The sequence below is a fragment of the Blautia sp. DFI.3.45 genome, assembly GCF_020593505.1.
Lineage (GTDB): Bacteria > Bacillota > Clostridia > Lachnospirales > Lachnospiraceae > Blautia_A > Blautia_A wexlerae.
This window is the reverse complement of sequence record NZ_JAJDMI010000019.1, coordinates 1-57,671: the sequence shown is the minus strand read 5'-3', so window position 1 is coordinate 57,671 and position 57,671 is coordinate 1. Positions and strand designations below refer to the sequence as shown.

Here is a 57,671-nt window from a genome sequence, read left to right as displayed (position 1 = left end):
AATCCATTTTATTGATTCCGGCAATTATCACTATATGACAAGACTTTGGCTGACAAGAATGGATCAACCGTTCTGTCTGCTGGTATACGATAATCATACAGATATGCAGCCTCCGGCTTTTGGTGGGATTTTGTCGTGTGGAGGATGGATCGCGGCAGCGTTGGAGGAACTGGAGAATCTGAAATATGTGATCCTTGTGGGACCGGATGAAGCAGCCTATGAGCAGGTAGATGAGAATCTGAAGGACAGAGTGATATTTCTCTCCAGAGAGAAACTTCAGGTGATGAATGATGAAGAGAGAAACTGGTTTCTCAGGGAAACAGTCAGTGAAGTATGTAATTGGAGAAAATCGGAAGGTTTACAGGAAGATGCTGAAAAATTCCTTCCATTATATATATCTGTTGATAAAGATGTGCTTTGTACAGAGGATGCACAGACGACATGGAGCCAGGGGGATATGAGGCTGACAACTTTGGTGTCCGGTGTACAGACTGTATTGGAATGTGCAAAAGAAAGCAGTGGAAAGATTGCCGGTGTGGATATCTGCGGAGAAGCAGATGCGGAAGCGGTACATGAGAATGAAGCCAATGATTATGCAAATGAAAAATTGCTGGAGGTTTTTGAAGGTTTATTTGAGAAATCCGACTGTGAATAATAAATAAAATGAGAGAGTGACAGGAAGTATTTTAAGATTTGAGAGGATTTGAGACATGCATAATGAATTGTTACATATAGGACCGTTGACGGTATATGGTTATGGATTTATGATTGCCATGGGAGTATTGGCTGCCTGGTTTGTGGCTGAGCAGAGAGCGCGTAAACTGAAACTTGCATGTGAACATATTTTTTATCTGGTAGTGTGGTGCGCCATTGGTGGATTTACATCTGCGAAGATTTTGTTCTGGATCACCAACTGGAGGGAATTTCTGCAGAATCCAAGGCAGATCATAGGATCAGATGGATTTGTGGTATATGGGGGAATCATCGGAGGAATTCTGGTGGGCTGGCTGTACTGCAGGATAAAGAAGTTGAAATTTCTGGAGTATTTTGATCTGATGATGCCATCCATTGCACTGGCACAGGGATTTGGCAGGATTGGATGCTTTCTGGCAGGCTGCTGTTATGGGAAAGAAACTTCAGGGCCTCTGGCGGTTACGTTTACAAATTCAGATTTTGCACCCAACAATGTTGCTCTGATCCCGACACAGATTTATTCCGGTTTTTTGGATTTTGCCCATTTTCTGTTGCTGCTTTATGTGGCAAAGCATAAGAAAGCAGATGGACAGGTGGCTGCCTGCTATCTTATTTTCTACAGTATAGGAAGATTTGTGATCGAATTTTTCAGAGGAGATATTGAAAGAGGAAGCGTAGGAGTATTGTCGACTTCGCAGTTTATCAGTATTTTTACAACTGTGGCTGGAATTATATTATTACTGACTGTTGTGAAGAAACAAAAGCAGGAAGCGAATATCAGTCTGAACAGTAAAGGTTAGAATTGTCATAAAGAGCATATATTGTGCATATCATGTATAAAAAATCCAGGGAGGACAGTAATGTTCGGACCTGACGATTTTGAAGTGCAGATACAGCAGGAAAACCCCCCGGGCATTCATGCTGAGCCGTCAATACCGCCGGCACAGGATGAAGAGTACGGGGATTTTATTGTAAAACATGGACAGAATATGGGTGGAAAATTTCTTCCTGTGAATGAATTGTTTGGAATTCTATATATTCCGCTGAATGAGATTGGTCCGCTGGAAATTAATTCCTATACGTATGCATCTTTGCCGAAGTGTTATACATTTATGGATGCGGACGCATTAAATTCATCCGGGATTACGCGGTTACATAATCATCCCTATCTGAAACTTCAGGGAGAGGGCACAGTGATCGCAGTGATTGATTCCGGGATTGATTATCTGAATCCAATCTTTCGAAACGGAGATGTAAGCCGTATTGCATATATCTGGGATCAGACAATTCCGGGAAATGAGGATGAACAGGTTCCTTATGGAAAGGTTTTTACCGGAGAGGAAATTAATCAGGCATTGCTGTCGGAGAATCCACAGGAGATTGTACCCTCATTGGATGAGAACGGACATGGTACAGCTATGGCAGGGCTGGCAGCAGGCAATTTTGTACCCACAGAAAATTTCTCAGGAGCAGCTCCGAAAGCAACGATCATTGTGGTGAAATTAAAGAAAGCAAAATCCTATCTGAGAAAATTTTACCAGTATCCGCCACAGGCACCGGTATTTCAGGAAGACGACATTATGCTGGGGATTTCTTTTGCAGTGAAGATGGCACAAGAGATGGGAATGCCGGTTTCCGTTTGTCTGGGACTTGGCACCAATCAGAGCGCACATGTTGGTGACAGTGAGCTGAGTCGATATGTAGATTATATTAATGAAGATTCTCAGGTATCAGTATCTGTGGCAGCAGGAAATGAGGGTGCAGCACAGCATCATTATACAGCAGAGTTGGACTATGTGAAAAATCAGGATACTGTTGAACTTCGTATTGCGGATAAAGAAGAAGGATTTTCCATGGAATTTTGGGGAGATCCGCCGGATGACTATGGGATATCGTTACAGTCACCGGCAGGAGAAAAGCTGTATGTGAGCAGTTCTCTTGGTGCAGGTACTCAGGAATTAAGTTTCATTTTTGTGGAGACGAAAGTGCTGGTCAATTACGTAAAGATGGAGAGGATGACCGGGAAACAGCTGATTTATTTTCGCTTCTTTCATCCGGCAGCAGGTATCTGGAAGGTAAATGTCAGTAAAAAAGGAATATCGGGAAGCAGGTTTCACATGTGGCTTCCGGTGCAAGGGCTGATTTCGCCGGATACTTATTTTCTGGAGTCTACACCTTATATAACTGTTACTGCACCTGGGGATTCAACCAGAGGTATTACGGCAACAGCTTATCAGTATCTGGATAACAGTCTGTATTTTCAGGCTGGGCGAGGGTTTACTCCAAATAACCAGGTGACACCTGATCTGGCAGCACCGGGAGTAGATCTGCTCATTCCATTGCCGGGAGGGGCGTTTGGAAAGGCTTCGGGGAGCAGTCTTTCTTCGGCTGTTGTTGCAGGAGCAGCAGCATTGGTGCAGGAATGGGCGATCGTGAGAGGAAATATTCCTTATGCATCGGGAAATACGGTGAAGTTTTATCTGCAGAAAGGGGCAGTGAGAGAAGAACAGATGGAATACCCCAATCCGGGATGGGGATATGGAAGACTGGATCTGTATCGGACATTTGAGATTATAAACTGAAAGGTTTATGAAATACTGGAAAATACATATAAAAGATAAAATAATAACCAAATTTTAAGAGTAAATATTGTATAGTTTTAGACCAAAAATAATTAGACTGTCTAATTGTTTTTTTGGACAAAAAATGTTACAATCGTACAAAAGAAATTGGGAGGCAATTATGAAGAGAGGCAGTATTTTTGAAACTGACGGAATCCCCCACATGAGTGAGGCTTTACCCCTTGCCATGCAGCATGTCGTAGCTATGATCGTTGGCTGTGTCACACCGGCGATCATCGTTTCCGGAGCAGTTCCAGGCGGACTCTCCAGAGAAGACCAGGTTATCCTGATCCAGTCGGCACTGGTCATTGCAGCATTGTCAACTTTGCTTCAGCTGTTTCCGATTGGCGGAAAGGCGAAATTTGCAATTGGCTCAGGCCTGCCTATTATCATGGGTGTCAGCTTTGCTTACGTGCCAAGTATGCAGGCGATAGCGGAATCGTATGGAATAGCAGCAATCATGGGTGCGGAGATTGTTGGTGGTATCGTAGCAGTTGTTATGGGTTTGCTGGTCAAGAAGATTCGGATATTTTTCCCGCCGCTAATTACAGGAACAGTCGTATTTACCATCGGTCTTTCCCTGTATCCGACTGCCATTAATTATATGGCAGGCGGTACCAGCAGTCCAAATTACGGATCCTGGCAGAACTGGGCAATTGCATTTTTCACGCTGATCGTTGTTACAGCTCTGAATCATTTTGGAAAGGGAATCTGGAAACTGGCATCTATTCTGATTGGTATTATAGTGGGATATCTGGTTTCTATTCCGTTTGGAATGGTAGATTTCTCAAGCATAGGGGAAGCAGGTGTCTGTCAGCTTCCATCTCTGATGCATTTTGGAGTACAGTTTGAGCCGTCTTCCTGTGTTGCACTGGGAATTTTATTTGCTATCAACTCTATTCAGGCAATCGGTGATTATTCAGCGACTACGATCGGAGCTATGGACAGAACACCTAAGGATGATGAACTGCAGCGCGGAATCGTTGGTTATGGTCTTTCTAACGTTGTAGGCGCATTGCTCGGTGGACTTCCCACAGCAACATACAGCCAGAACGTTGGTATTGTTACAACTACAAAGGTTATCAACCGTTGGGTACTGGGACTTGCAGCTGCAATTCTCGGTATAGCAGGTTTGGTTCCGAAATTCTCAGCTATCCTGACAACGATTCCTCAGTGTGTACTGGGCGGTGCAACTGTGTCTGTATTTGCATCGATCGCAATGACAGGTATGAAGCTGGTTGCTTCTGCTGAGATGGATTATCGTAATTCATCTATCGTAGGACTTGCAGCTGCACTGGGAATGGGTGTATCTCAGGCAACAGCTGCACTTGCAAGCTTTCCCACATGGGTAACAACAATTTTCGGTAAATCACCGGTTGTCCTTGCAACTATTATTGCAGTAATGCTTAATGTGATCCTTCCGAAAACACGGGATGAGCAGAAAGAAGAGGCAAAAAAAAAGATTAAAATAGAACAGAAACTGGAAGAAGACCACAGGGAATTCGGGGAATAAAAACAGAAACTGAATATGGGAAATATAAGGTGTGCTTTCACAGGGGGATGTGGGAACACACCTTTTTATTGAATTGCTATGGAAGGCAGTTGTATGATATAATAAAAAGCAATCACATTAAATCAAACGATACAGGAGGTTTCTTATGTCCAGAAAGAATCTGATCGTCGGTCAGTCCGGCGGTCCTACCGCAGTAATTAACAGCAGCCTTTACGGAGTTGTATCCGAGGGAATGCGCCATCCGGAAGCTATTGAGCATGTTTACGGAATGATAAACGGAATTGAAGGATTTTTAAATGGAACAGTTCTTGACTTTGCCGAAGCACTTCCGGGAGATAAACTTGACGGTCTGAAAGTCACACCAGGTGCTTATCTTGGTTCCTGTCGCTATAAATTGCCGGAATCACTGGAAGATCCGGTTTATCCAAGACTTTTTAAAAAATTTGAAGAAATGAATATTGGCTGGTTCTTCTATATCGGTGGAAATGATTCCATGGATACGGTGAGCAAACTTTCCCGTTATGCTGCGCAGACAGGCAGTGATATCCGTATCCTCGGAGAACCAAAAACAATCGACAATGATCTGGTCCATACAGACCATACTCCGGGATTTGGAAGTGCAGCCAGATATGTAGCTTCTACAGTCCGCGAGATTACCATAGATGCAAATGTTTATGAAAAGAAATCCGTAACTATTATAGAAATTATGGGCCGCCACGCAGGATGGCTCACTGCTGCATCTGCACTTGCCCGCAAATATACAGGAGACAACCCTCTTCTCATCTACCTTCCGGAAACAGCCTTTGACCAGGAAGAATTTCTTAAAGCAGTAGAGAACTCCTTTGAGAAAAACTGCAATGTCATTGTCTGCGTATCAGAAGGAATCCATGACGACAAGGGCACATTTATCTGTGAATACGACAATTCCGTAGGCACTGATACCTTTGGACACAAAATGCTGGCAGGCTGTGGTAAATATCTCGAAAACCTTGTCAGAAACCGCCTCGGTGTAAAAGCCCGTTCTGTAGAACTCAACGTCAGCCAGCGTTGCTCTGCATCTATGATGTCCGCCACAGACCAGCAGGAAGCCATCAAAGCCGGAGAATTCGGCGTACAGGCAGCCCTCAACGGCGAAACAGGAAAAATGATTTCATTTATCCGCAAAGAAACCTCTGACGGAACCTATATCATGGAATGTGGTCTTGAAGACGTCAATGCCATCTGCAACGAAGAAAAAACAGTTCCATCAGAGTGGATCACAGAAGACGGATCTGACGTCACTGAAGCCTTCATAAACTACGCCCGCCCTCTGATCCAAGGAACAGTACAGATCCCCTGCGGCGAAGACGGCCTCCCGTCATTCGTATACCGAAAATAGTATAGATTGACGGACGCGCAGGAAAATTAATTGTCTGGCGTGCGGTTTCGGACACTAAGATATTCTAAGGCGATAAAAATCTGCTAAAAGCATGAGCCCGCAGGGTCAAACTCGCTGTCGCTCAGACAGTGACCCTGTGGGCTCATAACGCATATTTTTATCGTCTAAGAATATCTAAGTATCCTGCAAATGCACGCCAGACAATTAATTTTCCTGCGCTGTTATAATATATATCAGTAGATTGCAAATATAAAGATAACTGTTTCGCAGTTTATTATCGGATACTATAAACAAAATCACATATTATAATAAGCCGCATACACTCCATTCATATCCAACAGCTCTTCATGTGTCCCCCTCTCAGCAATCCCATCCTCAGTGATCACAATAATCTCATCCGCATCCCTGATCGTAGAAAGTCTGTGCGCGATAGTAATAGTAGTACGGTTCTGTGAAAGCTCTTCAAGACTTCTCTGGATCCATCGTTCACTCTCATTATCCAGAGCGCTCGTAGCTTCATCAAGGATCAGGATCGGTGGATTCTTCAGGAACACACGTGCAATGGAAATCCTCTGTTTCTGACCGCCCGAAAGTCTTGTTCCGCGTTCTCCGACATAGGTATCATACTGCTGTGGAAGTTCCATAATAAAATCATGAATGCTTGCCCGCTTTGCAGCTGCAATAATCTCTTCATCAGAAGCTCCCGGTTTTCCATATGCAATATTATCCCGGATCGTACCGTCAAACAGATAGACATCCTGCTGTACAGTTCCGATATTATTTCTGAGACTCTTCAGGGTCAGGCTGCGGATATCTTTTCCATCAACAGTGATCCGTCCCTCTGTTACATCATAAAAGCGTGGCAGAAGAGAACAGATAGTAGTTTTCCCGCCACCTGACGGACCCACAAGTGCCACAGACTTTCCGGCAGGGATATCAATAGAGATATCACTGAGAACAGGGGTATTATCGTCACTGTAATGAAAAGATACATGCTCATAGCTTACATGTCCCTTCACATCAGTAAGTTCTCTGGCATCCGGAGCGTCTGTGATCTCTGACTCTGTTTCCATAACATCAAGGAAACGGCGGAAGCCTGAAAGACCCTTTTGCATCATTTCTACCAACTCGACCAGAATCTGGATCGGACTGATAAAGATTCCGATATAAAGTGCATACATGGCAAGATCTGCAGTCTGCATTTCTCCGTTGGCAATAAGATAACCGCCATACACCAGAGTGACCAGATACATCATTCCCTGAAAGAACAGATTAGAGCTCATAAAGCTTCCCATACAGCGATAATTATCACGCTTTGAAAGCAGAAAAGCTTCATTGCTTTTTTTGAATTTGTTATGTTCAATATCTTCATTTGCAAAGGACTGTACCACACGGATACCGGAAAGTGTGTCCTGGAGACTTGCATTGACATCCCCGATCTTACGTCTGTTTTCCATAAAAGTTGTCTGCATTCGGGCATTCTGCTTAAAGGAAAACCAAAACATAACAATAACAAGGATGATCAGTGGAAATGCCAGTTTCTTATTGATAAAGAAAAGAAAGACAAAAGCACCGATGATCTTTACCAGAGAGATAAAAAGGTTTTCAGGACCATGGTGCGCAAACTCGGAAATATCAAAAAGATCACTGACCAGCTTGCTCATCATCTGACCGGAATTATTCTGACTGTAATAGGAAAATGAAAGCTGCTGGTAATGATCAAATAATTCCTGCCGCATATCCCGTTCCATATTTGCTCCCATCATGTGTCCCTGGCAGGTTACATAATATTTGCAGAGACATTGGAGCACATACATAAGAAAGAGTCCTCCTGCGATCACAGGCAGTGCATGAAGAATCCTTGACTGATCCTGAGTGAACAGTGTTTTTGTCATAGTCCGCAGGATCTGAGGATATGCCAGATCTATCAGACTGATCACGGCAGCACATATCAGATCAATAAAAAAGACCGTCTTATACGGACCATAGTAGTGGATGAATTTTTTGATAGTATTCATAAGATAAAATCCTTTCATCTGTGATAGAATATATGTGATTTTATAGTAACATAACAGAAAGGAAAGTCAATAGAGGGGCAGGAACAGGACTTTAAAATGAAGCTTTTTTGTGTTATATTGTGGTTATGGTAATTTCACAGGAGAGGAAGATGATCTGATGCAGGACAGAAAGCTTGAACAGGCTCTGGAGATTTATTTTCAGGAAAATCCGGACAGAGAGTCCGATAAATATCAGGAGATACAGAAATACCTGAAGCTCAGAATACGTTCTGTAATGGAGCTTCTGATAGAGAATGAGGATACAGAAAGGATGGAGCAGATCGAGAAATGCGGATGGTTTTCCGCAAATGAGCTGGAGAATTTTATAAAATGTGCACAGGAAAAAGCAAAGCTGCGTTCTCTGGTATGGCTGCTTCATCTGAAAGATAAAAAATATGGATACCCAAAAAAAGACTTTTTACTGTAAAACAACAACAGAGCAGGAACTTACCGGAAAAAAAATCCTGCAAAACTGCAGAAATCAATTATATCTGGACTTTCCTTATCTGGACGGGGCATTTACAAGTCTGGAATACAAAGCAGACAGCAGCATTGATACAATTGGGACAGACGGGGAGCTGATTTATTTTAATCCGGTATTTCTTATGAAAAAATATCTGGAAGATCCGGCAGCAGTAAGAAGAGGATATCTGCACATGCTGCTTCACTGTCTGTACCTTCATATTTTCATGGAACCTGACAGAGATTCCGGTGAATGGGACAGGGAATGCGACTGTTTTGTAGAGCAGCTGATCGACAAGGCTGTCGGAGAAGGCAAAATCAGCCTGAAGAAAAGAAAATCAGATGATACACAGGTGAACACAAATACTTTTGATGATCACATATTCTGGCAGAGAACTGCCGGACAGGCATCAGGAGGCAGGAGAACAAAGGAAAAATGGGAACATATCCTTGCTTATACCTCACAGAATAAGACCGGTATGCAAAGCAGGGCAGGGACTCAGACAAACGATCAGCAGGAAGAACTGGATGAGATCTACCGCAGTAAATATGATTACCGGAAATTTCTGAAGCAGTTCTGCAGACTGCGGGAGGAAGTGGAGCTGGATACGGAGAGCTTTGATTATATTTTTTACAGCTTTGGAATGGAACATTATGGAAATATTCCATTGATAGAACCGTTGGAGTATAAAGAAGTAAACCGTCTGGAGGAGCTGGTGATCGCCATTGACACATCCGGTTCATGTTCAGGAGAAACTGTACAGAGATTTCTGGGTGAAACCTATGGGATTTTAAGTGAAAAAGAGAATTTTTTCAGCAGGATGAAGGTATATATCGTCCAGTGCGACTGTTTTATCCAGAAAGTGGATGTGATCCATTCTGAGGAAGAGTGGAAGGAATACATCCGGAACGTTAAGATCCAGGGCAGGGGAGGTACAGATTTCCGCCCTGTATTTGAATTGATCCGTCAGGAAAAAGAGAGAAAAGAACTGAAGAATCTCAGAGCACTGATCTATTTTACAGATGGTGACGGGATTTATCCGGGACAAAAGCCGGATTATGAGACTGCATTTGTATTTCTGAAACGGACGGACAAGATGAAACTGGTGCCGCCATGGGCGAAATGTCTGATCACAGGAACGGGACAAACTGCGGAGCAGATGTCAGTTTGAGTAAATAATGTTACTGTTCACTGGTAATATCCCGCGAGGTGTTTTTTGTGAGCGAAGGTCACAGAAAACCCGAGACATACCGCGCGAATTTATGCGATTAGCATAAATTCTGTGCATCGCGAAGCGTGTTGCTGGGAACGGAGTGAACAGTAACTAAATAATTAGCAGGAGTATGATAATAAAATGAACATACAGGAAGCAAAAACAGAAATCTGTAATACACTTCGTGCATATCTGGCGAAGGATGAGAATGGATATTATACTTATCCTCTGATCCGTCAGAGACCGCTGTTGCTGATCGGTCCGCCGGGAATCGGCAAAACTGCCATTATGGAACAGGCGGCAGCAGAGTGCGGTGTGGGACTTGTAGCCTACACCATTACCCATCACACCCGTCAGAGTGCCATCGGTCTTCCGGAGATCGTTAAACGGAATTACGGTGGAAAAGGAATGATGGTGACAGATTACACAATGAGTGAGATCGTGGCATCTGTCTATGATTGTATGGAGAAGACAGGCAGGAAAGAGGGAATCCTGTTTATTGATGAGATCAACTGTGTGTCTGAAACCCTGGCACCGGCAATGCTGGCACTTCTCCAGAATAAAACCTTTGGAAGTCATAAGATTCCGGAAGGCTGGATTCTGGTAGCAGCGGGAAATCCACCGGAGTATAATAAATCTGTCAGGGAATTTGATATTGTCACACTCGACCGTGTCCGTAAGCTTACAATTGAGCCTGACTGCGATATCTGGCTGAAATATGCAGGACAGCAGAAGGTGCACCAGGCGATCATTTCTTATCTGTCTGTGAAGAAAAACAATTTCTATGCGGTGGAGAATACAGTAGACGGTAAATTCTTTGTGACTGCCAGGGGCTGGGAGGATCTTTCAAGACTTCTGCAAAGCTATGAAAAGCTGGGGATCGGGATCAGTGAGGAACTGGTGGAGGAATTTCTCCAGAAAGAGGAAACAGCCAGAGATTTTGCAGGTTTTTATCAGTTATATACAAAGTATGGGGAAGATTATGAAATCCCGTCGATCCTGTCCGGAAATCTGAGCCGGGAGAATCTGGCGCTGAAGGAGAAGATGGCTGCAGATGGAGCTTTTGAGGAGCGTTTTGCAGTTGTAAATCTGATCCTGGGGGCATTGAGAGAAAAAGCGGAAGAATACGGACAGGCAGATCATCAGCTTGAGGTACTCTATGAGATGCTTCTGCATCTGAGAACTCAGGTGAGAAAGAATGCTGAGGAAGAGAAGCTGGGAATTTCATTGCTTGAAGAATTTGCGCAGGAACAGGAAAACAGTCTGCAGATCAAAGTAAAGATGGAACTGATTTCAGTAAGCGAACAGAAATATCAGGAGACGGCAATCCGCAGGCTGAGGGAATATATTCTGACAGCAAAGAAAGAACATGTGCGGTCAGCTGAAAATGGATTTAAGCGGATCAGTAAATGTTTTGAAAAAGAAGCAGTATGCAGAGAAGATATGATCCAGAAACTCCAGGGAGAACTGCAGAATGCCTTTTCATTTATTAAAGAGAGCTTTGGCGAAAATCAGGAAATGCTGCTTTTCGTGACAGGGATCACAGCGGATAAGTCAATGACTTCGTTTATTGCCGGAAATGGCTGTCCGGCATATTTTGAACACAGCGAGATGCTTTTATATAATAAAGAAGAAAATGAACTGCGAAAAGCGTGTCTGGAGGCAGTGCATGATGGATTACAGGAAGAATGATGTGACCGGGTATAATAGTCTGTCACAGACAGCGGTTGGAAACGGATGTCTGTATATTATATAGAAGTCAATCAGACAGCAGCTGATACATAGCAGCAATGTGCTGCGGAAATGGAGGAAGAATGTCAGAAAAACAGCCTAAAAAAAAGAAGACAGCAGGGGATGTTGTGTTGACGGTTGTTCTGATCGCAGCAATCTGTGTATTCTGTTATGCAGGATATAATCTGTTTCATATTTATACAGAATATAAGAAAGGTACGGATGAGTACAATTCAATCACACAGATGGCAGTAACAGAACGAGATCCGGATGGAGAAGCAGCAGGGCCGGAGGCAGGCAGTGAACTGAAAGCGCCTATGGATATTGACTTTGCATCTCTTAAAAGTGTAAATGATGATGTAGTGGGATGGATTTATGTGGAAGCAGTGCCGGATATCAATTATCCCATTGTGCATGGCAAAGACAATGAAACTTATCTTCACAGAACCTATGAGAAGAATTACAATTTTGCAGGTACTATCTTTGTGGATTATGAAAACAAAGGGGATTTCAGTGACTGTAATACGATCGTGTATGGCCATAATATGAAAAATGGTTCCATGTTTGCTCAGCTTAAGAAGTTTACACAGGATGAAGAGACTTATAAGAAGAGCAAATATTTCTGGATCTTTACACCTGAGAAAAACTACAGGTATGAGATTATTTCTGCGTACACCACAGGTGTGAACAGTGATACCTATACACTGTTTAAGGGACCTGGTGAGGAATTTGAAAAATATCTGGAGAAGATCAGAGGATATTCCGAGATCCGGACAGATGCAGAAGGAATGAACATAAAGGACAAGATCATTACTCTGTCTACCTGTACAGGAAACGAGGCAACCCGTTATGTTGTCCAGGGAAAACGTGTGGATACACTTGATGTCGGGCAGTAGAATTATGAAGAGCAGTTACCTGAATCAGAAGAAAATCGTATTGCTGTAAAAGCAGACGATAAAAATTCAGATGATAAAATTTCAGTAACAGTGTTTGGAAAAAATAAAGGAGGAATTCTAAATGGCAGGAGAAGTTGAGAGATTACAGGAACTTGTAGACAAATATGACAATATTGTCTTCTTCGGCGGAGCAGGTGTTTCCACAGAGAGCGGAATCCCGGATTTCAGAAGTCAGGACGGACTTTATCATCAGAAATATGACTATCCTCCGGAAACGATCTTAAGCCATACATTCTTTATGAGAAAGCCGGAAGAATTTTTCAAATTCTACAGAGACAAGATGCTTTGTGACACTGCAAAACCAAATGCAGCACATCTGAAGCTGGCAGAACTGGAGCAGGCAGGCAAGCTGAAAGCTGTTATCACCCAGAATATAGACAATCTGCATCAGATGGCGGGTAGTAAGAAAGTGCTGGAGCTTCATGGAAGCGTACACCGTAATTACTGCATGAAATGCCACAGATTCTATGATTTTGCACATATGAAAGCATCTGCAGGTGTTCCAAGATGTGAATGTGGTGGAATTATCAAGCCGGATGTGGTATTGTATGAGGAAGGTCTGGACAACCAGACGATCAATGAAGCAGTGAAGGCAATCTCAGAGGCACAGGTGCTGATCATAGGGGGAACTTCCCTGGCTGTTTACCCGGCAGCAGGACTGATCGATTACTTCCGGGGAGAGCACCTTGTAGTGATCAACAAATCCCCGACTCCGAGAGACAGATATGCAGACCTTCTGATCCAGGGGCCGATCGGACAGGTGTTTGCACAGATTCACTGTTAAAGCCGGTTAAGGGTAACTGTTCAGGTTACTGTTAAAGTTATATAAGAGGAGTAAGAGATTATGGGACTTCCCTATGAAGTTGGTGATATTGTTACATTAAAGAAAGTCCATCCCTGCGGAAGCAGAGATTGGGAAATCTTAAGGGTAGGTGCTGATTTCCGCCTGAAATGTACAGGATGCGGACATCAGATCATGGTACCGCGCAAGATGGTTGAGAAAAATACTAAAAATTTGATAAAAAAAGAAAAATAGTACTTTACAGACACCAAAAACTATGTTAGAATCAACACTCGTGATATATTTTATATCCTTGCTCTTTGACAGGCAAAGGGCCAACAGACCATAAGGAGGTAAAGCAAGACATGAACAAGTACGAGTTAGCATTAGTTGTTAGTGCAAAAGTTGAAGACGAAGTACGTGATGCAGTTGTTGAGAAAGCAAAAGGATACATCACACGTTACAACGGCACTATCACAGAAGTAGAAGAATGGGGTAAGAAAAAATTAGCTTACGAAATTCAGAAAATGCATGAAGGCTTCTACTATTTCATTCAGTTTGAAGCAGACGCACAGTGCCCGGCGGAAGTTGAAAGACACGTTCGCATCATGGACAATGTATTAAGATACTTAGTCGTAAGAAAAGACGCATAATCTTATACAGGGTGGATTTTAGAAGGCACCATTAATTGATCCGTTCAACCATTCAAAGCAGAAACGAAGAGGTATTTATATGAACAAAGTAATTTTAATGGGACGCTTAACAAGAGATCCTGAGGTGAGATATTCCGCAGGAGAGAATGCATTGGCAATTGCCAGATATACACTGGCAGTAGACAGAAGATTCCGCCGTGACGGTGAAGCAACAGCAGACTTTATCAGTTGTGTATCCTTTGGACGTACAGCCGAGTTTGCTGAGAAGTATTTCCGTCAGGGACTTAAGATCATTGTTTCAGGACGCATTCAGACAGGCAGCTACACCAATCGTGATGGCCAGAAGGTTTATACCACAGAGGTAGTAGTTGAGGAACAGGAGTTTGCTGAGAGCAAGGCGGCCAGCGATAATTACGCAGCTTCCCATCCTCAGACATCATCCCCTGCACCTGCACCATCCATGCCGGCTCCGGGAGCAGCCAGTGCAGACGGTTTCATGAACATTCCGGATGGAATTGATGAAGAACTGCCGTTTATTTAATACAAACTGATAGAATAAAATAGGAGGAAAGCAATCATGGCTTACAATAGAGGCGAAAGACCAGACTCTCCAATGAAGAGAAGAGGCGGCCGCAGAAGAAAAAAAGTTTGCGTATTCTGTGGTAAAGAGAATAACGAGATCGACTACAAGGATGTAGCAAAATTAAGAAAATATGTTTCTGAAAGAGGAAAAATCCTTCCAAGAAGAATTACAGGAAACTGTGCAAAACATCAGAGAGCACTGACAGTTGCTATCAAGAGAGCACGTCATATGTCTATGATGCCATACATCCAGGACTAATTCTGAAGATGATAAATGCTGCTCCGCATTTGGCGGAGCAGCATTTTTGCATTATTTACGAGAATTGCTATAGAACAGAATGAACAGTAACACAATAGTTACTGTTCACACGTCACTATCCCGCGAGGTGTTTTGGCATGAGAATGCCAAAATCCCGAGACATACCGCGCGAATTTATGCGAATAGCATAAATTCTGTGCATCGCGAAGCGTGTTACTGGGCACGGAGTGAACAGTAACACACAATAACCATTATTTTTGTGCGTTCTTCTGTTGCTATGGTAAATTCTGTTCAAATCTGTTATAATATGATTCAAAGGGCGTTTTTCACAGAACCTGCCTATATGCAGCACATTTGCTGTGTACAGGCGAAACAAATAGAATGATGAAGAACGGAAAGAAAGATATGAGTGATAAACTGAAATTAAAAGGGCATATGAAAGCATTCATGCGGTGGCCTCTGATTCTCTCGGCTTTACTGATCGTACTTAATATCTGGGTATATTTTGTCAGCGTGAAGGCTGGTATTATTGTGTCAGGTGGAATCCTGATTTATGTGGGATGTGCAGTAATAATACTCCGATGCCACAGACCGTTCATTGTAAATGAACTGATAGCCTTTGCCAATCAGTATGATTCGCTTGAAAAGAGAATCCTTGAAGAACTGGCATTGCCCTATGCCATTATGGATATGAATGGCAGAATGATCTGGTCCAACAAAGTATTTGCGGAGCTTACAGGTAAAGATCAGTTTTATAAGAAAAATGTCAGCACTGTTTTTCCGGATGTAACAGCTGACAAATTACCGGTTGCAGATAAGAAAGAGACTGTTGAGATCAGTACTCGATTTGGAGAGAAGACTTATCGTATTTCCATGCAGAGGGTGTCTCTTGGTGAAGTGGTTGCCAAAAGTGAGTTTCTGGAGAATTCAAACAGGAATGTCAGCCTGATCGCCATGTATCTGTATGACGATACAGAACTGAAGTCTTACATTAAAAAGAATGAAGACAATAAGCTTGTTGTAGCGTTGGCTTATCTGGATAACTATGAGGAAGCACTTGAGAGTGTAGAGGATGTGAGACGTTCACTTCTGATTGCTCTGATTGACCGGAAGATTACGAAATATTTTTCCAATTTCGATGGTCTTGTAAAGAAACTTGAGAAGGACAAATATTTCCTGATCATGCGCCAGAGTTCGCTTGAGGCTCTGAAAGAACAGAGATTTCATATTCTGGACGAGGTTAAAACAGTTAATATCGGAAATGAGATGGCAATCACTTTGAGTATTGGTGTGGGACTGAATGCCTCCACGTATATTCAAAATTATGAGTATTCACGTATTGCTATAGAGATGGCACTTGGACGTGGCGGTGATCAGGTTGTTATTAAGAATGGAAATAATATTACCTATTACGGCGGAAAGACTCAGCAGATGGAGAAGAATACCCGCGTAAAAGCCAGGGTAAAAGCGCAGGCACTGAAAGAGTTTATGAGTACGAAAGACAGAGTCGTTGTCATGGGACATAAAATCACAGATGTGGATGCGTTGGGAGCAGCAATCGGTATTTTCCGTGCAGGTAAAACACTTGGAAAATCTGTCAGTATTGTAGTGAATGATCCGACAAAATCTATCAGACCGTTGATCGCAGGATATGTGAATAATCCAGACTACGAGCCATCTATGTTTGTGGACAGCGAGCAGGCTAAAGATATGGTAGATAACAATACAGTGGTGGTTGTAGTTGATACTAACAGACCAAGCTATACGGAATGCGAGGAGCTTCTGCACATGACAAAGACAATTGTTGTGCTGGATCATCACAGGCGGGGAAGCGAAGTGATAGAGAATGCGGTGCTTTCCTATGTGGAGCCTTATGCATCCTCAGCCTGTGAGATGGTAGCAGAGATCCTGCAGTATTTCTCGGATGACCTGCGTATCCGCAATATGGAGGCTGACTGTCTCTATGCGGGAATTATGATCGATACAAACAATTTTACTACAAGAGCAGGTGTACGTACCTTTGAGGCTGCTGCATTCTTAAGAAGGAGTGGAGCAGACGTGACCAGAGTACGTAAACTGTTAAGGGATGATCTGAAATCTTATCAGGCACGTGCAGAAGCAGTGAGAACTGCACAGATTTACAGAGAATGCTATGCCATTGCCAGATGTCCAAGTGAAAATCTGGACAGTCCTACAGTTACAGGAGCACAGGCAGCCAATGAGCTTCTGAATATTGCAGGGGTTAAGGCATCGTTTGTACTGACTCAGTACAATAATGAAGTTTATATCAGTGCCAGGGCTATTGACGAAGTCAATGTACAGGTAATGATGGAAAAGATGGGCGGAGGCGGTCATATGAATATTGCCGGTGCCCAGGTCAAGGCTTCTCCGGATGAGGTGGAGAGAATGCTTAAAGACATCATAGATCAGGAATATCAGGAGGAAAACACAAAATGAAAGTAATCTTACTTGAAGACGTAAAAGCACTTGGAAAAAAGGGACAGATCGTAAATGTAAGTGACGGATATGCAAGAAACATGATCCTTCCTAAGAAACTGGGGCTGGAGGCAACTCCTAAGAATTTAAATGATCTGAAACTTCAGAAAGCAAACGAAGAGAAGGTCGCAAAAGAAGTATATGAAGCAGCACAGGCATTTGCAAAGGATCTCGAGACAAAAGAAATCATCCTTACACTGAAAACAGGAGAAGGCGGAAGAACCTTTGGTTCCGTTTCTTCCAAAGAAATCTCCGAAGCAGCAAAGAAACAGTTAAATCTTGACATTGATAAAAAGAAACTGCAGCTTCCTGAGCCAATCCGTACACTTGGTGTTACCCAGGTGCCTGTCAGATTACATCCTAAGGTAACAGGAACTCTTAAAGTATGGGTAAAAGAAGCATAAGTCTTCCGGAGGGATAAAGAATGGAAGAAGCGCTGATTAAAAGAATACTCCCCCACAGTATAGAGGCAGAGCAGTCTGTAATCGGCTCAATGATCTTGGACAGAGATGCGATTCTTGTGGCATCTGAGATACTTACCAGCGATGATTTTTATCAGAAACAATATGGCATCATCTTTGATGCAATGGTGGAATTGTGTAATGAAGGGAAACCGGTAGATCTGGTGACCCTTCAGAATCGTTTAAAGGAGAAAGAACTCCCGCCGGATATCAGCAGCATGGAATATGTAAGAGATCTGATCTCAGCGGTTCCTACTTCTGCAAATGTGAAGTACTACGCAAAGATCGTCAGTGAGAAAGCAGTCCTTCGCAGACTTATCAAGGCAAATGAAGAGATTGCCAACACCTGCTACCTGGAGAAGGAGAATACAGAGATTATTCTGGAAGAAGCAGAAAAAAAACTGTTCAATATTCTTCAGAGACGCAACAATGAAGAATATGTTCCAATCCAGCAGGTAGTTCTGAATGCCATTAATAACATTGAGAAAGCGTCTAAGCTTAAGGGTTCTGTAACAGGTATTCCCACAGGCTTTATGGATCTGGATTATAAAACATCCGGTATGCATCCTTCTGATCTGGTGCTGATCGCAGCCCGTCCTTCCATGGGAAAGACAGCCTTTGTACTGAATATTGCACAGTACATGGCATTCCGAAAGGATGTCACAGTTGCCATATTTAGTCTGGAAATGTCAAAGGAACAGCTGGTGAACCGACTTCTGGCAATGGAATCTCATGTAGATTCCCAGAATATGAGAACAGGTAATCTGAAAGACGAGGACTGGACAAAACTGGTAGAAGGAGCAGATATCATCGGTAAATCCAATCTGATCATTGATGACACGCCGGGTATTTCCATTGCGGAAATGCGCTCCAAATGCAGGAAATATAAGCTGGAACATAATCTCGGGATTATCATGATCGACTATCTGCAGCTGATGAGCGGAAGTGGAAAAAGTGATTCCAGACAGCAGGAAATTTCAGATATTTCCCGTTCTCTGAAAGCTCTTGCCAGAGAGCTGAATGTGCCGGTGATCGCATTGTCTCAGCTCAGCCGTGCGGTGGAACAGCGTCCGGATCACAGACCAATGCTTTCGGATCTTCGAGAATCCGGAGCCATTGAACAGGATGCCGATGTGGTAATGTTTATCTACAGAGATGACTATTATCATAAGGATACAGAGAAGAAGGACATTGCAGAGATCATCATTGCCAAACAGAGAAACGGTCCCATCGGAACAGTAGAACTGGTATGGCTGCCGAGATATACACAGTTTGTGAATATGAAGAAATAATCTATCTCAGAGGAGTTTGATCTTTGACTTGAATAATATTATAGCAATCCTCTAAAATAATGCATCTTAATCCAGCCCATCAGAGTGCGAAATCCTGCTGAATTGTCTTAAATGCATTATTTACGAGGATTGCTATAGAAAAATTTTACAGGGAAACAGTATCAGGGGGAGAATCCGGTACTGTTTCCCTGTTTTTTTGTGTCAAAATAAAGTTTTATAGGGAAGTTTGTCAATCGAAACTTCTTGCAATCTCGGTATGGCGTTTTATAATAAATATACATGATATCAGGATTACGACAGCTGTTTTTACAGTGCAGTGGTTCAATGATATCAGGTGATAGATTGAGTTGTTGATATGCATCAGTGGTTTCTGATGAAAAAATGGACTCAAAAGGAGGAGGGGCAGCATGGAGCAGCGGTATACTGTGACTCAGACCGCAGAAATCCTTGGCGTGAGGGCATCGGTCCTTCGGTACTGGGAGGAAGAACTGGAACTGAGGATATGCAGGAATGAGCAGGGACATCGTTACTATACAGGAAATGATATTACGCTTCTGGCTAATATAAAGGAACTAAAGAAAAGAGGACTTGCTCTGAGAGCAATCAAAGAACTGGTTCCAAGAATTTCAAGGACTGCACCCGGGACTACTGCGAGCAAAGTGAAGCTTCTTGAAGATGAACAGCCTGAGAGGGAAAAAATACTTGAATTTCAGAAAATCATGGAACGTCTGATCGCTCAGGAGATACATATGAAAAAAGAGGGAGAAGACCAGTGCCGGGATCTGGATGAAACGATCCGTAACAGACAGCTTGCGAGAAAAGAGGCTGCTGCAGCACTGGAAAAAAGAAGCAGGAGGATCAGAAGAAAACATTTGTAAAAGTTATCCATAAAGAAAACAGCTTCGTCTCTGCGGTAAACAGAGATGAAGCTGTTTTGAAATCATGAATTATTCTGCTGGATGAATAGCCTCTGTTGGACATGCATCTGCACATGTTCCGCAGTCTAAGCATGCATCAGCGTCGATTACATAATGCTCATCTCCCTGAGAGATAGCTTCTGCAGGACATTCGCTTTCGCATGTTCCACAGCTTACACATTCGTCTGAAATTACATATGCCATAATTAGAATCCTCCTTATCGTAATAACGTTTTAGGCCCCTTTCGGGGTTCTGCATACATTTTAATATATCTTTGTCTGAATTACAAGTATAAAATCAGATACATTATAAAATAATATTAAGTTAGCATTTGCTTACTTTACCTGCAGATTACAAATAGCTGACGGGCATGTGAATGTCTGTCCGAGCAGAGAAATTATCCTGCCAAAATACAGGCATTTGTATGATGGAAAATAGTCTGTTAATATACAAAAAAAATAAGAGTATCAAAAAGAAAGTGCGTTTTTGCTGAATTTATTGACAATTCAGACATAAACGGTTATAGTAAAGATACTTGCAAGGAGGCATAACACAGAAAGTTGTGCCTCTTTTGTTCCGTAGCAGGAATCAGAAAACAAATAGAAAGAATGGAGGAATGAAGAATGAAGAAAGCATTGGCAATTGGACTTGCAGCAGTAATGGCGGTTTCCATGAGTGCACCGGTATTTGCAGAAGATGAAGGTAAAGGGATTGCAAAAGAGGACCTGAAAGTAGGAGTGATCTATATCGGTGATGAGAATGAAGGTTACACGGCTGCTCATATGAAAGGAATTGATGAGATGGAAGAGAAGCTTGGTCTTGACGATTCTCAGATTATTGAGAAAACTCTCATCGGTGAAGATGAAGGATGCTATGATGCGGCAGCAGACCTTGCAGATCAGGGATGTCAGATTATCTTTGCAAACAGCTTTGGACATGAGACTTATATACTGGAAGCAGCAGGGGAATATCCGGAGGTTCAGTTCTGTCATGCAACAGGAACACAGGCTGCATCCAGCGGACTTTCCAATATGCATAACTATTTTACAAATATTTACGAAGCACGTTACGTGTCAGGTGTAGTTGCAGGTCTGAAACTGAATGAAATGATCGAGGACGGCACAGTAAAAGAAGACGCATGCAAGATGGGTTATGTAGGTGCATTCCCATACGCAGAGGTTATCTCCGGTTATACAGCTTTCTATCTTGGCGCGAAGAGCGTATGCCCGTCTGTAACAATGGAAGTAAAATATACAAACAGCTGGGCAAGCTTTGACCTTGAGAAAGAGTGCGCAGATGCTCTGATCTCTGACGGCTGTGTACTGATCAGCCAGCATGCAGATACAACAGGTGCTCCTACAGCATGCGAAGCAGCAGGAGTTCCATGTGTAGGTTATAATATTGATATGACATCTGTTGCTCCGAACACAGCACTTACTTCTGCATCTATGGACTGGGGTGTATATTATACATACGCAGTACAGTGTATGCTTGACGGCACAGCAATTGATACTGACTGGTGTAAAGGATTTGCGGAAGGTGCAGATAAGATCACAGCTCTCAATGACAAAACTGTAGCAGAGGGTACAGAAGAAAAGGTCAAAGAAGTGGAAGATGCGCTCATTGATGGATCCCTTCATGTATTTGATACATCTGCATTTACAGTAGACGGCAAAGAACTTGATACTTATAAGAAGGGTGATACAGAGTATATTTCTGACGGATACTTCCATGAATCTGAATATGGTTCCGCACCTGCATTTGATATTGCGATTGATGGAATTACATCTATTACAGAATAAGAAAATTGCTAGAGCTGCAAAGCGCGGAGCAATTTACGACAGCAGGGCTGCCCGGGCGGCAGCTCTGCTGTTTTCATATCGTACGTGCAAAAGAAGTCTTGAAGTCTTCTGACAGAAGGTTTCTTTTGCTGTATTATGGAGTATACAGGAGAGCAATTCCATAATTCAGAAGTAGGATTAAATGATATCGGCAGTCAAAGAGACAGGACTTTTACTGTAGATTGGATATCATTAGATAAAAGGAGGAAACGATAGTGGGAGAAAACTATGCACTTGAACTTAGAGATATTTCCAAGAGTTTTGGTTCGGTCCAGGCGAATGATCATGTAGATCTCACACTGAGAAAATCGGAGATTCTTGCAATTCTGGGGGAAAACGGAAGCGGAAAGACAACTCTGATGAATATGATCTATGGAATTTATTATCCGGATGAAGGACATATTTTTGTAAATGGAAAAGAAGTAACGATCCGTTCACCGAAAGATTCCTATGAACTGGGAATCGGTATGGTACATCAGCATTTTAAACTGGTAGATGTACTGACAGCAGCAGAGAATATTGTTCTGGGACTTCCGGGAAAGGGAAAGCTGGACATGAAGAAGATCACAGAGGATATTCAGAAGCTGGTAGATAAATATGGATTTGAATTGGATCTGTCACAGAAGATCTACGAAATGTCCGTTTCTCAGAAGCAGACAGTTGAGATCATAAAGATGCTCTACCGCGGTGCAAGGATTCTGATCCTGGATGAGCCGACCGCAGTTCTGACACCACAGGAGTCTGACCGGTTATTCGATATTTTGAGAAATATGAGAAAAGATGGATGTTCCATTATGATCATCACGCACAAACTCCAGGAAGTTCTGGCGTTATCAGACCGTGTGGCAATCCTCAGAAAAGGAAAGTATATTGATACAGTAGAAACAGCTCAGGCAAATGCACAGAGTCTGTCAGAGATGATGGTAGGCGGCAGAGTAGATCTCAATATCGACCGTCCTGAACCGGAGAATGTAAAGAAACGATTAGTGGTCAAAGGTCTGAACTGTAAAAACAAAGAAGAGGTAAAAACTCTGGATGATGTTGATCTGACAGTAAATGCAGGAGAGATTCTGGGTATTGCCGGCATTTCCGGAAGCGGCCAGAAAGAATTTCTGGAGGCAATTGCAGGACTCCAGGCAATAGAGAGCGGTTCGATCACCCTGCTTGATGACAATGGAAAAGGAACAGAGCTTGCAGGAATGGATTCTATCTCCATTAATAAAGCAGGGATCAGCCTTGCTTTTGTTCCGGAAGACCGTATTGGTATGGGGCTTGTGGGCGATATGGATATGACCGATAATATGATGCTCAGAAGCTATCGCAATGGCAAAAGTCCATTCCTGGATCGAAAAGGTCCAAAGGCACTGGCATTAAAAATTAAAGAACAGCTTGAAGTCATGACTCCAAGTATTTCTGCACCTGTCCGTCAGATGTCAGGAGGAAATGTACAGAAGGTTCTGGTAGGAAGAGAAATCGCCCAGAATCCGAAAGTGCTTCTGGTAGCTTTCCCGACTCGAGGGGTGGATGTCAATACCTCCCATGTGATCTACCGTCTTCTGAATGAACAGAAGAAAAAAGGGGTTGCAGTAGTCTGTGTTATTGAGGATCTTGATGTAGTTCTTGAACTGTGTGACAGGATTGCAGTGTTCTGCGGAGGTAAAATCAGCGGAATTGAGGATGGAAGAACTGCAACGAAAGAAGAAATCGGGCTTCTTATGACGAAGCATGAAAAAGGAGGGACACAGGCATGAAGAAAGAACCTTTCTTACAGGTAAGTAAAAGAAGAAACAAAGCCAGATGGCAGGAACGTCTTCTGATCCGTTTCATTGCATTGATCCTTGCACTGATCGTGTGCGGAGCGGTGATCGTTGCCCTGGTAAAGATGAATCCGGTGGATGTCTATAAGGCAATCTGGGATGGAGCAATGGGTTCGGAACGCCGTCTGTGGCAGACCATACGAGATACAATGGTACTGCTGTGTATTTCCATTGGTCTGGCACCTGCATTTAAAATGAAATTCTGGAACATCGGTGCAGAAGGTCAGATCCTGATCGGTGGTGCCTGCTCTGCTGCCGTCATGATCTATGCAGGAGATAAGATGCCTACAGGGTTACTCCTGATCGTAATGTTTGTGGCAAGTGCACTTGGCGGAATGATCTGGGGAATGATCCCGGCTGTATTTAAAGCAAACTGGAATACAAATGAGACATTGTTTACTCTGATGTTGAATTATGTTGCCATGCAGGTAGTAACTTATTGTATTGTATTCTGGGAAAATCCGAAAGGTTCCAATACAGTCGGAATCATCAATCAGGCTACAAAAGGCGGATGGCTTCCGGAACTGTTCGGACAGAAATATGGCTGGAATGTAGTCATTGTCCTGATTCTGACAGTGGGAATGTTCATTTATCTGAAATACTGCAAGCAGGGCTATGAGATCGCAGTAGTAGGTGAGAGCGAGAATACTGCCAGATATGCCGGTATCCAGGTGAAAAAGGTTATTATCCGTACAATGGCAATCTCCGGTGCAATCTGTGGTATCGCAGGTTTTGTTATTGTCAGCGGAGCCAGCCATACGATTTCCACTGCAACAGCAGGCGGTCGTGGATTTACTGCGATCATTGTCGCATGGCTTTCCAAGTTTAATACATTTATTATGGTTGCAGTTTCCTTTGGCATCGTATTTATGGACCAGGGTGCCGTACAGATTGCAACACAGTATGGACTGAATGAGAATGCTTCCAATGTTCTTCTGGGAATCATTCTGTTTTTCCTGATCGGTGCAGAATTCTTTATCAACTACAGAGTAAAGCGTGCAAAGAAATAGGAGGTAGCGGCAATGAGTGTACTGATAGTTTTTATTCAAAAAGCAATTGTCCAGGGCATCTGTATTCTGTATGGGGCGCTTGGTGAGATTATGACAGAGAAATCCGGTAACCTGAATCTTGGTATTCCGGGAATTATGTATATGGGCGGCATTTCAGGTTTGATGGGAGCTTTCCTCTATGAGAAGGATAATCCTGATCCCAATGCACTTGTGGGTGTACTGATATCGTTTTTGTGTGCGTTTGCATGTGCTGCAATCGGTGGTCTGATTTACAGTATCCTGACTATCACACTTCGTGTAAATCAGAATGTAACAGGTCTTGCACTTACCATTTTTGGTACAGGTTTTGGTAACTTCTTTGGCGGTTCTATTTCCAAGCTTGCAGGCGGTGTAGGACAGATTTCCGTAAAAGTAACAGGAAGTGCCTATACGGCAAAAATCCCGGGATTGTCTAAGATTCCGGTTATCGGAGGTATTTTATTTAATTATGGTTTCCTTACATATCTCTGTATTATTATAGCAGTCCTGTTATCGTTTTTTCTGTTCAAGACAAGAGCGGGATTGAATCTCAGGGCAATCGGTGAAAATCCGGGAACTGCAGATGCAGCAGGTATCAATGTTATCAAATATAAATATCTGTCAACCTGTATCGGTGCAGGTCTGGCAGGTCTGGGCGGACTCTATTTCGTAATGGAATATTCAGGAGGAACCTGGACAGACAATGGTTTTGGAGATCGTGGCTGGCTTGCTGTTGCACTGGTAATCTTTGCATTATGGAAACCACTGAATGCAATCTGGGGAGCATTCCTGTTCGGAGCTCTTTATATTCTGTATCTTTATATCCCGGGACTTGGACGAAGCATGCAGGAAGTATTTAAAGCACTGCCTTATGTGGTAACGATTATCGTACTGGTATTCACAAGCTTCCGAAAGAAAAAGGAACACCAGCCGCCTGCTGCGCTGGGACTTCCGTATTTCAGGGAGGAACGATAAAATTAAAAGTTTGCAGTTGATTCCAGAGTAAAATAGTATTATAATATCAGAAGCTATAAAAGCTGAGTAGTATGAAGAAAAATTAAGGAGGAAATATACAATGGCTAAAGTATCAAAAGACATGCTGATCGGTCAGCTTCTTCAGATTGATGCAAATATCGCACCGATTCTTATGAGAGCAGGAATGCATTGCCTTGGATGCCCATCTTCCCAGATGGAATCTCTCGAAGAAGCAGCTATGGTTCATGGACTGGATGTTGATGTACTGGTTAACCAGATTAATGATTTTCTTGGAGAATAATCTTCCTGAAAGGTAATCATATGACGGACTATGACAATTGTTGAATTGTCATAGACTGACATGTAAAAAGGATGTTCTGAATAAGTTCAGGACATCCTTTTTTGAGAAATCTGTAATTTACTATGGTATAAGAAAAGAGCTTCCAGATGAAAACTGAATGCTCTTTTAATTATGAAAATTATTACAGTTGAATCAGCTGCTGAAGGGCAGAATCGGAAATCAGTTCTCCATGTTCTGTCAGATAAGCTTCTCCTGAAAGAGAGAAAGCCTTTCCCTGTCCATATTCCGTAAGAATATTACATACCCTGTTAAAATCCTCCGGAGAAAGTGATGACTGGTGAAGTACCAGTTTGTAAAGCTCATCGGCCGGATCTTTGTACAGGGTGTTTGCACCGGTAAAATAGCCGTTCAGTCCATGGGCGGCCGCAATCACATCGTCCAGTGTGTCGAACTCATAGAGACGGATAAGATTTACATCAGGAACCTGAGTATCGTCATTTTCCTTTGCTCCGGTATTCTGAGCAGATTTGCCATCTTTTGTCTGAGTACTCTTCATCTTTGCTTCGTAAAGCTTCTGGAAGATATCAATAATATTGTCTGCACCGTCAAGCTGAAGAGTATCTGTCTTATCATTCCCTCTGAATGGAGCAAATTTGGAGAAACGGGTATCCAGTTCTTCAGGATCCTCTACTTTGGTAATGATCAGGATGATGCTCTCGGTACTCACCGGGATGGCCTCGATCATTAATGGAATATTATCTGCCTCAAAACCAAACTGTATCTGTGCCTGCTGCATCATATCGCGGAAAAGTTTCTTGGCTTTCTCAGTGCCGTAAGCCAGTTCACTGATACGGATCTGATGGTTCTCCAGGTCTTCTCTTGTCAGTGTGCAGCGTATCTGGTTGTCGTTGATCTTTTCTATCTTCATGTTGTCACATCCTATTCTGAATAACATTGAATTATCTGGCAGCTTCATAATTGCCTGTGAAAATCCATTAAAAGTGTTTCTGATAATGAAAATTTAACTTTTGAAAGCTGCGGACAATTACGGATAAATTAAAAGTTACTATTGTTTTTTTGAACAGCAATTTTAAAGGATTGCCATAGATGCGCTGTCTTTGGAAAATTGCTGTAAGTAACTTCAAAAATTCTATTGTCTGACTGTGAATTTATAAAATTTTATACACTATATTATATAACACAGAACTGCAAAATGTAAAGATAAGTAATCAACCAAAATATTAAATTTTTAGAAACAAAACAGAAAAAAATACATAAATGAAGAAAAACACTTGCATCTGTTTACCAGATGGATATAATGAAAACAGAAGAAGCAGTAAACCTGCGATTCACATAAGCGAAGATCTGAAACATTAACCAAAGTGATCTTTTATTTCTAAACTTCATTGCCGTTTTTCATGCAGCGTTCCTGCTGTGGCAATGTACAGGTAAAATTTCCATGATGATAAGAAGTTGAAACGTTACTGTTCACTCCGTTCACAGTAACGATAAAACAGGTGCAGGGATATTGTTTTTTCAACAGCCGATAAGGTGCTTTCTAAAAAATCTTATGAAAGAAGGGAGGTAAGCTTACGGAAAATATATCACGGGCAACCAAAAAGAGCATGCGTAAACCACTGGAAAAAGAATTGAAGAGTTATCGTGAACAGGGAATTTCTCTGTATCTGAATGGTATACTCAGTAATCCGAAAACAATTGCAAAAGCCTGTCAGATTGCAGAAGGTGGTGGATACATGCGTGATTACGTTGAAGATGAAAAAGGACGGATCGCTCGTGTGGATTTTGATTTCGTCAAAGAAAAATAACAAAAGAGAAAGCTGCCCGAACAGATTCTGAACCAGTCCCCCCGATGTTCATAATGCCTTCGGGCAGCATAAGAATATAATTACGCATATCTTAAAAATTTGTGAAAAATACGATTTTGCAATACAATTGTAATATTTTATGGTATACTTAAGCCAGTATCATCAAGTTACCGATACAGTTAATAATACTGGTACATCATACTCAAAATAACTATATGAAATACCTTTCTGTGAGCTGATGTATCAATAGCAATCGTGTTACTGTCTGCTTTGTTTCCGGTAACACAATATTTACTGAAAGGAAAAATACTATGAATAAAAAGTATAAACCAGTTATCGCAGTTGCCGTTTTGGTCATTCTTGTTGCGATTCTTGGAATTGTCACTCATGTAGTAATGAAGTACATACCATCTTCTGAGAAAATGGATCTGAATGAATATTATGGAGAAATGACAGATGGGGAGATTGCCCTGGTCATTGGAACTGAGAAACTGGAAGAACGTGGTCTGGTGGACGGAGACAGAGTCTATTTACCACTGGATGTGGTGAATACTTATCTGAACCAGAGATATTACTGGGATTCTGCCAATCAGCAGATACTTTATGCAACACCTTCGGAGCTGACTTCTGCGAGTGCATCATCTGAGGCAGGAGATAAGGTATGGGTGAAAGATGACAAAGTGTATCTGAATCTTACTTATGTGCAGGAATTTACAGATCTTGATGCATACATCACAAAAGATCCATACAGGATTGCCATACAGTATAAATTCAAAAATGTAAAAACAGTCACAGTTAAGAAGAATACAAGCATACGTTACCGCGGTGGAATTAAATCGGCTATTCTTACTTCTGTAAAGAAAGGTACAAAGCTTCGTCTTATCGAAGAATTGGAGAACTGGGATCAGGTAGCTACGGATGACGGATATATTGGTTATATAGATAAGAAGAAAGTGGGAGAAGCAGAGAAGACAAAATTTGAACGAAGCTTTAAGAAGGAAGAGTACTCCTATCTTACTATGGACAGCAAGGTCAATATGGTATGGCATCAGGTGACTTCCACAGATGCCAATGCTTATTTTGCGGATGCGACAGCAAATATGACAGGTGTGAATGTGATCTCGCCTACCTGGTTCTATCTGACAGATACTTCAGGAAACATTGCAAGCATCGCAAGTGCAGATTATGTATCACAGGCTCATGAAAAGGGGCTTCAGGTATGGGGACTGATCGACAACTTTACACAGGAAGTAAGTACAACGGAAACACTTTCCAGCACTGCGGCGAGACAGAATATTATCAGTCAGCTGATCCAGGCAGCCCAAGATGTGGGAATGGATGGCATTAATGTGGATTTTGAATCTCTCAGCGAGGATGTGGGAACTCATTTTCTGGAATTTCTGAGAGAACTTTCCATAGAGTGTCATAAGAATAATTTGGTTCTTTCAGTGGATAATCCGGTTCCTGAGGATTTTACAAGCCATTATGACCGGGCTGAGCAGGGAAGGGTTGTAGATTATGTGATCATCATGGGATATGACGAGCATTATGTAGGATCTGAAGCCGGTTCTGTGGCATCTCTTCCATGGGTGGAACAGGGAATCCAGGATACACTGAAAGAGGTTCCGGCTAAACGTGTGATCAATGCCATTCCGTTTTATACCAGACTGTGGAGGACCACAGGGGGAAATGTAACCAGTGAAGCAATCGGTATGGATCAGGCGCAGCAGACAATTGCAGATAATAATGTGGAAACCTACTGGGATAAGACCACTTCCCAGAATTATGGAAAATATGATATAGATAATTCTACCTATCAGATCTGGCTTGAGGATGCTCAGTCAGTTGCAGAGAAAGTGAAGCTGGTATCCAAATATGACCTTGCAGGAGTTTCTGCATGGAAGCTTGGATTTGAAAACAACGGAATCTGGCAGGTAATCTCGGACAATCTGAATAATTAAAAGTTCTGCATCAGCAGGCTATAAAAACATCTTCTGAAACATATATTAATATAGAATTTTATGAAATACTGATTGCATTATTTTATGGAATTGCTATAGCCAGTCTACAGGAACAGTGAATTTTCCCGTAGACTGTAAAAGATGTCTCAGGAGGTGTTTTTAGTTTGAAAAAATATGGACTGGAATTAATGTTAGGGTGTCTGCTTCTTGTCAGTTTTCTCATTCTGTCAAAACAGGCAGCTGAAGTTTCAGAGACTATGAGTTCAACAGAAAATTCAAAAATCATTCTGGTAGATGCAGGACATGGTGGAGCGGATCCGGGAATGATCGGAGTGAACGGACTGGAAGAAAAGGGGATAAATCTTCAGATTGCCGTAAAATTAAAGGATTCTCTGGAAAAACAAGGATTTTCTGTAATCATGACAAGGGAAGAAGATAAGGGCCTTTATGAGGAGGACAGCAGAAATCAGAAAGCACAGGATATGCAGTGCAGGATTGCTATGATAAAGAAATACAGACCTGTGCTGTGCATAAGTGTTCATCAGAACAGCTATCAGGATTCGTCTGTATGCGGTCCACAGGTGTTTTATTATGAAGATTCTGTCCGGGGAAAGAATCTGGCAGAGTTTATCCAGGAAGAACTGAATCTGGGACTGAAAGTAAAACGCCCTCGTGTGGCAAAAGGTAATAAAACCTATTATCTGTTAAAAAGAAGTGAAAGTGTTTTGAATATTGTAGAGTGTGGTTTTCTTACAAATCCGGAAGAGGCCGGACTTCTCTGCAAAGAAGAATATCAGAATAAAATAGTGGAAGCTATAGTGAAAGGGATTGAACAATATCTGAAGCAACAAAAAATTTAAAATGTTTAATTTATGTGAACTTGCTTTTAATAAGTAGGGATTTTTGCTATACTGATACTTGTTTGATAAAATCCCCCGGGAGGATAGGAATATCTGCATGGCGGGGAAATGTACAGGGAGAAATTATGCTTGGAATTATTTATCTGCTTCTGGCAGGAATGCTGGGCTGTGAAGCATCGAAAATGCTGACAGGAGAGGGAAAGAGTGTGTCAGGTATTAATCGTATCTGGCTCATGCTTCCGGCTTCTTTTGGAGTCGGAACACTTTTACTGACCTGGATGGTATATATTATTTCCTGGTTTTTCAGTGTTGTGGGAAAAGCTGAAAATCCACTTTTGTATGGAAATATTATCGGGATGACAGGTGCAGCAGTTATTATGATACTGCTCAGCGTACAGAAATACAGAAAACAGGGAAGTTACAGGATATGGAATATTGATAAAACACAGGATAAGCGCAGATTAAAAAAGGAAATATTACTCTTTGGTCTGCTGACTGTATTTATTACATATATGATGTTTTATGTGTTCTATATAAAAGACGGAATCCTGTATTCCGGCCTGACTGTGTATGGAGATTATGCACCACATACGGCGATGATGCGTTCTTTTTCTGCAGGAAATAATTTTCCCACACAGTATCCTCATTATGGAGGTGCAGATGTAAAGTATCATTTTATGTTTCAGTTTCTCACAGGAAATCTGGAATATCTTGGAATGCGTATGGATTTTGCCTATAATATCGTAAGTACCTTGTCGCTTGTGGGATTTCTTATGCTGTTATATCAGCTTGCATTTAGGATCACAGGCAAAATGTGCTGTGGTGTACTGGCATTGTTTCTGTTCTTTTTCAGAAGCGGAATGGCTTTTTTCAGATTTGTATGGGAGCATATCCAGGCAGGGAATCTTGTGGAAACCCTGGAAGAAAATACTTCCTTTATCGGATATACTGTCAATGAGAACTGGGGATTGTGGAACTTTAATGTTTATCTTAATCAGAGGCATCTGGCATTTGGACTTCTGATGGTGACTTTGGCACTATATCTGTTTATGGACTGGCTGGAAGCCGGGACGGCACATGAAGAGAAGGGAATACTCTGGATAAAAAACAGAATCTTTTCGAAGGAAGGATGGAAAAGCAGAAATCTGGATCGGGCACTGCTTATGGGAATGTTTCTGGGTCTGTGTGCGTTCTGGAATGGGGCAGCAGTGATCGGTGGTCTGCTGATTTTGTGCGGCTTTGCGATTTTCTCGGATGGAAAAGTGGATTACGCTGTCATGGCGGGGGTATCCATCTTCTTTTCCTGGCTTCAGTCAAAGATTTTTATTGTTGGAAGTGCTATGAGTCCTCAGATTTATCTGGGGTTTCTGGCAGAGGATAAGACTGTCCCGGGAATTGTGAAATATCTGTTCTGGATGAGTGGAGTTTTTTTCCTTGGGCTGGTACTAATGGTATGGTTTATGAGAAGACGGGAGAGAGCAATCCTTGTGAGTTTCCTGTTTCCGGCGATTTTTGCTTTTGTGCTTCTGATGACACCGGATATTAATGTAAACCATAAATATATCATGATATCATATGCGTTTCTGACGATTTTCTGGGCATGGGCAGTATGCAGTCTTTGGAAAGGGAGAAATGGGCAGTCCGGGATACCGAAAACTATGAGAAAGATACTGGCAATACTATTGGTGATATCTCTGAGTGTGACCGGGATTTATGACTTTGTGGTGATCATAAAGGGAAATGGTCCGGGCAGACGTGTGACTGTAAATATGAACAGCGAGCTGACCCAATGGCTGGAGGAGAATCTGGAGAAAAACGATCTTTTACTTACTCCTGAGTACAGCATGAATGAAGTGACGATGTCCGGAGCTATGCTTTACTGTGGATGGCCATATTACGCATGGTCTGCAGGCTATGATACGAATTACAGGGCTGCACAGGCTGTAACGATATACACCACATCTGACAGTGAAACATTGAAAAAAACAGTACAACAGGAAAAAATAACATATATCCTGTTTGAAGAAGGTTCGGAATTTGAACAGCAGGAATGTCGTGAGGAGACAATTGCTGCAGCATATGAAAAGGTTTATGAGACTCATGATGGACGGATACGGATCTATAAAACAACAGAATAATCCTCAAATGCATTATTACGGGGATTACTCCGGATTTATGATTATGAGCCGGGTGATCACAGATTTATAGAGATAAGAGAGAATGTGTAAGATTATAGTAACCACAATAATTTTATAAATGATTAAGGAGGACGTACGGATGAAGAAATGGGCACCGAGAGTGCTTCTTGCAGCAGCTCTTGCAGGGCTGTCTGCATTTCTGTTAAAGGGAGATATATGGACATTCTGGACCTGGTGGCTGTTGGCATTTCTGATGGGAATGGTTGCCATGCCTGTGACAGGGAGACTGTTTGCCGGATTTGAGGACAAAGGCTGGATGTTTTCGAAAGTGTTGGCGATTACTGTGACAGGTTTTCTTACGTGGTTTCTGGTAACTGCGAAGATACTGCCATTTACTGCAGCGACATGTATCGGTGTGTCTGTTGTATGTGCTGTTGGCTGTGGGGTTTTATATCATTTTCAGGGAAAAAATGGAATTGACTGCTTTCCGTCCGGAAAGGTAAATCTGATTTACGGAGAGGAAATTCTGTTCTTTATATTTTTCCTGATGTGGACTTATTTTGCAGGATTCCGTCCGCAGGCATACGGAACTGAGAAATTTATGGATTATGGTTTTATGGAAGCCATGATGAGAAGTACGACACTTCCTGCAAGAGATCTGTGGTATTCAGAAGGTACGATCAACTATTATTATGGCGGACAGTATTTTGCAGTATTTCTGACGAAGCTGACTGGCAGTAAAGTAGAACTCACTTACAATCTGATGCGTACTTTTGTGGCTGCATTTGCGTTTGTGCTTCCGTTTTCACTGGTTCGTCAGATGTCTGTGGACAGGCTTAAAGGAAGCCTGACAGGAAAGAAACGTTGTGTGCCGGCAGTGGCCGGGATCATAGCAGGACTTTCTGTATCAATTGCGGGAAATATGCATTATGTGGTTTACAGTAAGATCATTCCATGGCTCCAGAAGCTGCAGGGAAAAGAAGCGGATAGCTACTGGTTCCCGGATGCGACCCGTTATATTGGATACAATCCGGATGTGCCGGACAAGACAATCCATGAATTTCCATGTTATTCCTTTGTGCTGGGAGATCTCCATGCCCATGTGGTAAATGTAATGTTTGTGCTGTTTCTGGTGGGACTTCTTTATGCGTGGATGCGAAGTGTGCGGATGAGAGAAGCAGTGATCATGAAGCCGGGCCGGAAACAGTTCTGGAAAAAACAGCTGTTGATTCCGCATATCCTGCTGGCTGCAGTGATGATCGGTATGTTCCGGTTTACGAATTTCTGGGATTTTATTATTTATTTCGTGGTGACCGGTGGAGTGGTGCTGTTTACCAATATCGTTCAGTTTGATGGTAAAGTGAAGAGGATTCTGGCAGTGACTGCGGTTCAGGCAGTGGAGATCATTGTGATCTCATACGTTGTTTCTCTACCGTTTACTTTGCAGTTTGACAGTATGTTTAAAGGTGTGGGAATTGCGCAGAATCATTCTATGATCCATCAGCTGCTGATTTTGTGGGGACTGCCTGTGGTTCTGACAGTTCTGCTGATCATCTGTATCATCTGGGAGAAGCTTCGTGGTGGTGCGAACAGAAGTCTATATAAACTGATGAAAGCAATCTCTGTGCCGGATCTGTTTGCGATTGTCATGGGACTCTGTGCGATCGGGCTGATCGTGATTCCGGAGTTGGTTTATGTAAGAGATATTTACGAAAATGGAAACGCCAGGGCGAATACTATGTTTAAGCTGACTTATCAGGCGTATATGCTGTTTGGGATGACCATGGGATATGGTATTTTCCGTATGCTGGTGTCTGCACGTAAGAAAGTGTTTAAGGTTGTGTCAGTGATCGGCCTGGTATTGCTTTGCTGGACCTTTGGTTATTTTGGAAACAGTGTGTATGCGTGGTTTGGAAAGGTATGGGAGCCTTCTGAATATAAAGGATTGAATGCGACATCTTTCCTGTCAAATGATTTCACAGAGGATGTGGCTGGTATTAAATGGCTGAAGAAGAATGTGAAAGGGTCACCGGTTGTGCTTGAGGCGAACGGGGACAGCTATAGTGGTTATGAGCGTGTTTCTGCTATGACAGGGCTTCCGACTGTGCTGGGATGGTATGTGCATGAGTGGCTGTGGAGAGATGATACTGCGGATCTGAATGAGAAGAGTGCGGATATTGAGAGTATTTATACTTCTTCGGATGAGGAGTATGTGAAGGAACTGCTGGAAGAGTATGATGTTTCTTATATTTTTGTGGGATCGAAAGAACGGGAGAAATATAGGGATGCACTGAATGAAGAGGTGCTGAATTCGCTTGGAGAAGTTGTGTTCCAGGATGAGGAGTATAGTACGTATATTCTTAAAGTTAATAAGTAAGAGGGCGAAAAATGGCGGCAGTTTGTGTCGCCATTTTTTGTTTGGGTCAAAAAGGGACGCGTAAAAAAATATTTTTTTACGCTGGTTATTGATTGGAATGGTTTTGGGGAAATAATTATCAGGTGGAAAAGAGGGAAAAAGTAAAATTTACAGATATGGATTACGATTGTATTATGATAATGTATGTGCAATATATATAAGAAAAATATGTTGCTACAGTGGAAAAATGAAAAGATGACACTGTATAAGTAGTAGGAGAAAATGAGGATTGTGAATATTTACATGACAGGAAAGGAGTTTTAAAATGAGGAATCGAATAATTCAGGTTAGACATTATAGCAGGAAAATGATGATTATGATGTTGACAGGAGCAATTTGCTGTAGTTCATGTTTTTGTCAAACAGCTTTTGCGAAAACCAGCAAAGTAAGGGTTTACGATGCGGAAAAAGGAACCACAAGCTTCACATCTTTTACATATTCGGATAATAAAAAGGATGAATCACTGGCACCGTCGGAGGGAACAGGAGCGATTTCATCTGCTTCTCAGAAGGCGGTTATTTTCCATCAGGCAGATGGGTCTACGATAATAAGAAAAGCAGACAGTAATGGAAAAGTGACACTTCCAGCAATAAGAAATCAGACAGGATATACTTTTCTTGGATGGAGCACGAAGCCGGATCAGACTCAGAATCCGCAGTATCAGGCGGGACAGGTGATACAGGTAAGGAAGAAAACCCATTTATATGCAGTTATGTATAACTGGCAACAGGAGCCGGATATTCAGGTCAATAATCTGGCAGCTCAGCTGTCGGAGTATTCTGGAATTATTTTTGTGGGAGATTCCAGAACGTATTTTATGCAGAAAACTCTTCTTCGGGAATATGGAAAGGATGCAGTTGCAAAAGTATCATTTGTGTGTAAGACAGGGGAGGGACTGAGCTGGTTTGAAACAGCAGGAGAGAGAGTAATGAGAAGTGAAATTGCCCGTCTGCAGTCAGATTCAGATAAGCCCGTAGCAGTTATTTTTAATCTTGGTGTGAATGATCTTTCGAGTCATAATTCCGGAAATGGGGTTGATTATAAAGGCGAGGCAAATGCATATCTTGCGCGTATGAACACTCTTGCAGAGGAACTTGAAAGTGACTGCAGATTGTTTTATATGTCTGTGAATCCGGTAAATACAGCAATGAAACCAACTCGAAAAGAAGCGCAGTTACGTTACTTTAATGACAGATTGCAGAGCAGGTTAAATAAGAGATTTCAATGGATAGATACCTATAAATATCTGATGAAAAACGGTTACAGTACATACAATGAGTTTAAGGGAAATATAGATGACGGCGTTCACTATTCTACATGTACCTATAAAAGAATTTATAAATATTGTATGAATGCGATCAGATAATGCTTTTTGATTTATACACAAATTATAATCTTGTTTCAGGTAAGCAGTATAAGCAGAAGTTAAGGCCACAGAACTCACAAAAGAAAGGGTATATGTATTGCTTGATAAATTAAGAGATTGATGTACGAGCTGACAGGAGAAATATTTTCTGTCAGCTTGTTATTTGTTTGGTTGGATAATGGAGAATATCTGTTTGCCAAAGAAGAAACATTTGACGAATTTTTGTCTCTGTTGTATCATGAACATACAAAACGAAAATAAAGTAAGAGGAATATTGTTATATAAAATACAGAACAGATAAGAAAGCAGGAATAAAATGAGAGCAGAAGTTGTATCCATGACAGCGGATAATCTTGATATGGAGGCTATCCGGCGAGGTGGAGATATTTTAAAACAGGGTGGTCTGGTTGCATTTCCTACGGAGACTGTCTATGGTCTTGGCGGAGATGCGTTGAACCCGCAGGCTTCTATGAAAATTTATGCGGCGAAGGGCAGACCTTCGGACAATCCGCTGATCGTGCATATTGCAGAGTTTGATAAGCTGGCTCCGATTGTAGCTGAGGTTCCGGAGAAGGCGAAGATTTTGGCAGAGAAGTACTGGCCGGGTCCGCTGACTATGATTCTTCCGAAGTCAGATCTTGTACCACAGGAAACTACGGGTGGTCTGGACAGTGTGGCAGTTCGTTTTCCGAGTGACAGGATCGCGCAGGAGCTTATCAAGGCAGCAGGCGGTTATGTGGCTGCGCCCAGTGCCAACACTTCAGGCAGACCCAGTCCGACTACTGCACAGCATGTAGAGGAGGATCTTGGCGAGGCGATTGAGATGATTATTGACGGAGGCCAGGTGGGAATCGGTCTTGAGTCTACGATCGTTGATTTTACTGAGGATGTGCCGGTGGTTTTGCGTCCGGGTTATATTTCTCTGGAGATGCTTCAGGAGACTCTGGGGGATGTAAGGATGGACAAGGGGCTGATTGCGGCTGACAGCAAAGTGCGTCCGAAAGCACCGGGTATGAAATATCGCCATTATGCACCGAAGGCAGATCTGGCAATTGTTGAGGGACCGGAGGAAGCTGTTGTGAAGAAGATCAATGAGCTGGCTGCGGAGGCGAAAGCACACGGCGAGCAGGTTGGAATTATTGCAACGGACGAGACAAAGGACAGATATCCCGAAGGTCTGGTAGTCAGCATCGGAAGTCGGAAAGAGGAGGAAACAATCGCCCATCATTTATATGAAGTGCTTCGTGATTTTGACCAGAGTGCGGTCAGGTCTATTTATTCAGAAGCGTTTTATACACCAAGAATGGGACAGGCCATTATGAACCGTCTGCTGAAAGCAGCGGGACATAAGATCATACAGGTGGTATGATATAATCAGGTAGTGAAGCGGATATATACCTGACTATATAATCTTATCAGCAGTAATGGCCAGATGGATAATGAAGATTCATTTAAATAGTCTGCTGAAGAGGTAAAGAAAATAAATTAATTTCAGGAGGAAGATTAATGATAGCTTTAGGATGTGATCATGGTGGATATGAACTGAAACAGGAGATTAAGAAGTATCTGGATGAAAAGGGAATCGAGTATAAAGATTATGGATGTGACAGTCTGGATTCCGTAGATTATCCGGTATATGCAAAGAAGGTTGCACATGCAATTCTTGACGGCGAATGTGAGAAGGGAATCCTGATCTGCGGAACAGGTATCGGAATTTCCATTACAGCAAACAAGTTTAAAGGAATCAGAGCTGCAGTCTGCACAGATTGTTTTACAGCAGAGGCTACAAGACTTCACAATGATGCCAATATCCTTGCACTTGGCGGAAGAGTGGTAGGACCTGGGCTGGCATTGAAGATTGTGGATACATTTTTGAATACACCGTTTTCCAACGATGAGAGACATATCAGAAGAATTAATCAGATAGAGACTGAATAAGCCATAAAATAAGAAAACTGATAAAACAGCCAGAGCCTGCATGATTATAGTAATTCTCTCACATGTATGATGAATGGGAATTGCTGTAGAGTAAAGTGTGAAGTTCTGGCTGTGTCAGTTATAAACAGACAATGGTTACTGTTTGCTCCGTTCACAGTAACGGACAATGTGCTACTTTTATGAAGCAGATGAATGGTGAAGTATGTGAAGGGGAGGTGTGGAAAATGGATGTAAATCATAAACGCACAGATTATTTATCATGGGATGAATATTTTATGGGAGTTGCCATGATGTCAGGGATGCGTTCCAAGGATCCGAATTCTCAGGTAGGTGCCTGTATTGTGAGTGAGGATAATAAAATCCTGTCCATGGGTTATAATGGTTTTCCAAAGGGCTGTTCAGATGATGAATTTCCATGGGCGAGAGAGGGTGACAGTCTTCATACGAAATATTTTTATGTGACCCATAGTGAATTGAATGCGATCCTTAATTACAGGGGAGGAAGTCTGGAAGGTGCAAAGCTTTATGTGTCTCTTTTTCCATGTAATGAATGTGCCAAGGCAATTATTCAGGCAGGTATTAAGACAATTGTCTATGACTGCGATAAATATGCAGACACGCCGGCAGTGATCGCTTCCAAGAGAATGCTGGATGCAGCCGGGGTCCGTTATTATAAATATAACCGGACAGGACGTAAGATTACAATAGAAGTGTGATTTGGCATATTCATGCCAAAACATCTCGCAGGATAGTGGTGTGTGAACAGTAACCATTACTGAGAACAGAGTGAACAGTAACGATTTTACTCTTGACACATCAATTTATTTCAAATAGAATATAACCAAATGCGAAATATATATAGCGATGAAGAGAATAGTACATAAGGAGCAATCCCAGAGAAGAGTCCCGGAGAACAGCCGGTTGGCTGTGAAACAGTGGTGGAAGGATTCTGTGCGTGAATTATGGAACCGGCCTCGGAGCTCCGTACAATTGAAGTACGGCGTTTTTCCTGCGTTATCGGAAGAAGAGCGAGTAATGTGCAGGCATTTGGGCACAGTGCTAATTAGGGTGGTACCGCCGAAGCCTTTCGGTCCCTTGTGAGGGATGCTGGGCTTCTTTTTTTCGTTTTTTATAATATGACAGATTTTGCCGGATTATAAAAAAGCAGATTTTTGTACTGTGAAGCAGATAAGGAAATTTATTTATAGAAGAAAAATAAGAAGAATATGCATTCCGCCGCGACTATATCCTGATGCGCTGTCAGGATCAACACAATCACATAAAAAGGAGAAGTAATCATGGCAAACAACAAGAAACTGGTAGAAGCCATCACATCCATGGAAGACGATTTCGCCCAGTGGTATACCGACGTTGTAAAGAAAGCTGAACTCTGCGGTTATACCAGCGTTAAAGGCTGCATGGCAATCAAACCTGCAGGATATGCGATCTGGGAAAATATCCAGCACGAACTGGACAGAAGATTTAAAGAGACAGGCGTACAGAACGTGTATATGCCAATCTTTATTCCGGAATCTCTTCTTCAGAAAGAGAAAGATCATGTAGAAGGATTTGCACCTGAGGTTGCATGGGTAACTCATGGTGGTCTGGATCCGCTTCAGGAGCGTCTGTGTGTACGTCCTACATCAGAGACATTATTCTGTGATTTCTATGCAAAAGAAATCCAGTCTCACAGAGACCTGCCGAAGGTATACAATCAGTGGTGCTCTGTAGTGCGTTGGGAAAAGACAACACGTCCGTTCCTTCGTTCACGTGAGTTCTTATGGCAGGAAGGCCATACAGCTCATGCTACAGCCGAGGAAGCAGAAGAGCGTACTATCCAGATGCTGAACCTGTATGCAGATTTCTGTGAGGAAGTACTTGCAATCCCGGTTATCAAGGGACAGAAAACAGACAAGGAGAAATTCTCCGGTGCAGAAGCTACTTATACAATTGAATCCCTGATGCATGATGGAAAAGCTCTTCAGTCCGGTACAAGCCATAACTTTGGCGATGGATTTGCAAGAGCATTCGGTATCCAGTATACAGATAAAGAAAATAAACTTCAGTATGTACATCAGACATCCTGGGGAATGACAACACGTATGATCGGTGCTATTATCATGGTACATGGTGATAACAGTGGTCTGGTGCTGCCTCCGAGAATCGCTCCTGTACAGGCAGTGATCATCCCGATCCAGCAGAGAAAAGAGGGCGTTCTTGAGAAAGCAGATGAGATGTTTGCAGCATTAAAGGCAGCAGGAGTCCGCGTAAAAGTAGACGACACAGACAAGAGCCCGGGATTCAAATTCGCAGAGCAGGAAATGCGTGGTATCCCGATCCGTATCGAGTGCGGTCCGAAGGATATCGAGAATGGTCAGGCTGTGATCTGCCGTCGTGATACAAGAGAGAAATATACTGTTACATTTGATGAGCTTGTGGAGAAAGTACAGGAAATCCTGGAAACAATCCAGAAAGATATGCTGGAGCGTGCACGTAAGCACAGAGATTCCCATACTTATGTTGCTACAAACTATGAAGAATTCAAAGATACTATTGTTAACAAACCAGGCTTCGTAAAAGCTATGTGGTGCGGTGACCGCGCATGTGAGGACAAGATCAAAGAAGATGTTCAGGCTACATCCAGATGTATGCCGTTTGAGCAGGAACACTTAAGTGATGTCTGCGTATGCTGTGGAAAACCTGCCAAGAAGATGGTTTACTGGGGAAGAGCATACTAATCAATAAGAAAATAAAGAAAACCGGCAGCAGAGATATCTGAGTGCCGGTTTTCGGGGTTAAGAATAAATAGAAGAAGATAAGGATGGTCATATGATTCTGGAAATACCGAAAAACGCGGAAACAATTTTGCATATACTGGAAAAAGCAGGCTATGAAGCCTATGTGGTAGGCGGCTGTGTGCGTGATTCTATTCTGGGACGGAGCCCGGATGACTGGGACATCACCACATCCGCAAAGCCGGAGCAGGTCAAGGCTTTGTTTCACAGAACAGTGGATACAGGTCTGCAGCATGGAACAGTGACTGTTCTTATGGAAAAAGAAGGATATGAGGTCACGACTTATCGTGTAGATGGTGAGTACGAGGACGGCAGACATCCCAAAGAGGTCACCTTTACAGCAAGCCTTGAGGAAGATCTGAAACGCCGGGATTTCACCATCAATGCAATGGCATACAATCCTTCTTCAGGACTGGTGGACCTTTTCGGCGGACTGGAGGATATTGAAAGAAAAATCATCCGCTGTGTGGGAAACCCGCTGGAGCGTTTTACAGAGGATGCACTGCGGATCATGCGTGCAGTCCGTTTCAGTGCGCAGTTGGGCTTTACTATTGAAGAAGAGACTCGTAAGGCACTGAAGGTTCTGGCACCGAATCTGAAGCATGTCAGTGCAGAGAGGATTCAGGTAGAGCTTGTGAAGCTTCTGATGTCTCCTCATCCGGATTATCTCAGGGTGGCTTATGAAGCCGGGATCACAGCTGAATTTCTTCCGGAGTTTGATGCATGTATGACAACATCCCAGAATACGCCGCACCACTGTTACACAGTAGGGGAGCATATCCTGCACAGTCTCTGTCATGTACGCGCAGATAAAGTTCTCAGGATTACCATGCTGCTTCATGATATTGGAAAGCCGGTTGTCCGGAAAACAGATGAGAATGGAAGAGATCATTTCAAGATGCATGGGATTGCGGGAGAAAAGATGGCTGCACAGATCCTGCGCAGGCTGAAATTCGATAATGATACGATCCGCAAGGTAACCCGTCTGGTAAAATGGCATGATGACAGACCGGATGGAACGACAAAGGCAGTGCGCAGGGCAGTGAACCGTATCGGTGAGGATCTCTTCCCGTATTATCTGGAAGTGCAGCAGGCAGATATGCTGGCACAGAGTGCTTACAGACGCACAGAGAAGCAGGAACGTCTGGATAAGGTGAAAGAGGCTTATGAGACGATCATTAATGAACATCAGTGTGTATCTTTAAAAACTCTGGCAGTGACAGGGAAAGATCTGATTGAAGCCGGTTATAAGCCGGGGCGTGAAATAGGAGAAACGCTGAACCATCTTCTGGAAGTAGTGCTTGCCGATCCACAGAAGAATCAGAAAGAGATATTATTGGGTCTGCTTGATGAGAAATAGTGCAGTTTTATGGAATGGTCAGTATATCAGAATATAGTAAATAACAGTGGCTCTATGAAAATCCGGGGGTATATCCACCGGATTTTCTTCATATGTATAGAAAGAATTAAGATGATTAAGAGGGGGATATGTCATTGTATGATTACGGACTTGGCACTTTGGCTCAGTATGAGCTGACAGCAGACCGTTCTGCAAGGACAAGAGGAGCTTTACTCTGCTATACAGCTCAGGGACTTCTGATCCTGAGGGAATTTCACGGTTCTGAAAAAAAGCTGGAAAAACAGCAGGAGCTTTTGATGAGACTTCAGGAAAATGGTATAAATACCGATTATTTTCTGCGGAATAATCAGGAAAGTCTGGTCAGTAAAGATAAGACTGAACAAAGGTTTACACTCCAGCACTGGTATGAAGGAAAAGAGTGTGACACAAAATCCCGGGAAGATATTTTAAAAAGTGTCCGGACACTGGCAAGGTTACATATTTTAATGAAAATGGAACCTGTGGAGGAATACAGGGAAAGATCTCTCAGGGAGGAATATCTCCGGCATAATCAGGAGCTTCGTAAGATACGCAAATTTATACGGAACAAAGGAGCATCCAATGTATTTGAGAAAAATTATCTGGCAAGTGTGGAGCAGTTTCTTGAAAGGGCACAGTATGCAGTAAAGCTTCTGGACGAGACGGATTATGATGATCTCAGGGAAAGGGCATGGCGGGAAGGACAGGTATGTCATGGAGAATATAATCAGCATAATATTCTGATGCTGAAAGGTGATCATTTGGGGACGGCAGTCACAAATTTTGGTCACTGGAGTTTTGATATTCAGGTAGCAGATTTGTATCGTTTTATGAGAAAAATACTGGAGAAATATAACTGGAATCTGGAACTGGCAGGGGAAATGCTCAGGGAATATCATAAAATCCGTCCAATCTCGGCAGAAGAGTGGAAAAATCTGCGTGTACGTTTCACTTATCCTGAAAAATACTGGAAACTGGCAAATTATTATTATTCACACAAAAAGGTGTGGATTTCAGAGAAAAATGTGGAAAAGCTTCAGAATCTTATCAGACAGAGAGAAATCTGGGAGAATTTTGCAGAGGAATGTTTCAGGGATTATCTTCAGTAACACAGAGCTGAACAGAGCTGAACAGTTACGAAAAACCTTGACAATATGGGAAAAAAGGTATATATATAGAGGATAGAGCTCTGTCGCTTTTGGCAGATGCCACCAAACAAGAAAGAGATCATTAGAGGAGGAAACACCATGAATAAAACAGAATTAGTAGCAGCTATGGCGAAAGAGACAAACTTATCCAAGAAGGACGTAGAAGACGTTCTGAAATCTTTCGTTGATGTCGTTTCTAAAGAACTGAAAAATGGCGGAAAAATCCAGTTAGTAGGATTTGGTACATTTGAAGTAAGTGAAAGAGCTGCTCGCGAGGGAAGAAATCCTCAGACTGGTGAAACTATGAAAATCGAAGCTTCTAAATCACCGAAATTCAAAGCTGGAAAAGCATTAAAAGATATGGTTAACGGTAAATAATAAAGGCGATAACCGGGGGAACGAAAGTTCCCCTTTTTTGATACTCTGGCGGAGTAATTCGTGAGTATCCATTTAGAGAACATTTACAGGAGCAGAATATGAGATTAGATAAATACTTAAAGGTGTCACGTCTGATCAAACGCCGTACAGTAGCAAACGAAGCATGTGATGCAGGAAGAGTTCTTGTCAACGATAAGCCTGCCAAGGCATCTGTACAGGTAAAGACGGGAGATACTATTGAAATCCAGTTCGGAAGTAAGAATGTCAAAGTAGAAGTACTGGATGTAAAAGAAACTGTCAAAAAAGAAGATGTAGAGAGTATGTACAAATATCTTTGATTCCGGATGGTAATTTGCAGCTTTTGGCATTTGTGCAGTGGGAACATATAAATTTTTAACATTTTATTGTCTATTTCCATTTTCCGGCACATAAACTACTGATAAGTAACAGATTGGCAGGTCATAGTTTCCGGAGGCTGTGACCGGGAGGTGTCTGTGGAAGAGAAGAAGATACTTTCAACTCACAGCCTGATGCTGGAAAACCGTCAGAACGGGAGAATTACCGGGGTAAAGGATATTAAATCCTTTGATGAAAAAGAAATCCTGCTTTTTACACAGGCAGGGAAACTTATAATAAAGGGAGAACAGCTTCATGTGAAGCAGCTTGATCTGGAAAAGGGAGAAGTAGATCTGGAAGGAAAAGTGGACAGTCTTACTTATCTGTCAAAGAATACAGATAACAGGGATGAATCCTTATTTAAAAGGATGTTCCGGTGAGAGATGAGTACATTTATTCATCATGAATTATTTCTGCTGCTTCGGACAATAGCTGTGGGTGCTGTTCTCCTTTTGTGTTATGATCTGCTGGCTGCATTCAGGAATGTTTTTGCACATTCGGATAAAGCTGTCGGGACGGAAGATATTTTGTACTGGCTTTGTTGTGCCTTTTTTGTTTTTTCGGAGATTTACAGGAGCAATGAAGGAATCCTGCGTTTTTTTATGGTTTTAGGCTTTTTATCCGGAGCGTATATCTGCCACAGGATCCTCGGAGATATTTTTGTAAAATGCTGTACGAAATTTATGGAGATTCCTGTAATAATTATTAAATTTTTGATAAAATGGTTGCTATTTCCGGTCAAAAGATGTAAACTCCTGTGGTATAAAGCGTATAAATATGCTAAAAAAGGAAGGCTGGCAAATTGGGTAATTCTAAGAAAAGGAAGAAAAAAAAGAAAGTAGGGTATAACTCTCTTGGAATGATTGCGATTGCGCTGGTTGTTTTAGTCCTTCTGGGAGGACTGATGCTAGAAAGTAATGACCTTAAGGAACGCCTCACAGGATATGATGCTAAGGCCGCCACTCTTCAGCAACAGATTGAAGATGAGCAGACACGTACAGAAGAAATTGATAAATTAAAGAAATATATGGAGACAGACGAATATGCAGAAGAGGTTGCCAGAGAGAAACTGGGACTTGTGAAGGACAATGAGACTGTTTTTAAGAAACAGCAGTAATAAATGTCGAAAACTTTTGCGAAGGATTCGTCTGCGTTTGACAGATATTTCAGAAACCCTTCCATATAATATCTGTAACTGTTTAGTACTTTGTGAAAGAGAGGACTGTTGAACAGTTATAGAGATTCTCTGATAAAAATGCAGTAGTCTGCTATATACAGGGAATGAATAAGGGGAGGGGAGAATATGCAGGAATGGATGATTGCCATGCTCGTTATCAGCATTATGCTGATCATACGGGACATGGCAAAAACTATTTTAGCAGAAAATCTGCCGGATACAGAAGAACTGCCGTCTCTGCAGGAGGGCCATCCTCAGAAAGAGAGGGTGGAGAAGTATGCGGCATCTTTTCAGAAACTGGCAGATACTTTCTACGGGATGCCTTATCGGAAAGATTATCTGAGCAGCAGGCAGGTTGAGCAGATCATTGAGGATACAAATGCAAAGGTATGCAGCAGATGCTATCAGAGGGAAATCTGCTGGGGAGAACACAGTCAGGAACTGGTGAAAGGAGTGGAGGCACTGGTACGTTCCATGGAGAGTGGAAACGAGGAAAATGTCAGAGGCATCCGCGCTGACTGGACAGGCATATGTCCCCGTTCCGTACAGTATTATGAGACGGTTGCAGAGAATTTTCAGAAAGAAAGGCAGAACCTGATGTGGGATAACCGTATGATCGAGAATCGGCTGGCAGTAGCACAGCAGCTTATGGAAGTCTCGCATATCATGGAGAACGTAGCCAGTGATCTGTATGACCTGGAGCGAGTAACGCCGCAGTTTGAAGAAGAACTTCGCAAGGGACTGAGAAAGAGCCATGTGATCCTTCGCAAGGCATGGATGATGAATAAGGTGAAAGGACGTAAACAGATTTTTCTCACCATGCGTGCCAGAAGCGGTCAGTGTATTTCCATGACAGAGATCGCACAGCTTCTTTCAAAATACTGTGAAATTTCCATGGTACCTGTAAATGGGAGCAGATGTATTGTAAACGGAGAATATCACACCGTACATTTTGCTGAGGATGTAAGCTATCAGGTTCTCTATGGAACAGCCAGGCTTACCAGAGAAGAAGAGAAGGTTTCCGGAGATAATTATATATGCAGACAGGAAGATGGCGGCAGGTTTGTTATGTGCCTTTCGGATGGCATGGGCTCAGGGATGGAAGCATGCAGGGAGAGCGAGAAAGTTGTGGAACTTCTGGAACAGTTTATGGAGTCAGGATTTTCTCAGGAAACGGCAGCAAAGATGGTAAATTCCGCTCTGGTGCTCAAAGGAGAGGAGGGGATGTTTTCTACGGTGGATATCTGCGCAGTGGACCTTTATACAGGAATCTGCAATTTTCTGAAGGCAGGGGCAGCGTCTACATTTATCAAAAGAGATCACTGGGTGGAATCTATTACTTCTGAAAGTCTGGCCGCAGGGCTTGTACAGCAGATCGATTTTGATACAGCTTCCAGAAAGCTGTACCATGGGGATTACCTGATCATGATGACAGACGGAGTCCTGGATGCATTGCCGGACCAGAAAGAGGAGGAAACCATGAAAGAAATCATTATGGATGTTCATGAGGAATCACCGAAAGATTTCGGCAGGGGAATACTGGAACGGGTGCTGGGATACAGCGATTATCATGCGCGGGATGATATGACAGTGCTGGTGGCAGGCGTGTGGAAAAAATAATGCTGCGGATACTAAGATAGAAAAGGAAATCAGGATAAAAATGGAAAGAGAAATTCTTGCTTATATAAAGCAAAACAGGATGATCGGAAAAAATGATGTGGTCCTGGCAGGAGTGTCCGGCGGAAGTGACTCTATGGCAATGCTCCGCATTTTAAAGGAGCTTCAGGGAAAACTGGATTTTACATTGAGAGTGGTCCATATACATCATGGAATACGTGGAAAGGAAGCGGACAGGGACCAAAGCTTTGTGGAAAACATATGCCGGAAGTGGCAGATTCCATGTACTGTTTATTGTTATGATGTTCCGGGATTGAGCCGGGAGTGGAAGCTGGGCGAGGAAGAAACGGGAAGGATTGTAAGAAAAGAAGCTTTTCAGAGGGAAGCTGCCGTCTGTGGGAGAAAGGACAGTGAGATAAAAATTGCATTAGCGCATAATCAGGAGGATCTTGCGGAAACTATGCTTCATAATCTGTGCAGAGGAACAGGTCTGCGGGGACTATGCACCATGCGCCCTGTAGACGGAGAGATTATCCGCCCGATTCTGTGCTTAAACCGGGACAAAATTGCAGAGTATCTGAAAGAAAAGAAGATTTCTCATATTCAGGACAGCACCAATCTGTCAGATGAATATACCAGAAACCGAATCAGACATCATATTCTTCCTATGTTGGAACAGCAGGTCAATGGAAAGGCAGCAGCACATATGGCAGAGACTGCGGCAAGGATTTCCCAGGCAGAGGAATATCTTACGCAGCAGAGCTGCCTGGTGTTGAGCGAGTTTCAGAAAGGTAAGGGATATTACTTTACTGAAAAATTTTTTACGGAGCCTCAGATCATTCAGGTTTATGCATTACAACAGGCGATGGAACAGCTGGCAGGCAGACGGAAGGATCTGGCAGCTGTTCACTATGAGAAGGTTCTGGAACTTTATGAAATGCAGACTGGAAGACGGATCAGCCTTCCTTATCACATGGAAGCCAGAAGAGATTACGAGGGAGTAAGACTTTGTCGGTACGGAGAGGAGAAGTCAGCCGGGATGATCGGTGAAAAGCATAAAGGTTCAGATATCCAAAACGGAAAAACAGTTTGCGGAAAAAATATATCAGACAGGGAATGGAAAATCAGAATTCCGGGGACTGTGACCAGTCCGCTGGGAATTTTTTCGGTAGAAATATTTTTGTATGAAGGTCAGAAGATTGAAGAAAAAAAGTATACGAAATGGATGGATTATGATAAAATAGAAAAGAATCCGTATATTCGCACCAGACGGACAGGAGATTATATGGTTATCAATGCGCAGGGGAACACAAAGAAGCTGAACCGCTGTATGATCGATGAGAAAATCCCGTCGGAATACAGAGACAGCATTCCGCTGATCGCATGTGGAAAAGAAATCCTCTGGATGGTGGGAAGCAGGATAAATGAGAGGTATAAAATTAACCCCCAAACCAGGAAGGTGTTAGTATTAAATTACCAAGGAGGAAACGAAAATGAGTGAGAAAATCAAAGTTTTACTCAGCGAAGAGGAAGTAGATTCCCGTATTAAGCAGATCGCAGCAAAGGTCAGCAAGGATTATGCAGGCAAGGAAATCCATTTAATCTGTGTATTAAAAGGTGGTGTATTCTTTACCTGTGAACTTGCAAAGAGAATCACAGTGCCGGTTTCTCTTGACTTTATGTCTGTATCCAGTTATGGTGATGACACCAAGTCCAGCGGTGTTGTAAAGATCGTCAAAGACCTTGACCAGCCACTGGAAGGAAAGGACGTTCTGATCGTAGAGGATATCATTGACTCAGGAAGAACATTAAGTTATCTCATCGAAATTCTGAAGCAGAGAAATCCAAACAGCATCCGTCTGTGTACATTGCTGGACAAACCGGAGCGAAGAGTCAGAGATGTAAGAGTTGATTATTGCTGCTTTAACATCCCGGATGAGTTTGTAGTTGGCTATGGTCTGGACTATGCACAGAAATACAGGAATCTTCCATTCATAGGAGTAGTGGAACTGGGGGAAGACTGAAAGGAGATTTAAGTAAGTGAATAAACAGCCAAGCAGAATTGGTCTGTATCTGGTGCTGATCATTGCACTGGTAGCCGGTTATTTTTATCTGAATAACCAGGTGGTTTCCCAGAGTAATTACACACAGAAGCAACTGGAGCAGGCTCTTGAAGACAACAAAGTGGTTGATGCGACAATTCAACAGAACAGAGAAGTGCCTACAGGTTCTGTGATCGTAGATACTACTGACTCCGGTCAGAAGAAGGTTTATGTGACAGATGTCAATCAGGCAATCGAACTGTTGAATAAATACGATATTGATATTACAACTCAGGATGTACCCGGAGACAATGTATTTCTGACAACCTTGCTTCCGGTTCTTCTCACAGGTGCCCTTGTGATCTTTCTGATCATGATGATGAACCGCCAGATGGCAGGTGGCGGTGGCGGCGGAAATGCCAAGATGATGAATTTCGGCAAGAGCCGCGCAAGAATGTCATCTCCGGATGATAATAAGAAAGTTACTTTTGACAAGGTAGCAGGTCTGCAGGAGGAGAAGGAAGATCTGGTAGAGGTGGTAGATTTCCTGAAATCTCCACAGAAATATACAAAAGTAGGCGCAAGGATTCCGAAAGGCGTGCTGCTTGTAGGCCCTCCCGGAACTGGTAAGACACTTCTGGCAAAGGCAGTGGCAGGAGAAGCGGGAGTTCCGTTTTTCTCCATTTCCGGTTCTGACTTTGTGGAAATGTTTGTCGGTGTAGGTGCATCACGTGTGCGTGATCTTTTTGAAGAAGGCAAACGCCATGCACCATGTATTATTTTCATTGATGAGATCGATGCGGTTGCAAGACAGCGTGGAACCGGTATGGGCGGCGGACATGATGAGAGAGAGCAGACACTGAACCAGCTTCTGGTAGAGATGGATGGCTTTGGTGTGAATGAGGGAATCATTGTGATGGCAGCGACTAACCGCGTGGATATCCTGGATCCTGCAATTTTGCGTCCGGGACGTTTTGACCGTAAGGTTGCAGTGGGACGTCCGGATGTGAAGGGAAGAGAGGAAATTCTCCGCGTTCATGCCAAGGACAAACCTCTTGGAGAGGATGTAGATCTGGCTCAGATTGCCAGAACAACAGCAGGATTTACAGGTGCAGATCTGGAGAATCTTCTGAATGAAGCTGCCATTGAAGCAGCGAGAAAGGGAAGAGGATTTATCCTTCAGTCTGATATCAAAGGTGCTTTTATCAAAGTAGGCATCGGTGCAGAGAAGAAGAGTAAGGTGATCTCTGAGAAAGAGAAAAAGATCACCGCGTATCATGAATCCGGACATGCGATCCTGTTTCATGTACTTCCGGATATGGATCCTGTCTACACGATTTCCATTATCCCGACAGGAATGGGAGCAGCAGGTTACACCATGCCTCTTCCGGATAATGATGAGATGTTTAATACCAAAGGAAAAATGCTTCAGGATATTATGACACTGTTAGGCGGGCGCATAGCAGAGGAAATTATCTTTGGGGATATTACGACTGGTGCATCCAATGACATCAAACGTGCAACTGCGACAGCCAGAAGTATGGTTATGAAATACGGAATGTCTGATAAACTTGGTCTTATCTGTTATGGTGATGACGATGACGAGGTATTTATCGGCAGAGACCTGGCTCATACCAGAAGTTACAGCGAGGATGTTGCCAAGTCCATTGATGAAGAAATCCGCCGTATTATCAGTGAATGTCATGACCAGGCAAAGAAGATCATTCTGGAACATGAGGATGTTCTGCACAAGTGTGCAAGTCTTCTTCTCGAGAAGGAAAAGGTGCACAGAGACGAATTTGAAGCACTTTTTACAACAGAAAATCCGGAAACAGAAAACAACAGTATATAATGTATACAAAAAAGTGTGCCAAATTTTGTGAAGTTTGTGCACACTTTTCTCTTGCCTCATGGTATTATATAAACCGTAAAAACCCCCCAATACATTATATAGTTTTTGCTACACCCCATAAGAAGAAATACCTTCTCCAAAAAAGCCAGCTTATCCCGCTGGCTTTTTTACTGTCTTAAAATATCATTACTGTTCACGTTATTTTCAGCAATGAAATATCTGCTTCGCCGGAATCCGGCAGTCCGAAATACTGTGATAGAATGAATGGTTGTGCAGAATCACTGAATATATAAGTATTTTTGGGAAAAACAGATGGTTGTCAGATGGTTTATTTTAGGATAAAATAATAAAATGATAAATGACAGAGAGGACTGGACGGAAATGGAACATGAAAAAGCAGATATAAAAAAAAGAATGCAGTACATCCTGAATATGCGTCCTGTGTTTAATAAAGAGGCGCTTTTCAGTGACGGAACAGAATATTACAGAATACCTGCAGAACCAAAGGCAGGAGATACAGTAACGATCAAATTCCGTACCCAGAGAAATAATGTGGATTCTGTATATCTGGTAAGCCAGGAGCAGCGTGTGCAGATGGAGATTTGCGGGACAGAGAACGGATTTGATTATTATTCTGCCCAGGTGACGATTGGAGAGGACATCTTCCGTTATTATTTTGAGATACAGTATGGATGGGTAACCTGTTATTACAATAATCAGGGAGTCTGTATGAAACATGAGGGCAGGATGGATTTTGAGATTTATCCGGGCTTTGATACTCCAAAGTGGGCCAAAGGTGCGGTAATGTACCAGATTTATGTAGACCGTTTTCTTAACGGAGATCCTACCAATGATGTTGTGACCGGAGAATATCATTATATTGGAGATAAGAGTGTACAGGTAGAACAGTGGAATAAGATTCCGGCAGTGATGGGTGTGCGTGAATTTTACGGCGGTGACCTGCAGGGAATTATGAACAAACTGGATTATCTGCAGGATCTGGGAGTCGAGGTTATTTATTTAAATCCGATTTTTGTTTCTCCAAGTAATCATAAGTATGACTGTCAGGATTATGATTATGTGGATCCACATTACGGCAGGATTGTAGAAGATTGTAATGAGGGAATCCTTCTTGGAGACGACGATGATAATTCCCATGCATGGAAATATATCAAACGTGTGACAGATAAGAAGAATCTGGAAGCAAGTAATGAGCTTTTTGCGAAACTGACAGCAGAGATCCACAGAAGAGGAATGAAGATCATTCTGGATGGTGTGTTCAATCACTGCGGTTCTTTTAATAAGTGGATGGACAGAGAACGTATTTATGAGAATCAGGAAGGATATCCGAAAGGAGCTTATGTTTCTGCGGACAGTCCCTATCGTAATTTCTTTTCCTTTAATGATCCTAATGCATGGCCATATAACACCTCCTATGATGGATGGTGGGCACACGATACACTGCCTAAATTAAATTATGAGGGTTCCAGAGAACTTTATGATTATATTCTTCGTGTTGGACAGAAATGGGTATCTGCTCCTTATAATGTAGACGGTTGGAGACTGGATGTGGCGGCGGATCTGGGACACAGCAATGATTTTAACCATCAGTTCTGGAAAGATTTCCGGAAGGCAGTGAAAGCTGCCAATCCAAATGCCATTATCCTGGCAGAGCATTACGGTAATCCGGAAGGCTGGCTGAAAGGTGATGAATGGGATACAGTCATGAACTATGACGCATTTATGGAGCCGCTGACCTGGTTCCTGACAGGTATGGAGAAGCACAGTGACGAGTATCGTGAAGACCTGTTAGGAAACAGTGAGGCTTTTATCGGAGCTATGAAAACGCACATGAGAGCGCTTCATATGTCTGCACTTCAGACAGCCATGAATGAATTGTCAAATCATGACCATTCCAGATTCCTGACCAGAACCAATCACAGGGTAGGACGAATTTCCTATGCAGGTCCGGAGGCGGCATCTGAGGGAGTAAATCCGGCAGTTATGCGTGAGGCGGTTACCATCCAGATGACCTGGCCGGGCGCACCGACTGTATATTACGGAGATGAGGCAGGACTCTGTGGATTCACAGATCCGGATAACAGACGTACTTATCCCTGGGGACGTGAGGATTATCAGATGATCGACTTCCACAGGGTAATGATCCGTATCCATAAGAAATATGAAGTGTTAAAAACGGGATCACTGGGATTTCTCTGGAATGATTATCAGGGACTTTGTTATGCGAGATTTTCTCATGATGAACAGATAATTGTGATCGTAAATAATCAGGAAGAAGGCAGGGAAGTGGAGATACGGTTAGAACAGGCAGGAATCAGCCGTCTGGAAGATACAAAGCTGAAACGTGTTGTCATGACATCTGCAGTGGGATTTACGGAAGAATGTAAAGAATACACAGCAGCAGCCGGAATTCTGAAGATCACAATGCCGGCATTTGGCGCAGTGGTCTTACATCATAAAAATTAACAAAATGCGAAGCGGATGATCTTATCCGCCTGACCCGGACGGCAGCCTCTTGCGGAAGAAGGGGCTGCCGCTTTATAATATAACAAAAAAAGATCCAGACAAATGTCTGAACCTTTTGATGGATGGAGAAGGATTCGAACCTTCGAAAGCGTTGCTAACAGATTTACAGTCTGCCCCCTTTGGCCACTCGGGAATCCATCCTTAAACCGAAACTTATTATATATGAAATATTTAAATAATGCAAGCACTTTTTTATAAATTGCAGAAAATTATCATATATTGTGTATTGCCGGACTTTTTTGCATATCTTCCGGGGAATTTTGTTTGTCATTTTTTTGGCAAAAGAGTAGACGAAAAAGCAGAAATCTGGTAATATAACCATATCTGGATATAGATGTAATTCCATATCGGAGATTGATTAGGGTAACTGAGAATGAACACAGTTACTACAGATTAGGAGGAATTTATCATGTTAGTAAATGCAACAGAAATGCTGAAAAAAGCAAAAGCAGGTCATTATGCAGTTGGACAGTTCAACATCAACAACCTTGAGTGGACAAAGGCTATTCTTTTAACAGCTCAGGAACTGAACTCTCCTGTAATCCTTGGTGTATCCGAAGGTGCTGGTAAATATATGACAGGTTATAAAACAGTTGTTGGTATGGTTAACGGAATGATGGAAGAACTGAACATCACTGTTCCTGTAGCTCTTCACCTTGACCACGGCAGCTATGAAGGATGCTTAAAATGCGTTGAAGCAGGATTCTCATCCATCATGTTCGACGGATCTCATTACCCGATCGAAGAAAACGTTGCAAAAACTAAAGAACTGGTTAAGATCGTTGCTGAACACGGAATGTCTCTGGAAGCAGAAGTTGGCTCCATCGGTGGTGAAGAAGACGGTGTTGTAGGAATGGGCGAATGCGCAGATCCTAAGGAATGCAAGATGATCGCAGACCTTGGTATTGATTTCCTTGCAGCAGGTATCGGTAACATCCATGGAAAATATCCGGCTAACTGGAAAGGCTTAAGCTTTGAGACTCTGGATGCTATCCAGAAACTGACAGGAGAGATGCCTCTGGTACTTCACGGTGGCACAGGTATCCCGGCAGATATGATCAAGAAAGCTATCGACCTTGGCGTATCCAAAATCAATGTAAACACAGAATGCCAGCTTTCTTTCGCAGCAGCTACACGTAAATACATCGAAGAAGGAAAAGATCAGCAGGGTAAAGGATACGATCCTCGTAAACTTCTTGCACCTGGCTTCGAAGCAATCAAAGCTACTGTTAAGGAAAAAATGGAATTATTCGGATCAGTTAATAAAGCCTGATGATAACCTCATAAGTAAAAAATCCCGCATCCTTGTGATGTGGGATTTTTTTATGGACTCAAAAACCTGATGGGCTACGACAACCGAACTCGGACAAAATATACCGCAAAGTGGGGCGTGCAGATTGCAGGAATGATTTTTCAGAAACGCTCTAAAGTAACAGGCGGTTGCTATCTGGAATGAATTTTGGCTACGTTACTGAGAACGGAGTGAACAGTAACAACAGGCGAACTGCATTTTACAAATTGATTTTTATCTCTCTATATAATAAAATAATTGCAGATATCTAAAATAAGGTGAAAGGAAGTAGCAGAACAAAGGATGGAACAGAAAAAAGCCTTAAATAGAAAGAAGCTGAAAGTGATTCTTGTAATATGTATCGTGATGATCGTGACAGCGGGAATCGGTCTGGCTGCTTACATACATCATGTGGATACTGTCACACTGGGAAGGAAAGTGAGTGTGTACAGGTTAGATGTATCGAAGCTTACTGTGGGAGAAGCGCAGCAGAAAATATCTGAAGCATTTCAGAATAAAAAAATAACATTTCATGAAGATGGAAAGGATGTTTATAATGTTTCAATGGAACAACTGGGATACAGTCTGGATCAGGACATTCTGAAAAGTGCACTGGAAACATTGAAACAGGAGAGAAGCGGGACATTTAAACTTTTTGCATCACAGAGAGATTATAAGATTGATTATCAGATCATCAGAGATGAAGCGCAGGAACAGGCAGCATTGTCTGCGGATCATTTTGATGAAAAAGACAGAACAGAACCTACGGATGCACATATCCGATATAGTAAAAAGAAACAGAAATATGTGTTGGTGAAACAGGTTTCCGGAAATCAGATTGATGAAAACAGGCTATTAAGCTATGTGGAGGAAACTCTGGATAAAGATTTCGAAACAGAATTGCTTACATCTGATGTAAAGATGGAATTAAACGAGGAAGTTTACCGGCAGCCGGATATTGAAGAATCAGGTGAAATGAAGCAGAAGGTGAAGAAGTTAAACAGCCTGTTGAAAAAATACCGCAGTACAACAGTTTCTTATCTGTTTGGTGAGGAAACGCAGGTGCTGGATTCAGACACGATCAGTTCCTGGCTGCGGATTAAAAATAGTGGTATAAGCATTGATAAGGATGCGGCTGCAGATTACATATCGAATATGGCAAATAAATATAATACTATTTATGTGCCGCGTACTTTTCATACATCGTTGGGAACGGATGTTACGGTTTCTGATAATGAATATGGATACAGGATCGATCAGGATGCAGAGCTGACACAGCTTCTTGAAGATCTTAAAAGTGGTGAAAATGTATCCAGAGAGCCGGTGTACAGCAGCAGTGGCATGAAGAGAAACGGAACAGATGACCTGGCAGGCAGTTATATAGAAGTCAGTCTTGATTCACAGCATTTATGGCTGTATAAAGATGGTGCACTGGTTACGGAAACAGATATTGTCAGCGGTGCACCCACACCGGAACGTGAGACTTACAGAGGAGCATGGCCGATTGCATATAAGGCAAGTCCGTTTACGTTAAGCAGTGAAGAATATGGATATGCGGAAACGGTAAAATACTGGATGCCGTTTGTTTATGGACAGGGACTTCATGATGCATCATGGCAGTCTGCATTTGGTGGAAACCGATATAAGACAGGACATGGAAGTCACGGCTGTATCAATCTGCCGGAAGATCAGGCGGCATTGATATATAATACGATAGATGGAGGATATCCTATTATTATTTATTAAAGATATATAGGATGGATTTTATCTATCTGATTAAAGAGAAAGAATAGAAGAGGTATAAAAATATGGAATTTCAGAATCTGATAGAAAAGAGACGGAGTGTTCGTAAATATGTAGAGAGAAATATGGTGACGAAAGATGAAATTTTGAGTATGATAAAAGCAGCTCAGGAGGCGCCTTCATGGAAGAACTCTCAAACAGGACGTTATTACTGTATTATGGACGAAAAGAATGTGGAACAGTTCAGACGGGAATGTCTGCCGGAAATGAATGCAGGGAAATGTGAGAATGCAGTGTTGCTGGTTAGTACTTTCGTACATAACAGAGCAGGTTTTCAGAAAGATGGAACAGCGGATAATGAAATTGGAAATGGATGGGGATGTTATGATCTTGGGCTGCAGAATGAGAACCTGATATTAAAGGCTGAAGAACTGGGATATGGAACTCTTATTATGGGGATCAGGGATGCGGATAAGATCAGAGAATTTTGTTCTGTTCCGGAGACGGAGACTGTTGTTGGGGTAATTGCGGTAGGAGTTCCAGGGGAAGAGCCTGGACGGCCAAAAAGGAAAGATACAGAAGAGATAGTGAAGTTTTTGTAAGATCAGTTAAAGGGGGATGTGGCACCAAACAATTCTTTTCGGATTGGTTTTGGGTCTTAAGAAAAGCTAAGGCTGGGAAGTCTGCTAAAAGGAGGACGCAGCCCCAAACAATTTTATTCGGCTCGGTTTCGGGCCTTAAGAAAAGCTAAGGCTGGGAAGTCTGCTAAAAGG

53 protein-coding genes and 1 tRNA gene (1 of these 54 running past the window's edge) are annotated in these 57,671 nt (G+C 42.5%); 49 read left to right on the top strand and 5 right to left on the bottom strand.

Translation table 11 applies throughout. The features are described 5' to 3' along the window. From LJE09_RS08720 to LJE09_RS08700, 5 genes are all read left to right on the top strand, one after another. On the top strand, positions 1 to 655 hold the 3' portion of the coding sequence (locus LJE09_RS08720; RefSeq protein ID WP_118615005.1) for an arginase. 182 nt of this gene lie to the left of the window's left edge; 655 of the gene's 837 nt are visible here — the last part of the coding sequence; its start codon lies beyond the left edge, outside the window; it ends in the stop codon at positions 653 to 655. A 55-nt stretch (positions 656 to 710) separates the two neighbouring features. Beyond that, positions 711 to 1,493, top strand: coding sequence for a prolipoprotein diacylglyceryl transferase (locus LJE09_RS08715; protein ID WP_008707888.1), 783 nt, complete (start codon positions 711 to 713; stop codon positions 1,491 to 1,493). Positions 1,494 to 1,553: 60 nt separating this feature from the next. Continuing rightward, positions 1,554 to 3,275, top strand: coding sequence for a S8 family peptidase (locus LJE09_RS08710; RefSeq protein ID WP_022380550.1), 1,722 nt, complete (start codon positions 1,554 to 1,556; stop codon positions 3,273 to 3,275). Between the two features lie 160 nt (positions 3,276 to 3,435). Then, a complete protein-coding gene (locus LJE09_RS08705) occupies positions 3,436 to 4,827 on the top strand; it encodes a uracil-xanthine permease family protein (protein WP_055058402.1) in 1,392 nt (463 codons plus the stop codon). Between the two features lie 145 nt (positions 4,828 to 4,972). Next, complete coding sequence (locus LJE09_RS08700) at positions 4,973 to 6,205, top strand: 6-phosphofructokinase (protein WP_055058401.1); 1,233 nt, start codon at positions 4,973 to 4,975, stop codon at positions 6,203 to 6,205. Between the two features lie 296 nt (positions 6,206 to 6,501). Here LJE09_RS08700 and LJE09_RS08695 read toward each other — a convergent pair whose 3' ends face one another. Then, positions 6,502 to 8,223, bottom strand: coding sequence for an ABC transporter ATP-binding protein (locus LJE09_RS08695; RefSeq protein WP_055058400.1), 1,722 nt, complete (start codon positions 8,221 to 8,223; stop codon positions 6,502 to 6,504). A gap of 157 nt (positions 8,224 to 8,380) precedes the next feature. On the opposite strand from LJE09_RS08695, the gene LJE09_RS08690 reads away from it, so the two are divergent. The 13 genes from LJE09_RS08690 to LJE09_RS08630 all read left to right on the top strand — a co-directional run bounded on the left by LJE09_RS08690 (position 8,381) and on the right by LJE09_RS08630 (position 20,027). Further along, entirely contained in the window at positions 8,381 to 8,689 is a 309-nt protein-coding gene (locus LJE09_RS08690) for a hypothetical protein (RefSeq protein ID WP_227311194.1), read from the top strand. Then, a complete protein-coding gene (locus LJE09_RS08685) occupies positions 8,658 to 9,896 on the top strand; it encodes a vWA domain-containing protein (RefSeq protein ID WP_227311192.1) in 1,239 nt (412 codons plus the stop codon). Before LJE09_RS08690 ends, LJE09_RS08685 begins: the two co-directional genes overlap by 32 nt. A gap of 183 nt (positions 9,897 to 10,079) precedes the next feature. Continuing rightward, complete coding sequence (locus LJE09_RS08680) at positions 10,080 to 11,630, top strand: AAA family ATPase (RefSeq protein ID WP_227311190.1); 1,551 nt, start codon at positions 10,080 to 10,082, stop codon at positions 11,628 to 11,630. A 122-nt stretch (positions 11,631 to 11,752) separates the two neighbouring features. Beyond that, the gene (gene srtB / locus LJE09_RS08675) at positions 11,753 to 12,565 is read left to right on the top strand and encodes a class B sortase (protein WP_055054056.1); all 813 of its coding nucleotides are present in this window, start codon (positions 11,753 to 11,755) and stop codon (positions 12,563 to 12,565) included. 121 nt (positions 12,566 to 12,686) lie between these two features. Beyond that, positions 12,687 to 13,409, top strand: coding sequence for an NAD-dependent protein deacylase (locus LJE09_RS08670; RefSeq protein ID WP_227311189.1), 723 nt, complete (start codon positions 12,687 to 12,689; stop codon positions 13,407 to 13,409). 60 nt (positions 13,410 to 13,469) lie between these two features. Beyond that, positions 13,470 to 13,661 (top strand): DUF951 domain-containing protein, encoded by a 192-nt coding sequence (locus LJE09_RS08665; protein WP_008707901.1) that lies wholly within the window; start codon positions 13,470 to 13,472, stop codon positions 13,659 to 13,661. A gap of 110 nt (positions 13,662 to 13,771) precedes the next feature. After that, on the top strand, positions 13,772 to 14,059 hold the full coding sequence (gene rpsF / locus LJE09_RS08660) for a 30S ribosomal protein S6 (RefSeq protein ID WP_020993443.1): 288 nt from the start codon (positions 13,772 to 13,774) through the stop codon (positions 14,057 to 14,059). Between the two features lie 79 nt (positions 14,060 to 14,138). Beyond that, positions 14,139 to 14,600 carry a single-stranded DNA-binding protein gene (locus tag LJE09_RS08655; protein WP_022380542.1) on the top strand — a complete coding sequence of 154 codons (462 nt, stop codon included), beginning with the start codon at positions 14,139 to 14,141 and terminating at the stop codon, positions 14,598 to 14,600. Between the two features lie 36 nt (positions 14,601 to 14,636). Then, positions 14,637 to 14,900: a 30S ribosomal protein S18 gene (gene rpsR / locus LJE09_RS08650; RefSeq protein WP_008707906.1), complete on the top strand. Its 264-nt coding sequence runs from the start codon at positions 14,637 to 14,639 to the stop codon at positions 14,898 to 14,900. A gap of 405 nt (positions 14,901 to 15,305) precedes the next feature. Further along, positions 15,306 to 17,357: a DHH family phosphoesterase gene (locus LJE09_RS08645; protein WP_227311197.1), complete on the top strand. Its 2,052-nt coding sequence runs from the start codon at positions 15,306 to 15,308 to the stop codon at positions 17,355 to 17,357. Further along, the gene (gene rplI / locus LJE09_RS08640; protein WP_008707912.1) at positions 17,354 to 17,800 is read left to right on the top strand and encodes a 50S ribosomal protein L9; all 447 of its coding nucleotides are present in this window, start codon (positions 17,354 to 17,356) and stop codon (positions 17,798 to 17,800) included. The genes LJE09_RS08645 and rplI overlap by 4 nt, the downstream gene beginning before the upstream one ends. A 20-nt stretch (positions 17,801 to 17,820) precedes the next feature. Continuing rightward, on the top strand, positions 17,821 to 19,149 hold the full coding sequence (gene dnaB / locus LJE09_RS08635; RefSeq protein WP_008707914.1) for a replicative DNA helicase: 1,329 nt from the start codon (positions 17,821 to 17,823) through the stop codon (positions 19,147 to 19,149). Positions 19,150 to 19,556: 407 nt separating this feature from the next. Further along, positions 19,557 to 20,027: a MerR family transcriptional regulator gene (locus tag LJE09_RS08630; RefSeq protein WP_227311188.1), complete on the top strand. Its 471-nt coding sequence runs from the start codon at positions 19,557 to 19,559 to the stop codon at positions 20,025 to 20,027. Between the two features lie 69 nt (positions 20,028 to 20,096). On the opposite strand, the gene LJE09_RS08625 is transcribed toward LJE09_RS08630, so the two are convergent. Then, positions 20,097 to 20,270: a DUF362 domain-containing protein gene (locus tag LJE09_RS08625; RefSeq protein ID WP_008707918.1), complete on the bottom strand. Its 174-nt coding sequence runs from the start codon at positions 20,268 to 20,270 to the stop codon at positions 20,097 to 20,099. Between the two features lie 468 nt (positions 20,271 to 20,738). On the opposite strand from LJE09_RS08625, the gene LJE09_RS08620 reads away from it, so the two are divergent. The 5 genes from LJE09_RS08620 to LJE09_RS08600 all read left to right on the top strand — a co-directional run bounded on the left by LJE09_RS08620 (position 20,739) and on the right by LJE09_RS08600 (position 26,029). Beyond that, positions 20,739 to 21,869 carry a BMP family ABC transporter substrate-binding protein gene (locus LJE09_RS08620; protein ID WP_370792857.1) on the top strand — a complete coding sequence of 377 codons (1,131 nt, stop codon included), beginning with the start codon at positions 20,739 to 20,741 and terminating at the stop codon, positions 21,867 to 21,869. Positions 21,870 to 22,123: 254 nt separating this feature from the next. Continuing rightward, positions 22,124 to 23,659: an ABC transporter ATP-binding protein gene (locus tag LJE09_RS08615; RefSeq protein WP_227311187.1), complete on the top strand. Its 1,536-nt coding sequence runs from the start codon at positions 22,124 to 22,126 to the stop codon at positions 23,657 to 23,659. Then, complete coding sequence (locus tag LJE09_RS08610) at positions 23,656 to 24,735, top strand: ABC transporter permease (RefSeq protein WP_025579970.1); 1,080 nt, start codon at positions 23,656 to 23,658, stop codon at positions 24,733 to 24,735. Before LJE09_RS08615 ends, LJE09_RS08610 begins: the two co-directional genes overlap by 4 nt. A 12-nt stretch (positions 24,736 to 24,747) precedes the next feature. Continuing rightward, the gene (locus tag LJE09_RS08605) at positions 24,748 to 25,728 is read left to right on the top strand and encodes an ABC transporter permease (RefSeq protein ID WP_008707922.1); all 981 of its coding nucleotides are present in this window, start codon (positions 24,748 to 24,750) and stop codon (positions 25,726 to 25,728) included. A gap of 100 nt (positions 25,729 to 25,828) precedes the next feature. Then, on the top strand, positions 25,829 to 26,029 hold the full coding sequence (locus tag LJE09_RS08600) for a DUF1858 domain-containing protein (protein WP_008707923.1): 201 nt from the start codon (positions 25,829 to 25,831) through the stop codon (positions 26,027 to 26,029). Between the two features lie 181 nt (positions 26,030 to 26,210). On the opposite strand, the gene LJE09_RS08595 is transcribed toward LJE09_RS08600, so the two are convergent. Beyond that, positions 26,211 to 26,957, bottom strand: a complete 747-nt coding sequence (locus LJE09_RS08595) for an adaptor protein MecA (RefSeq protein ID WP_055054059.1) — start codon at positions 26,955 to 26,957, stop codon at positions 26,211 to 26,213. A 697-nt stretch (positions 26,958 to 27,654) separates the two neighbouring features. Between LJE09_RS08595 and LJE09_RS08590 the strand changes: the two genes are divergently transcribed. The 22 genes from LJE09_RS08590 to LJE09_RS08485 all read left to right on the top strand — a co-directional run bounded on the left by LJE09_RS08590 (position 27,655) and on the right by LJE09_RS08485 (position 53,804). Further along, positions 27,655 to 27,855, top strand: coding sequence for a hypothetical protein (locus LJE09_RS08590; RefSeq protein WP_008707925.1), 201 nt, complete (start codon positions 27,655 to 27,657; stop codon positions 27,853 to 27,855). Between the two features lie 311 nt (positions 27,856 to 28,166). Continuing rightward, positions 28,167 to 29,816 carry a glycosyl hydrolase family 18 protein gene (locus LJE09_RS08585; protein WP_118614970.1) on the top strand — a complete coding sequence of 550 codons (1,650 nt, stop codon included), beginning with the start codon at positions 28,167 to 28,169 and terminating at the stop codon, positions 29,814 to 29,816. A gap of 164 nt (positions 29,817 to 29,980) precedes the next feature. Further along, positions 29,981 to 30,676, top strand: coding sequence for an N-acetylmuramoyl-L-alanine amidase (locus LJE09_RS08580; RefSeq protein WP_020993441.1), 696 nt, complete (start codon positions 29,981 to 29,983; stop codon positions 30,674 to 30,676). A 125-nt stretch (positions 30,677 to 30,801) separates the two neighbouring features. Further along, on the top strand, positions 30,802 to 32,814 hold the full coding sequence (locus tag LJE09_RS08575) for a hypothetical protein (RefSeq protein ID WP_227311186.1): 2,013 nt from the start codon (positions 30,802 to 30,804) through the stop codon (positions 32,812 to 32,814). Between the two features lie 139 nt (positions 32,815 to 32,953). Further along, the gene (locus tag LJE09_RS08570; RefSeq protein ID WP_227311185.1) at positions 32,954 to 35,191 is read left to right on the top strand and encodes a DUF2298 domain-containing protein; all 2,238 of its coding nucleotides are present in this window, start codon (positions 32,954 to 32,956) and stop codon (positions 35,189 to 35,191) included. 304 nt (positions 35,192 to 35,495) lie between these two features. Further along, a complete protein-coding gene (locus tag LJE09_RS08565; RefSeq protein WP_227311184.1) occupies positions 35,496 to 36,596 on the top strand; it encodes a DUF459 domain-containing protein in 1,101 nt (366 codons plus the stop codon). 316 nt (positions 36,597 to 36,912) lie between these two features. Further along, positions 36,913 to 37,965, top strand: a complete 1,053-nt coding sequence (locus LJE09_RS08560) for an L-threonylcarbamoyladenylate synthase (RefSeq protein WP_118759354.1) — start codon at positions 36,913 to 36,915, stop codon at positions 37,963 to 37,965. A gap of 137 nt (positions 37,966 to 38,102) precedes the next feature. After that, positions 38,103 to 38,534 (top strand): ribose 5-phosphate isomerase B, encoded by a 432-nt coding sequence (rpiB, locus tag LJE09_RS08555; protein WP_008707935.1) that lies wholly within the window; start codon positions 38,103 to 38,105, stop codon positions 38,532 to 38,534. Positions 38,535 to 38,758: 224 nt separating this feature from the next. Beyond that, positions 38,759 to 39,250, top strand: coding sequence for a deoxycytidylate deaminase (locus LJE09_RS08550; RefSeq protein WP_008707937.1), 492 nt, complete (start codon positions 38,759 to 38,761; stop codon positions 39,248 to 39,250). A 582-nt stretch (positions 39,251 to 39,832) separates the two neighbouring features. Continuing rightward, positions 39,833 to 41,272 (top strand): proline--tRNA ligase, encoded by a 1,440-nt coding sequence (gene proS / locus LJE09_RS08545; protein ID WP_022380532.1) that lies wholly within the window; start codon positions 39,833 to 39,835, stop codon positions 41,270 to 41,272. 91 nt (positions 41,273 to 41,363) lie between these two features. After that, complete coding sequence (locus tag LJE09_RS08540) at positions 41,364 to 42,689, top strand: CCA tRNA nucleotidyltransferase (protein WP_173698187.1); 1,326 nt, start codon at positions 41,364 to 41,366, stop codon at positions 42,687 to 42,689. Positions 42,690 to 42,817: 128 nt separating this feature from the next. Next, positions 42,818 to 43,816, top strand: coding sequence for a phosphotransferase (locus tag LJE09_RS08535; RefSeq protein ID WP_173680717.1), 999 nt, complete (start codon positions 42,818 to 42,820; stop codon positions 43,814 to 43,816). Between the two features lie 138 nt (positions 43,817 to 43,954). Further along, the gene (locus LJE09_RS08530) at positions 43,955 to 44,233 is read left to right on the top strand and encodes an HU family DNA-binding protein (RefSeq protein ID WP_008707945.1); all 279 of its coding nucleotides are present in this window, start codon (positions 43,955 to 43,957) and stop codon (positions 44,231 to 44,233) included. Positions 44,234 to 44,331: 98 nt separating this feature from the next. Continuing rightward, positions 44,332 to 44,571, top strand: coding sequence for an RNA-binding S4 domain-containing protein (locus tag LJE09_RS08525; RefSeq protein WP_008707948.1), 240 nt, complete (start codon positions 44,332 to 44,334; stop codon positions 44,569 to 44,571). A 156-nt stretch (positions 44,572 to 44,727) separates the two neighbouring features. After that, the gene (yabP, locus tag LJE09_RS08520; RefSeq protein WP_215680378.1) at positions 44,728 to 45,009 is read left to right on the top strand and encodes a sporulation protein YabP; all 282 of its coding nucleotides are present in this window, start codon (positions 44,728 to 44,730) and stop codon (positions 45,007 to 45,009) included. A 3-nt stretch (positions 45,010 to 45,012) separates the two neighbouring features. Next, positions 45,013 to 45,471, top strand: coding sequence for a spore cortex biosynthesis protein YabQ (yabQ, locus tag LJE09_RS18780; RefSeq protein ID WP_196027662.1), 459 nt, complete (start codon positions 45,013 to 45,015; stop codon positions 45,469 to 45,471). Then, on the top strand, positions 45,432 to 45,746 hold the full coding sequence (locus LJE09_RS08510; RefSeq protein WP_022380528.1) for an FtsB family cell division protein: 315 nt from the start codon (positions 45,432 to 45,434) through the stop codon (positions 45,744 to 45,746). Before yabQ ends, LJE09_RS08510 begins: the two co-directional genes overlap by 40 nt. A 186-nt stretch (positions 45,747 to 45,932) precedes the next feature. Continuing rightward, positions 45,933 to 47,426 carry a SpoIIE family protein phosphatase gene (locus LJE09_RS08505; protein WP_227311183.1) on the top strand — a complete coding sequence of 498 codons (1,494 nt, stop codon included), beginning with the start codon at positions 45,933 to 45,935 and terminating at the stop codon, positions 47,424 to 47,426. A gap of 40 nt (positions 47,427 to 47,466) precedes the next feature. Beyond that, on the top strand, positions 47,467 to 48,924 hold the full coding sequence (gene tilS, locus LJE09_RS08500; protein WP_227311182.1) for a tRNA lysidine(34) synthetase TilS: 1,458 nt from the start codon (positions 47,467 to 47,469) through the stop codon (positions 48,922 to 48,924). Then, positions 48,917 to 49,447, top strand: coding sequence for a hypoxanthine phosphoribosyltransferase (gene hpt, locus LJE09_RS08495; protein ID WP_020993437.1), 531 nt, complete (start codon positions 48,917 to 48,919; stop codon positions 49,445 to 49,447). The genes tilS and hpt overlap by 8 nt, the downstream gene beginning before the upstream one ends. Positions 49,448 to 49,463: 16 nt before the next feature. After that, complete coding sequence (gene ftsH, locus LJE09_RS08490) at positions 49,464 to 51,317, top strand: ATP-dependent zinc metalloprotease FtsH (RefSeq protein ID WP_055054071.1); 1,854 nt, start codon at positions 49,464 to 49,466, stop codon at positions 51,315 to 51,317. Positions 51,318 to 51,668: 351 nt separating this feature from the next. Continuing rightward, the gene (locus tag LJE09_RS08485) at positions 51,669 to 53,804 is read left to right on the top strand and encodes a glycoside hydrolase family 13 protein (RefSeq protein WP_082433233.1); all 2,136 of its coding nucleotides are present in this window, start codon (positions 51,669 to 51,671) and stop codon (positions 53,802 to 53,804) included. A gap of 119 nt (positions 53,805 to 53,923) precedes the next feature. On the opposite strand, the gene LJE09_RS08480 is transcribed toward LJE09_RS08485, so the two are convergent. Next, positions 53,924 to 54,005: transfer RNA gene (locus LJE09_RS08480), tRNA-Tyr, on the bottom strand. A gap of 268 nt (positions 54,006 to 54,273) precedes the next feature. Here LJE09_RS08480 and fba point away from each other — a divergent pair. Further along, positions 54,274 to 55,137: a class II fructose-1,6-bisphosphate aldolase gene (fba, locus tag LJE09_RS08475; protein WP_022379939.1), complete on the top strand. Its 864-nt coding sequence runs from the start codon at positions 54,274 to 54,276 to the stop codon at positions 55,135 to 55,137. On the opposite strand, the gene LJE09_RS18775 is transcribed toward fba, so the two are convergent. Further along, positions 55,120 to 55,260, bottom strand: a complete 141-nt coding sequence (locus LJE09_RS18775; protein ID WP_306797806.1) for a DUF6783 domain-containing protein — start codon at positions 55,258 to 55,260, stop codon at positions 55,120 to 55,122. The two genes, fba and LJE09_RS18775, sit on opposite strands and share 18 nt — an antisense overlap. Between LJE09_RS18775 and LJE09_RS18770 the strand changes: the two genes are divergently transcribed. From LJE09_RS18770 to LJE09_RS08465, 3 genes are all read left to right on the top strand, one after another. After that, on the top strand, positions 55,207 to 55,320 hold the full coding sequence (locus tag LJE09_RS18770; protein WP_306452295.1) for a DUF6783 domain-containing protein: 114 nt from the start codon (positions 55,207 to 55,209) through the stop codon (positions 55,318 to 55,320). The two genes, LJE09_RS18775 and LJE09_RS18770, sit on opposite strands and share 54 nt — an antisense overlap. Positions 55,321 to 55,458: 138 nt before the next feature. After that, positions 55,459 to 56,901 carry a L,D-transpeptidase family protein gene (locus tag LJE09_RS08470; protein WP_118633702.1) on the top strand — a complete coding sequence of 481 codons (1,443 nt, stop codon included), beginning with the start codon at positions 55,459 to 55,461 and terminating at the stop codon, positions 56,899 to 56,901. A gap of 62 nt (positions 56,902 to 56,963) precedes the next feature. Continuing rightward, positions 56,964 to 57,500, top strand: a complete 537-nt coding sequence (locus LJE09_RS08465; protein WP_118633703.1) for a nitroreductase family protein — start codon at positions 56,964 to 56,966, stop codon at positions 57,498 to 57,500. Positions 57,501 to 57,671: the final 171 nt, after the last annotated feature.

Bases quoted from the DNA above. Each gene is read 5' to 3' on its own strand.
- LJE09_RS08605 (WP_008707922.1), top strand. From the start codon at position 24,748: ATGAGTGTACTGATAGTTTTTATTCAAAAAGCAATTGTCCAGGGCATC.
- LJE09_RS08570 (WP_227311185.1), top strand. From the start codon at position 32,954: ATGAAGAAATGGGCACCGAGAGTGCTTCTTGCAGCAGCTCTTGCAGGG.
- LJE09_RS18770 (WP_306452295.1), top strand. From the start codon at position 55,207: ATGGGCTACGACAACCGAACTCGGACAAAATATACCGCAAAGTGGGGC.
- LJE09_RS08560 (WP_118759354.1), top strand. From the start codon at position 36,913: ATGAGAGCAGAAGTTGTATCCATGACAGCGGATAATCTTGATATGGAG.
- LJE09_RS08505 (WP_227311183.1), top strand. From the start codon at position 45,933: ATGCAGGAATGGATGATTGCCATGCTCGTTATCAGCATTATGCTGATC.
- rplI (WP_008707912.1), top strand. From the start codon at position 17,354: ATGAAAGTAATCTTACTTGAAGACGTAAAAGCACTTGGAAAAAAGGGA.
- dnaB (WP_008707914.1), top strand. From the start codon at position 17,821: ATGGAAGAAGCGCTGATTAAAAGAATACTCCCCCACAGTATAGAGGCA.
- LJE09_RS08540 (WP_173698187.1), top strand. From the start codon at position 41,364: ATGATTCTGGAAATACCGAAAAACGCGGAAACAATTTTGCATATACTG.
- LJE09_RS08465 (WP_118633703.1), top strand. From the start codon at position 56,964: ATGGAATTTCAGAATCTGATAGAAAAGAGACGGAGTGTTCGTAAATAT.
- LJE09_RS08525 (WP_008707948.1), top strand. From the start codon at position 44,332: ATGAGATTAGATAAATACTTAAAGGTGTCACGTCTGATCAAACGCCGT.
- rpsF (WP_020993443.1), top strand. From the start codon at position 13,772: ATGAACAAGTACGAGTTAGCATTAGTTGTTAGTGCAAAAGTTGAAGAC.
- LJE09_RS08710 (WP_022380550.1), top strand. From the start codon at position 1,554: ATGTTCGGACCTGACGATTTTGAAGTGCAGATACAGCAGGAAAACCCC.
- LJE09_RS08680 (WP_227311190.1), top strand. From the start codon at position 10,080: ATGAACATACAGGAAGCAAAAACAGAAATCTGTAATACACTTCGTGCA.
- LJE09_RS08690 (WP_227311194.1), top strand. From the start codon at position 8,381: ATGCAGGACAGAAAGCTTGAACAGGCTCTGGAGATTTATTTTCAGGAA.
- hpt (WP_020993437.1), top strand. From the start codon at position 48,917: ATGAGTGAGAAAATCAAAGTTTTACTCAGCGAAGAGGAAGTAGATTCC.
- LJE09_RS08550 (WP_008707937.1), top strand. From the start codon at position 38,759: ATGGATGTAAATCATAAACGCACAGATTATTTATCATGGGATGAATAT.
- LJE09_RS08470 (WP_118633702.1), top strand. From the start codon at position 55,459: ATGGAACAGAAAAAAGCCTTAAATAGAAAGAAGCTGAAAGTGATTCTT.
- LJE09_RS08620 (WP_370792857.1), top strand. From the start codon at position 20,739: ATGAGTGCACCGGTATTTGCAGAAGATGAAGGTAAAGGGATTGCAAAA.
- LJE09_RS08575 (WP_227311186.1), top strand. From the start codon at position 30,802: ATGCTTGGAATTATTTATCTGCTTCTGGCAGGAATGCTGGGCTGTGAA.
- LJE09_RS08645 (WP_227311197.1), top strand. From the start codon at position 15,306: ATGAGTGATAAACTGAAATTAAAAGGGCATATGAAAGCATTCATGCGG.
- LJE09_RS08655 (WP_022380542.1), top strand. From the start codon at position 14,139: ATGAACAAAGTAATTTTAATGGGACGCTTAACAAGAGATCCTGAGGTG.
- LJE09_RS08695 (WP_055058400.1), bottom strand. From the start codon at position 8,223: ATGAATACTATCAAAAAATTCATCCACTACTATGGTCCGTATAAGACG.
- LJE09_RS08625 (WP_008707918.1), bottom strand. From the start codon at position 20,270: ATGGCATATGTAATTTCAGACGAATGTGTAAGCTGTGGAACATGCGAA.
- LJE09_RS08600 (WP_008707923.1), top strand. From the start codon at position 25,829: ATGGCTAAAGTATCAAAAGACATGCTGATCGGTCAGCTTCTTCAGATT.
- LJE09_RS08535 (WP_173680717.1), top strand. From the start codon at position 42,818: ATGTCATTGTATGATTACGGACTTGGCACTTTGGCTCAGTATGAGCTG.
- tilS (WP_227311182.1), top strand. From the start codon at position 47,467: ATGGAAAGAGAAATTCTTGCTTATATAAAGCAAAACAGGATGATCGGA.
- LJE09_RS08685 (WP_227311192.1), top strand. From the start codon at position 8,658: ATGGATACCCAAAAAAAGACTTTTTACTGTAAAACAACAACAGAGCAG.
- srtB (WP_055054056.1), top strand. From the start codon at position 11,753: ATGTCAGAAAAACAGCCTAAAAAAAAGAAGACAGCAGGGGATGTTGTG.
- LJE09_RS08590 (WP_008707925.1), top strand. From the start codon at position 27,655: ATGCGTAAACCACTGGAAAAAGAATTGAAGAGTTATCGTGAACAGGGA.
- LJE09_RS08530 (WP_008707945.1), top strand. From the start codon at position 43,955: ATGAATAAAACAGAATTAGTAGCAGCTATGGCGAAAGAGACAAACTTA.
- fba (WP_022379939.1), top strand. From the start codon at position 54,274: ATGTTAGTAAATGCAACAGAAATGCTGAAAAAAGCAAAAGCAGGTCAT.
- LJE09_RS08715 (WP_008707888.1), top strand. From the start codon at position 711: ATGCATAATGAATTGTTACATATAGGACCGTTGACGGTATATGGTTAT.
- LJE09_RS08705 (WP_055058402.1), top strand. From the start codon at position 3,436: ATGAAGAGAGGCAGTATTTTTGAAACTGACGGAATCCCCCACATGAGT.
- LJE09_RS08485 (WP_082433233.1), top strand. From the start codon at position 51,669: ATGATAAATGACAGAGAGGACTGGACGGAAATGGAACATGAAAAAGCA.
- LJE09_RS08595 (WP_055054059.1), bottom strand. From the start codon at position 26,957: ATGAAGATAGAAAAGATCAACGACAACCAGATACGCTGCACACTGACA.
- LJE09_RS08665 (WP_008707901.1), top strand. From the start codon at position 13,470: ATGGGACTTCCCTATGAAGTTGGTGATATTGTTACATTAAAGAAAGTC.
- rpiB (WP_008707935.1), top strand. From the start codon at position 38,103: ATGATAGCTTTAGGATGTGATCATGGTGGATATGAACTGAAACAGGAG.
- LJE09_RS08610 (WP_025579970.1), top strand. From the start codon at position 23,656: ATGAAGAAAGAACCTTTCTTACAGGTAAGTAAAAGAAGAAACAAAGCC.
- LJE09_RS08700 (WP_055058401.1), top strand. From the start codon at position 4,973: ATGTCCAGAAAGAATCTGATCGTCGGTCAGTCCGGCGGTCCTACCGCA.
- LJE09_RS08585 (WP_118614970.1), top strand. From the start codon at position 28,167: ATGAATAAAAAGTATAAACCAGTTATCGCAGTTGCCGTTTTGGTCATT.
- LJE09_RS08630 (WP_227311188.1), top strand. From the start codon at position 19,557: ATGGAGCAGCGGTATACTGTGACTCAGACCGCAGAAATCCTTGGCGTG.
- LJE09_RS08670 (WP_227311189.1), top strand. From the start codon at position 12,687: ATGGCAGGAGAAGTTGAGAGATTACAGGAACTTGTAGACAAATATGAC.
- yabQ (WP_196027662.1), top strand. From the start codon at position 45,013: ATGAGTACATTTATTCATCATGAATTATTTCTGCTGCTTCGGACAATA.
- LJE09_RS08565 (WP_227311184.1), top strand. From the start codon at position 35,496: ATGAGGAATCGAATAATTCAGGTTAGACATTATAGCAGGAAAATGATG.
- proS (WP_022380532.1), top strand. From the start codon at position 39,833: ATGGCAAACAACAAGAAACTGGTAGAAGCCATCACATCCATGGAAGAC.
- rpsR (WP_008707906.1), top strand. From the start codon at position 14,637: ATGGCTTACAATAGAGGCGAAAGACCAGACTCTCCAATGAAGAGAAGA.